A 56,691-nucleotide genomic window follows, 5' to 3' on the forward strand; every position below is an offset into this window, starting at 1 on the left:
CCACCGAGGGAGCGTACCGCCCGGTTTGTTCCCCACATGCGATTACGCTGAGACAAAAATTTAATTAGTAGCACGATTAAGCCGATAACTATGAATAGAGAGACAATGACCCAGATCACGCTTCCTGCGTAGCTGCCGGTACTGCCGGCCATTGGACTCTCGTCATTCCCGCTGCCCGCTGCCGCGGCGAAGGCGGGCTGTACAGCAACGCCAACCGCAGTCAAGGAAGTTAATCTCGTAACATATGTAAGCATAGCTTAGCCAAGCGTTTTCTTAATCGCTTCGATTACGCGATCAGCTTGGAATGGTTTAACGATAAAGTCCTTTGCGCCGGCTTGGATCGCGTCGATAACCATCGCTTGCTGGCCCATCGCGGAACACATAATAACTTTTGCGTTTCCGTCGAGCTTTTTGATTTCTTTCAATGCGGAAATGCCATCCATCTCCGGCATCGTAATGTCCATCGTAATCAGGTCAGGCTTAAGCTCCTTGTACTTTTCTACCGCCTGTGCGCCGTCTTGCGCTTCCCCGACGACCTCGTAGCCGTTTTTAGTCAGAATGTCTCGGATCATCATGCGCATGAATGCTGCGTCGTCTACGATTAGAATGCGGTTTGCCATCTTTTTTTCCTCCTAGAGTATTATTGCAATTTTTGAATGCGGTCCCATTGGCTTACGATATCCGTTACCCGTACACCAAAGTTCTCATCAATGACGACTACCTCTCCCTTGGCGATCAGCTTGTTATTCACAAGGATGTCAACGGGTTCGCCGGCCAGCTTGTCCAGCTCGATAATGGAGCCCTGGGACAGTTCCAGAATATCCTTAATTTGCTTTTGGGTCCTACCTAATTCTACGGTAACTTTAAGCGGTATGTCGAGAAGTAAATTGAGGTTTGTCTCATCCGCTTGCACATATGGCGCTTGATTGAAGTTTGCGAACTGTACAGGCTGAACATTTACGTTTCGGCTTGCCGCGTGACCGTAGGTCTGAGGTCCCTGTGGCTGCATCGGAATATCGAATGCTGCGCTTTGCTGGTAAGGATTATATGGCTGATTAAATTGCGATGCCGCTGCCGCTGGTGCTGGCTGGTACGGATCTTGATAAGCCGGCTGCGGAGCCGGTGCAGGCGCTTGAGCAACAGCCGCCGGTGCCTCTGGAGCAGGCGCAGGAGCCGGTGCAGCCGGAGCCGCTGCAATCTCTTCCTCCACGTCCCCCATCAGAATTGCAACCATCTGTTTCGCGAACGGAACAGGCAAAAGCTGCATGATGGTGGAATCTATCAAATCGCCAATCGTCAAACGGAAAGAAATTTTGATAAACACGTCTTCAGGCGGGAGCTGTCCCATTCCGCCGCCGCTGTCTACATCGAGAATGTCGATACCCGGAGGCGAAATATTTACGAATCGGTTAAAAATCGTCGACATCGATGTGGCGGAAGAACCCATCATCTGGTTCATCGCTTCCTGAACGGCGCTGATATGGATCTCGTTCAGCTCCTGAAGCGTTACGTCCCCTTCTCCGCCGAGCATAAGGTCCGCAATGACCTGCGCGTCCTTTGTCTTGATAACAAGCGAATTAATCCCCTGGAAACCGTCTACGTACTGTACGCTGACCGCAACATGCGGCTTGGGAAACTCGTTTGCAAGATCCTCGCGTTTAATGAAGGTAACCTGAGGCGTCGTAATATCGACTTTCTTGCCAAGCAAGGTCGATAAAGCCGTAGCAGCGCTGCCAAACGTGATATTGCCGATTTCCCCCAGGGCATCTTGCTCGATCGAAGACAAGAAGTCCGACAGCTGATATTCGGAAGCCTGCGATTGCGATGAGGCGAGCTCGCCGGCTGTCTGATTAAGCAACGCGTCTATTTCCTCTTGCGATAAATAATCTTTACTCGTCATTTTCTTCTTCCGCTCCTTCGCTGACAACTTGATCCACTTGCACGGCTATCCGATCCTTGACGGAGCCCGGGCTTCCGATAAACTTCAGCTTCTCGCCAACCTTGATGCGAAGGCCGTCATCTATCGGTTTATTTAACGAAATGACGTCCCCAACCGCGAGACCCAAAAATTCCTTGATCGTAATGACGGATTCGCCAAGCTCGGCCACGATTGGAAGCTTCGCTTTGCTTACGCGCTGCTCCAGCATTTCCACTTCCTCTGGAATCCTCTCTTTTTTCTGGGAGACGAACCAGTGGTGGGCAGACAACCGCGGCATAATCGGTTCAATGACGACATGAGGGATACACAGATTGATCATCCCCGTCGTATCGCCGATCTTTGTGCTAAGCGAGATCAATGCGATTGTTTCGTTTGGTGAGACAATTTGCATAAATTGCGGATTCGTCTCCAACGCTTCCAGGCGCGGTGAAATATCTATGATCGTCTTCCATGCTTCCTGCAGGCTTTCGAACGCCCTGGCGAAGATACGTTCCATAATAATGGTCTCGATCTCGGTCAGATTGTTGATCTTGGAAGGCGCCATCCCTTGCCCGCCGAGCATTCTGTCGAGCATGGCATAAGCAACGTTAGGATGAACCTCGAGCACCATGCGCCCTTCCAGCGGCTCCGCTTCAAATATGTTCAGAATCGTCATCTTCGGTATCGAGCGGATAAATTCATCGTAAGGCAGCTGCTCGACCTGCACGACATTGATCTGAACGAATGTACGAAGCTGCGCTGAGAAATAGGTTGTCAGATATCGCGCGAAGTTTTCGTGTATGCGTGTTAAGCTTCTTATGTGATCCTTCGAAAATCGAGTAGCGCGCTTGAAATCGTAGACTCGAACTTTTCGCGTAACCTCTTCTTTTTTCAGTTCATCCGCATCCATCTCACCCGATGACAAAGCGGCCAGCAGCGCGTCTATCTCATTCTGCGATAATACATCAACCAATTCTCTCACCCCCTTCAAGGAATGTCGGCAACAAGCTTATAACTGCTGCATGATAAAATTCGTAATTTCTACCTTAACCAGCTTTTTGCCTTCAGGCAAAATAGGATTAATGAGATTCAGAAGCTTCGATTCCAGCATATCCTCGCCTTCCGAGCCGTTAAGCTCGGCAGCTGTCAAATCAGCAACCGTACGGTTAATGATTGGCCGCACCTCAATCTCGAGGATCTTGTCGAAATCTTCCTTCGTCTTCTTGCTGTCCAGCTGGAACGCAAAGCTCATAACGACGACATAGTCCGAATCCTTCAGGTTGCGTTTGAAATCCTTCAGCTCGGAGGTAACGGACACCAGCTCGTCTGCGGAAAGATGCTTCACCGTAACAGACGCCTTTTCCGGATCAGGCTTATCCGTGTCGTTAAAAAATGATTTGTACATGATGATGGATACGATTGCGATCAGCGTAATTGCTAGCAAGGTAGTGACTAGCCATGGCAACATTTTTTTCATCTCTATGGACCCTCCGTTTGTTCGATCTTCTGGGTCGCTGCAAGAACGCCGATTGAACGAATATAACTCTGAATTAGCTGTACCAGCTCGGCTGCGCTCTCCGTCACGATAAACTTTTTACCCGTAGTAAGCGTAATAATCGTATCCGGAGTTTCTTCTATCAATTCGATTAGAAGAGCATTAATCATCAGCTTCGAGCCATTCAATCGAGTTACGGTTATCATAAGCTCCCCCCTCGCTGATTCGGGGGCTGATAGCAGCCCCCTTCAGTCATGACCGATAGCTATTGCCGGAAGCTATTAACGTTTCAGGTTAACAACCTCTTGCAATATCTCATCGGATGTGGTGATGATACGGGAATTCGCTTGGAAGCCGCGCTGCGCAACGATCATCTCCGTAAATTCGTTCGTGAGGTCAACGTTCGACATCTCCAGCTGACCCGCGATAACTGCTCCTGTGCCAAGAGCAGAATCATTTGCCGTCACAATCTCGAACTGGCCGTCCGGATTGGCATTAGCCGTTACCCGATACAGGTTGCCGCCTACTTTCTCCAAACCGCTCGGATTAACTACTTTTACGACCCCAAGCTGCGCAACGGCTTCCGTACCGTCCGCCGTTACCGCCAGAATCGAACCGTCTTGTCCAATCGAGAAGGAGGTTACGTCTTCTCCGAGCACAATCGGCTCGCCGTCGGAGGACAGTACAAACATGCCGTTGGAATTAACCAGCTGTCTGTTGCCATCCAGCGTGAAGTTTCCTGCGCGTGTCAGATAAGTGGGAGAATCGCCACCGGCGGATACCGCGAAGAATCCGTCACCGTCAATGCGAAGGTCGGTTGGCACGTTTGTTGTCATCGCGCTTCCCGGTGTATGGATGGTATCGATCGAAGAGATCGTTACGCCAAGACCAATCTGCTTCGCGTTGACGCCCCCCTGCTCTCCTTCCAAAGATGCCGTAACGCCGGAAGTCGTCTGGCTAAGAATATCGCTGAACATAACCCGGCCGCCCTTGAAGCCTACCGTATTGACGTTAGCGATGTTGTTGCCGATTACGTCGAGCTTTGTTTGGAAACCGCGCATACCCGATACGCCGGAATACATGGATCTAAGCATTTATATAACTCCTCCTAAAAAGAATGATCATACAATTGGACTTATGACCGACCATTTGTGACGATTCTTGCTTCGTAAGCATTCGCCTAAAAAGAATGTCCGGTCAATTGTGATGATGCTTTAATGGCTGCTTCAGTCGGTCGGCAGCCAAGGGCCTCCTTATCGGTCCAGCCCTAGCTTAAGATCACCGCACTGTCGATATTCGTAAATACATTGCTTTGCATTTGCTTGCCGTCCATCGCAGTAACTACCGTTCGGCTAGGAACGTTGACAATCATCGCAATGTCTTTCATTACAATTAAGGAATCCTTTGCGCCTTTGGACTCGGCTTCATCCACCGCATTCATAATCTTGGTCAGCGATTCCGGCTGGAGCTTTATTCCGCGTTGCTTCATCCGCACTTCCGCGTGCTGGCTGAATTTGAGCACCTTGGCATCAAGCATATCCTTGAAGCCGCCGGCTTGCTGCGTACGCTGAGCCGTATTTTTGGCACCGGTCAGAGGCGGAGCGCCTACAGGAAACAGATGGCTGATTTTCACTCCGTCACTCATACGGAACCGTCTTCCTGTTCGGTTGAACTTGAATTTGTATCTGCCGTTCCCGCCGTTTCGCCATTCCCGGCCGATTCTTCACTGCCGTCAGGTTGATTAGATTGAGGTGCTTTATCGGATACGGTCACGACATCGCTAAGCTTTATCATCGTGTCATCCGCAAACTTGGCATACAAAGCACCGCCCTGAGAAACGATCGAATTTACCGTGTCATACAACAGTTTGGTTTGACCCGCGTTATCCAGCTCATACCAGGAAACGGTTTTGCCGATAATCGAAGAAGCCGTGCCCAGGTTTTGATTGAGTTGGGAAAGCTGATCCGACATATTCATCAACTGCTCGACAGATGTAAACTGCGCCATCTGCGTAATGAATGCGGCGTTATCCTGCGGCTGCAACGGATCCTGATTTTTCAGCTGCGTTACCAGCAATTCCAGAAATGCATCCTTGCCCAGCGCATTTTTATCGGTATCCTTGCCTGCGGCCTTCACGTTCGAAGCGCTGTAATTCGGCCACATCACTTTGGAAGATACTGTCGCCATAAACTCACCTCCATCCTACGCGCGTACCGTCTAAGGAGCATTTTATTAAGCCGTCACATTGACAGCCCGTCCGTAGCCTAAATCTTGTATCGCCTGCTGCTCGGCAACATCAGACTCGAAATCCTCCTGCAATCCGTCGCCTTTGGATTTATTTTGATTGGAAAACGCCTGCTGCCCGGTTCCTTGGCCATGCTGGCCGTTGGATAAATGCGCCGCGGACTGGCCGTACGTTACTTCGAGCTTGTCTACAGACAAGCCTTGCTGCTGCAAAGCTACTCTAAGCTGAGCCATTTGATTGTCAAGCGCATCCTTTGCGCTTGCGTTATCCGCATGGAACAAAGCCGTAAGCTGCCCGTTATGCATCGTTATGCGTACGTCAACCTGCCCAAGCTCTTTAGGGAAAAGTTGAATGGTTGCTTCCGACATGCCGTTGCCATGCTTGATATCCAGCTTCTGAATAAAATCCTTCATATTGTCCGCAAAATCGGCAACCGGAACGGATGCTTGGACGACGGGAGCCAGCTTCGCCGCATGGGGCGCTGTTTGACGAATGACATCCGCAAACGACTGACCGGTTGTTGCTGCCGGTACCTGCTCGTCCGTTTCACCTGATGCTTCCGTCTCGTCCTTCGCTACTTGCTGATCGGTTGTCGCTGCTAGCGCAACCGGATGCACCGCTCGCTCGGTCAATCGCTGCAAATGAACGGATACCGCAGGTGCAGTAGTTGTAACCGTGATTTCCGGTGCTTGCTCTGCAGACATAACCGGCGTTTCAGCACGCATGCTCAAATCCTTGTTCTTTTGAACAAATTGCTGCAAAGCCTCAAGCTGCTGTCCGATTAGTTGAACGGGCTCCTGGAGCCCGATGTGCTTCATTGTTCCTTCCTGCATTGCCGTTTGAAGCTGCAGCAAGGAATCCTGAACCTTGCCCACGATCGCCGCCAGCTGCTGATTCGTATTCTGATTCCCGGTCTCCGCCTGATTGGATGCGTCGCTTGCCTGAGTCTGTAGCTGTACCGGCACCGGAATCCCTAAGATAGCAAGCAAAGCCTGCAGTTGATCCAGCATCGAAGACGGCTCCGACATATCCTGATCTTGACTGTCCGCGGACGGCTCCGATAGATCCGATTTGATCTTTTCCAGATCGGCAAGCAGTTGATCGATGACTTCCATCAGGCCGGCTGTTGCGTCGGTAAGAGCATTCGATTCCGTTACCGCGCTGCTTGCCGCAGCTGTCGCATCGCCGGCAGCCTGAGTAACTGCCGATGCATCCTTTGCTGTTGTCACTTCCTTACCGGCAGCAGCTTGCTGCCCGTCATCAGCCTTTCCCGCTCCAGATGAAGCTGTTCCGGTTTTATCCGAAGCGCCTTTATCACCCTTCATCTGAGTGGCAAGCGTTTTTTGAAATTTGTCATTTCCGCCTGTTTTCGCTTGAGCGGAAGCGTTGCCGGTTGCCGCGGCCGGTGCCGGCGTTGCGATTTGAGGAATGATCATCTCCATAGTTGATTCACCTCCTCTCTGTTAGTTGCCAGCCATTAGCTTAGACATGAGTTGGGCGGTTATCGTTTGATTAATACCGGACATTTCCGCCAGTATTCCGGAGCGAGTCTTATCGTCCACGGAATTTAGAATGCGGATAACCTTGCTTGGGCTGATATCCGCCATCTTAATCAAAAGCTCCCCGGCGCTTTTCGCGTCCATTGCCGCAAACGTCGCGCTCAGTTGATTGCTGCTCAGCTGCGAGGACGGCTGTTTGGTTGCAGCCGGTTTGGCCTTCTTCAGCTCGGCCTGCAGCGCGGCAATTTGCCTATCCTTCGCCGTTACGGTATCCTTAAGCGCCATCGTTGCGTCAGCCGCCGTTTGAGGGTTCATTTTCTCCAAAATCCGAACCCTGTCGTCCGGTCTCATCGAATCCAGGACAAGCACCATTTCATCCAACGTCATGCTTTGCAGAATCGGTGCTGCTTTGCTTGGGGTAATTTTGCTGTACATGCTTGCGAGCTCTTGGATTTTCGCCTGATAAGCGGCATCGTCCGCGGCTTTTTGTTCGTTAGAAGATTTAAGAGAATCAATCTGATCCTGCATGCTTTTTAATTCTTGCTCTTGGGTTGCCTTAAGCTGGTTGGTCTGTGCAAGCTCGGTTTCCTTCTCCTGCAGCTGCGCCTGGAGCTCATCAATCTTGCGGCTCATGTTGGCTGATTTCAGCTGATCGTCGTTAGCTTTTCCGTCAGCTGTTTTGGGATCGGGAAGCACATCCTTCAGATAGGGAATCGAGTTGCCGATCTCCAGCATTTGATTGCGGGTTTCCGTATTAAACAAAACATATAACGCGCCTAAAAGGACTATCGTAAACAAGATCGGCGTCATAAAAAACATCAACCGTTCGAAGCCGCTGTACCCCTGCTTCTCCATTTCCATATCCGACACTTTCATCCACTCCCTTTACCTTGCGCCGCAGATCATGATGGAAGGGATACCTTGAAGCGGTTGGTAGCCATTTCATCCAGCTCGTTTTGTTCCTTGATCTGCATTACATGCCGAAACCGGTCCTTGGCATGCTCTTTCGCTTTAAGCCAAACCTTCTCATCCTTCATTCGGTCCGCAAGATTTGTCCGGTTAAATTCAACCTTTCGTTCAGCCTGCCTGACATCCGTAAGCTTGCTTGCAATGCAGGAATCCAAGTATTCCAGATAATGCTGCATCAGCTGCAGCTCTGCGAGAGAAACCGCTTCGTTTGAGCTCTCGTGCTGCTTGTTTTCCCACTCTGCCCGTTTCATCCGCAGCTCCGAAAGACTTAGCTCTTCCGCCTGCAGAACACCAATTGCGGAAGAGAGCTGCCACTCGGCCTGCGTCTTCTCGCTTGACTTCAAGTCTACGATTTTTTGATAAGCGTATCGAAAGGCTGCCATTTACCCGTCGTCATCTCCCGTGGAATTCCTGTAATAATCTTTCCTTTGAATCTGCCAAGGTGACCTTTTCATTCGTCTTTTGTCTTGTAAATTCATAGATTGCGTCAATATTTTCGATTGCCGTATCAATTTTTTCGTTTGTACCCCTTTGGTACGCCCCGATATTGATCAGGTCCTCCGAATCTCTATAAACAGAGAGTAACATCTTTAACTGATTCGCTGCTTCCTGATGCTCTTCCGTTACGATTTCCTTCATGACGCGGCTGACAGACGCCAGAACGTCAATCGCCGGAAAATGACCTTTATTCGCAAGCTGCCTGTTTAGCACGATATGACCGTCCAATATGCCGCGCACCGCGTCGGCAATCGGTTCGTTCATGTCGTCGCCGTCTACCAGAACGGTATAGAACGCGGTAATCGAGCCGTTAGGCCCTGTTCCCGCCCGTTCCAGAAGCTTGGGGAGAGTCGCGAATACGGAAGGCGTATAGCCTCTAGTAGCAGGCGGCTCGCCGATAGCAAGTCCAACTTCGCGCTGCGCCATTGCGTAACGGGTAACCGAATCCATCATCAGCATGACGTTAAGTCCGCGGTCGCGGAAATATTCCGCAATGGAAGTTGCGATAAGCGCTCCCTTAATTCGGATAAGAGCAGGCTGATCGGAAGTCGCTACAATGACAACCGAGCGGGCAAGTCCTTCGGGACCAAGATCCTTTTCGATAAATTCAAGCACCTCGCGGCCGCGCTCGCCGATTAAAGCAATGACATTTACGTCAGCTGACGTATTTCTGGCGATCATCCCAAGAAGCGTGCTTTTGCCAACGCCCGAGCCTGCGAAAATACCAACGCGCTGGCCTCTGCCAACAGTAAGAAGACCGTCAATCGCGCGGACTCCAATGCTCAAGGTTTCCTGTACCCGGGGACGCGCAAGCGGATTGCTGGGTTCGTTATGCGTCGAGTAATGCTGCATGCGGCTCGGCAGAAACGATCCGTCAAGAGGTTGACCCAAACCGTCAAGCACCTTGCCGAGCAGTTCGGAGCCAACTTGAACCGATAAAGGCTTCCCGGTTCCGACAACATCGCAGCCCGGGCTTATCGCATGCAACTCTCCCAAAGGCATAAGAATAACTTTATTGTCGCGGAACCCTACAACTTCGGCTTTAATCGGTTTAACGCCCTTTGCCGGGTAGATCAGACATACATCGCCGATGCTTGCATCCGGCCCTTCGGATTCCACGGTAAGTCCGATAACCTGCGTAACCTTCCCATTCACCCGGATAGGGTCAAGATGACGAAGCTGGTCCGTATATTTGGAGCTGTCCAGTTTAAAACCGTTCATCCGGCATGCTCCGTTCTTCATGGCTTTGGTTGGCCAGCTGCACAAGCTCGCGTTTGATTTCGGACAATTGCGTATCAATCCTTGCATCTATGCTTCCGTAAGCGGAACGGATGACACAGCCGAAATCTTTGACCGTTGCGTCGGGAATAATTTGAAGCTCTGCCTGCGAATCGATAACAAGATTAAGCTCTTCCCTTGCAGCCTGGACAAAAGCTAGCTGCCCCGGAGCAACGCAAAGGGCGATCACGCCTTGTTCTCTTCGTCTAGACAATGCTTTGCGGATCAGCTCAAGTGCCATATCAGGTGCTTCCGACAGCTGTCTGCCGATTACTTTTTCCGAGATAGAGACGCTAAGCTCTACCAGAAAAGGCTCAGCCTCCTGAATAATCTGCTCGCGCATTTCATAGGCGGATTTCAGAACGGCATTCGCTTCTTCCAAGCGACTCTCCCATTCTTGCTGCAATGCCTGCTCAGCCTTGGCTTTCCCCTCGGCATAGCCTTGTTCAAAACCAGCTTGACGGGAAGCTTCGGAATGCCTTTCATCTTCAAGCCGTTTCTCTAGCCACCAGGCATCGATATCGGCTTCCGCTTTTGCCAGCATTTGCTCGCATTGTTCGCCGGCTTCGCGAATACGTTCTTCAGCGAAATTTTGCGCATCCGAGATGATCTGGTCGCGAATGGAGATGGTCTCTTCATCCGGCCCTGTCTCTTCAATAATCTCTTCGGTCACCGATACTTGCTCAGCAGCATGTTTGTTTAGCCAATATAGCTGTTTCAGCTGATCAAGCGCGATTACGCTTGAAGACTTTATCAAATTAGACAATGATATCATCTCCTCCGCCGCGGGCGATGATAATCTCGCCGGCTTCTTCTAGCCTGCGGATCGTAGCGACGATACGGGTCTGAGCTTCTTCAACGTCACGCAGCCGGACGGGACCCATAAATTCCATTTCTTCCTTGAACGTATCGGACATCCGTTTCGACATGTTGCGGAAGATCGCTTCCCGCACTTCCTCGCTTGCCACTTTGAGGGCGAGCTGAAGGTCGGCGTTCTCCACGTCGCGGATGATGCGCTGAATCGAACGGTTGTCGATGTTGACGATATCTTCGAAGACGAACATGCGCTTCTTGATTTCTTCCGCCAATTCCGGATCTTCGATCTCGAGGGCATCCAGAATGGTCCGTTCCGTACCGCGGTCTACGCCGTTCAAAATTTGAACGATAGAGTCGATGCCGCCTGCATTCGTATAGTCCTGTGTTACCGTAGCAGAGAGTTTTTGCTCGAGAACGCGTTCAACCTGGCTGATAACTTCAGGCGACGTACTGTCCATCAAGGCAATTCTGCGGGCCACGTCGGCCTGCTTCTCTTGAGGCAAGGACGATAAAATATGCGAGGATTGCTCGGATTGCAAATACGATAGAACGAGCGCGATTGTCTGCGAGTTCTCGTTTTGGATAAAGTTAAGGATTTGCGTCGGTTCTGCCTTCCGGGCAAAGTCAAACGGTCTCACTTGAAGCGTCGCCGTCAAACGGTTAATGACTTCAACTGCCTTTTGTTCTCCAAGCGCTTTCTCCAAGATCTCTTTCGCATACGAGATGCCGCCTTGCGAAATATATTCCTGCGCCAGACAGATTTGATGAAAATCGCTCAATATCTGCTCTCTCTCCGCACTGTCAACTTTGCGGACATTGGCAATCTCGAGAGTAAGCTGTTCGATTTCTTCTTCCCTCAAATGTTTAAAAATTTGGGCGGATACTTCTGGCCCGAGCGTAATAAGCAGAATCGCCGCCTTTTGCCGACCGGTTAATCCATTAAGCGGTTTTGCCACGGGAGCCACCTCTATTCATCCACAAGCCAGGTGCGGAGCAAGTTGACGAACTCTTCCGGCTTGCGTTTGGCGAGTGTTTCAAGATTTTTACGTGCCTGACTGTCATTGTTAACTGTTTCAAAATCAATCGTTGGGAATTCCGTTTTGGCCGGCGTTTCCATCATTGCCGCTGCTTCGGCAGCTGCCGCTTCTTCAGCCTGTTTTCTGCGTCTGCGGACAAGCATGAAGCCAAGACCGCCAATCAGAGCAAGCGCTGCCGCGCCAAGTCCAATCGCCCATTGCATCGACAGACCGGTGGAAGAGGTTCCCGCATCCGTTGCCGCGAAGTTCTGACCGAGAATGGTAACCTTTTTCGCAATCAGTGCGTCATTATTAACATCTTGACCGGAATCAGCCAGCTGCGCGCGAACAAGCGAGCTAAGGAAATTTGTTAACTCTTGCCGGGATTGATTCGTGAGTTTGCTCTGCTCAACGCCAATGCTGATCGACAAGTCCTTCAGCTGATAAGGTGCTGATTCAATCTGATTATTAATGCGGTCGTAATCGTAATTGGTTACCCGCGAGCTTTGCTCGGAGGAGCCATTCGAATTGTTGGTTGCTGTATAGCCCGGCACGTCCGTTTCTCCCGTACCGGCTACCCCGCCTGCATTTGCCGCACCATTGGTTGTTGTGCTGTTGTCTTGCTGTTCGCTTACGATAATTCCGTTATTATTGTTGTTGTCCAGAGGCCTGACCAGGTTCTCTTGCGTGACCTTCTTGTCGAAGTTAAAGCTGCTGGCAACGCTTATCACCAGATTGTCTCCAAGCATTGGGGACAAGAACTGCTGAATATTTTTCTTCACTTCGGCTTCGTATTTCCGTTGAATCATGAAATGGCTTTCAGCCGCATCCGTTGCCGCGCCAATCTTGTTCCCGTCGATTTCGGAGGACACCAGCTCGCCTTGCGGGCTAGAAATCGTAATATCCTGAATCGCAAGCTTCGGAACCGCTGTTTTCACCAGATTGTAGTAACCGTCAACCTCTTGCTGGCTTGGCCGGTAACCCGGCGTAAAGTTCATCATGATTGAAGCGGATGCCTGTTCCTTCTCTTCCGGAGTCAGGAATACCGATTCTTTCGGAAGGTTGATGAGTACTTTCGAGCTCTTAACGCCTTGCATCCGGTTAAGCAATTGCTGAACTTCACCGTTCAGGGCATTAATGTACTTCACGTTAAATTCGTTTTCGGTTTGTCCGAAAGCACTTCCGCCATCGAATGCCTCGAATCCGATCGATCCGTTCTGCACAAGACCCTGTGAACCAACATCAACCCGGGTTTTTGTCGCTACCGCGCTTGGTACGGAGATGCTTTGACCGTCCGCGCTTAATTTATAGGGAATGCCGTTTCCGTCCAAGTAGGTCATAATCGCTGCTGCATCTGTGGTGTCAAGATTTTGAAATGCTACCTCGTAATCCGTTCTTGTGAATATGTAAGTCAAAATCACGATTGTTAACAACAATGCACCAATGGATGCCCCCAGCCCTATTTTTTGTTTTTTGCCCATCTGCCCCCAAAACTGCGTAAGTCTCTGGCGGTATTGGGCGATTCTTTCGTTCACGTTGTCACCTCACCCAGCTTCTGTCTAGTTCGAAAGACCTATTACACTGACATTCGCATAATTTCTTGATACGCATCAATCACTTTATTGCGAATTTGTGTTGTCAGCTGTAAGCTAAGCTCCGCTTTCTGAGTTGCGATGAGGACCTGTGAAACATCAACCTCGCCAATTAAGTATTTATCGTTTAACTTATGTACCTCTTTTTCCTGTGCATCCACGCTATTCAGCGCGCTCTCCAAGTATTGCCCGAAAGAATTCATCGACTCAGCAGGTGTTGTCTGCTGCTGCGGTTTCGCAGTTTCAAGCAGCTTGTTAACGGCTTGTGCGGGATTAAGTTGCAACGGTTGAATCATGCCCTTCCCTCCGTCATCGTTATTTTACTTTACTTTCCAATTTCCAGCGCCTTCGTAAACATGGCTTTAGACGCATTAAGAGCAGTTACGTTAGCTTCGTAAGAACGGGAAGCCGAAATCATATCGACCATTTCTTTCGCCACGTCAACGTTGGGCATATGTACATATCCGTCCGCATCCGCGTCCGGGTGAGTTGGATTATAGACAAGCTTGGTAGGCGACTGATCCTCGATAATTCTGGTTGCCTTTACACCTTGTGCCCCGGAAGTCCCTTCAAGCTGCTTGTTCAGCAGATCGGAGAAAGAGGAGTTTTGCGTCATCGGTTCAAGTACGACCATTTTCCTTTTATACGGTACGAATTGGCCATTTACATAACCGGCGCGGGTTGTTTCGGCATTTGCGATGTTTGAGGAAATAACGTCCATTCGCAAACGCTGTGCGGTTAGTGCGGAAGCACTGGCGTCAAAGCTGCTAGAAATTCTCACTTCCTGTTATCTCCCTTCAATGGCTGTCTTCATCATCTTCACGTCATGATTGATTTGCTGAATATAAAAATTGTAGCTGAGTTGATTTTTAGCGAGCAATGACATCTCGCGGTCGATATCGACGTTGTTCTCATTGTTATTCATTTCGGTCAAGTTATCGGTCTGGATCTGAGCGGTTGGGACTATTCCGTTGGTCCTGCCTATCGGAATATGACGCTCGTTTGTCCGCTTGCCCTGAAGCCCGGCTTTTCCTCCCATTTCTTGACTGAGAAGCTCTTCGAACAAAACCTCCGAACGTTTGAAGTTTGGAGTGTCGACATTTGCGATGTTGTTGGCTATAACGCCTTGTCGCAATTCTGAAGCCTTGAGCGCGCCTTCCAATCGCCCAAATGATGTGCCATTCAATAGATTCACGTTCCTGTGTCACCACTTTCAGTTAGAAGATCTTAGTAAAGTATTCAACAGATTGCGAATCATTCCTTCTTTGTTCGACATTAAATTATGAAAAAAATGAGACGAAACTGTCGAGTTTTGCCGACATGATAATATTCAACAATTGTCCAAAATATTACAATAAGAAAAAAGCCCTATCTTTGAATTCAAGATAGGGCTTTGCGATGATTTTCCGATAGGATGGTAGTCCCAGGAAATTATTGCTTAATTTTTTCCAGCTCCTGAAGAAGCTGGGTATTTAAAATTTTGATGTAGGTCCCTTTCATGCCAAGCGACCTCGTTTCTATTACGCCAGCGCTTTCCAATTTGCGCAGGGCATTGACGATAACGGATCTCGTAATACCTACTCGATCCGCAATTTTGGACGCAACAAGCAGTCCTTCTTTCCCTTCCAGCTGCTCGAAAATATGCTCTACCGCTTCGAGCTCGCTGAAGGAAAGCGATCCAATCGCAACCGAAACAACCGCGCGGCTGCGAGCTTCCTGTTCAACCTCTTCTGCGCGTTCGCGCAAAATTTCCATGCCGACAATTGTCGAACCGTATTCGGCCAGCACAAGATCGTCATCATCGAAGGAACCGTTGGTCCGTGTCAGCACAAGCGTACCGAGACGGTCACCGCCACCGGTAATGGGTACTACGGTCATGATTTCTTGTTCGCCTAACGCCGGGAAAGTCTCATAAACCCCCGTATCCGGAGCAACGTTTGTTACGGGTTCCTGCATGTCCAGAAATAGGCTGTTGCTCACTTGCGGAAAGCGCAGCTCTTCAACAGACATCGAACGAAGCGTGTCATGATCGTAAGGATTCACGGCTGCGCAGCCCAGAACCTTCCCTTTGCGGCTGACCACAAACACGTTGGTCTGTATTGTGCTGCACAATACCTCAGCCATCTCTCTGAAATTGAGCGCTTTGCCGGCTGCTCGCTGCAGCAGCCGGTTCAACGTTCTTGTTTTTGTAAGTAAAGTCATTCCAAAGCCTCCCAAAGCTCATCCCAACTACATTTCAACTACAATATATATTGACTCAAATCGCGATTTTTCGCAATGCCTCCCACTTTTTCCCTCACATATTCGGGAGTGATGACCATATGGTCAAGGGTAATATCAGGTGCTTCGAAGGAGAGATCCTCAAGCAGCTTCTCCAAAATGGTATGAAGTCTGCGGGCGCCTATATTTTCGGTATTGCGGTTTAAATCGGCTGCAATCGACGCAATCTCTTTAATCGCTTCGTCGGAAAATTCAATCGTTATGCCTTCTGTTTGCAGAAGGGCTGCGTACTGCTTCGTTAAAGCATTTTTTGGCTCCGTCAAAATGCTGACGAAATCCTCCAGGCTCAGCGACGTTAATTCTACCCGGATCGGGAACCGCCCCTGAAGCTCGGGAATCAGATCTGACGGCTTCGCTACATGGAATGCGCCGGCTGCGATAAACAGGACATAGTCCGTTTTTACCGGGCCGTATTTCGTCACGACCGTGGATCCTTCCACAATCGGCAGAATATCGCGCTGTACGCCTTCGCGGGACACATCGGGACCATTGCCTCTGGAGGGGCTGGCGATTTTATCAATCTCGTCGATGAAAATGATACCGGACTGCTCTGCGCGGGATACCGACTCGGCAATGACATCATCCATATTAATCAGCTTGTTGGCTTCTTCCTGAATGAGTACTTTTCGGGCTTCCTTCACAGGCAGCTTGCGCTTCTTGGTCTTCTTCGGCATGAATTGCCCCAGCATTTCCTGCATGTTCATTCCGCCAAGGCCATCCGGCCCTTGACCGCCAAGCATATCAAGCATTGTTGGGGTATTATCCTCAATCTCAACCTCAACGGTTTCGTTCTCGAGCTTGCCTGCCGCGAGGTCGTCGCGCGCCTGTGAGCGCTTGGATATAATAACGGCATCCTGCTCCGGCTCTTCCACCGGTTCCTTGTTGTTTTGCTGATTGCCAAACAACATTTCAAACGGGTTTTTGGATTGCTTCTCTTTTGCTTTGGACGGAACAAGCAGCGATACGAGACGTTCATTTGCGAGTTTCTCCGCTTTATCCTGAACAGCCTCCGTCTTCTCCGCTTTTACCATCCGGATTGCTGTCTCTACCAGGTCCCGTACCATTGACTCTACGTCACGGCCGACATAACCTACCTCCGTAAATTTGGTGGCTTCCACCTTGATGAAAGGCGCTTTCACCAATTTGGCCAGACGGCGCGCGATTTCCGTTTTGCCCACGCCGGTAGGGCCGATCATCAGAATGTTTTTCGGAACAATCTCGTCGCGAAGCGACTCGTCGAGCATGCTTCTGCGATAGCGGTTACGGAGTGCAATGGCGACGGATCGTTTCGCAGGCTTCTGGCCCACAATATATTTATCGAGCTCGGCTACGATTTGACGAGGGGTAAAAGCTTGATTCACCATTTGATATCTCCTCCGCTTCAACCAATTTCTTCTACAATAATATTATGATTCGTGTAGACGCATATGTCGGCAGCCGTCTCCAGCGCCGCTCTTGCGATATCCTTAGCTTCCATATGTGAAGCGTGCTTCTGCAGCGCTCTTGCCGCGGAGAGAGCATAATTGCCGCCTGAGCCAATAGCCAAGATGCCGTCATCCGGCTCGATTATTTCCCCGTTGCCGGAAATCAGGAGAAGTCCGGTCTGGTCCATAACCAGCATCAGAGCTTCGAGTTTGCGGAGAACGCGGTCGGAACGCCAGTCCTTCGCCAGCTCAACGGCCGCACGCTGAAGGTTTCCGTGATGCTCCTCGAGCTTCGCTTCAAACTTCTCGAATAACGTAATGGCATCCGCAACCGAGCCTGCAAAGCCGGCAATAACTTGCCCGCGGTATAAACGGCGAACCTTTTTCGCTTTGTTTTTCATCACGACGCTGTTCCCGAAGGTTACCTGGCCATCTCCGGCAATTGCACCTTTACCTTCGTGACGCACCGCGCAAATCGTGGTGGCGTGAAATTCCATCTCCATCTCTTCGCCCTCCTATAGCCTGCAATTTAATAGGTTCAATAATAAACGGCTGCGCCGCCCTAAGGTGGAGCAGCCTGTGTTGGTTTATACGTTCAGATGATCGAAATGTTCCTTCTTGAAACGTTCCAGACTGTCCAGTGCACGGCTTGCGATCGCTTCGTTCTTTTCCTTCTTGTTGCGGATCCGGTTCTCCAGCGGCGGGAACAAGCCGAAATTCGCGTTCATCGGCTGGAAATGCTTGAAATCCGCAGTAGTAATGTAATGCGCCATACTACCAAGCGTGGTATCTTCCGGCAATACGAGAGGTTCAAGACCGCGTGCAAGTCTCGCGGCATTAAAGCCGGCAATCAGACCGGAAGCAGCGGATTCAACATAACCTTCCACGCCCGTCATTTGACCCGCAAAGAACAAGGTGCTGCGGTTCTTGAGCTGGTAAGTCGGCTCCATTACCCGCGGCGAGTTGATAAAGGTATTGCGGTGCATAACGCCATAACGCACGAACTCCGCATTCTCAAGGCCCGGGATAAGGGAGAATACCCGCTTCTGCTCGCCCCATTTCAAATGCGTTTGGAAGCCGACCATATTATAGAGGGTGCCTGCCGCGTTATCCTGGCGAAGCTGAATAACCGCATGAGGAAGCTTGCCCGTATGCGGGTTAACGAGGCCAACCGGCTTCATCGGTCCAAATAGCACGGTTTGCTTGCCGCGGCTGGCCATAACCTCGATTGGCATGCAGCCTTCGAAATAAACTTCCTTTTCGAAATCTTTCAGCGCTGCCGTCTCCGCGGTCGTAAGCGCCTCGTGGAAGATCTCGAACTCCTCTTCGGTCATAGGGCAATTCAGATAAGCCGCTTCGCCTTTGTCGTAACGGGATGCCAGATAAACCTTGCTCATATCAATGGAGTCTTTCTCGATGATCGGAGCTGCCGCATCATAGAAGTAGAAATATTCTTCGCCGAGCAAGGTACGGATCTTCTCGGACAGAGCTGGCGCAGTCAGTGGGCCTGTTGCTATAACGACAATGCTGTCCTCAGGAATGTCCGTTACTTCTTCCGTTCGAACCTCTACAAGCGGATGCTCATGAAGAAGACGAGTGACTTCCCCGGAAAAACCGTCGCGGTCAACGGCAAGCGCCCCGCCCGCAGGTACGGCGTGACGATCCGCACTTCCGAGAATAAGGGAGTTCAGGCGGCGCATCTCTTCCTTCAGCACGCCTACGGCGTTCGAGAGGCCATTGGCTCGCAAGCTGTTGCTGCACACGAGCTCTGCAAAGTTTTTGGTATGATGGGCAGGCGTTTTGGTCTCGGGGCGCATTTCGTACAAAATGACAGGTACACCTTGGGATACAATCTGCCAAGCTGCCTCGCTTCCTGCTAGACCTGCTCCGATTACGATGACTGGTTGTTGAACTGACAATGTAAAGACCTCCAATATATGCTAACACGGCAGTGAAAACACAGCTGTCCTCCCTGCATAAGGGAGGACTTAGTATGGCCGCGTCTGTTTCTTTAGTTTAGGCTTGTTCTTGCTCGTCTTCCGTGATCTCTTCCGAATAATCGCAATTCGGGCATTGCAGCTTCGCGCCGCTGCGGTTGCGCTTCTCGACAAGCATCGAATCGCAATTCGGGCATGGCTTGTTTGTCGGCTTATCCCAGGACACGTAGTCACAGGTCGGATAAGTATCGCAGCCGTAGAAGATACGCCCTTTTTTGCTGCGGCGCTCAATGATTTTGCCTTCGCCGCATTTCGGGCAAGTTACGCCGATATCCTTGACGATTGGCTTCGTATTGCGGCAGTCCGGGAATCCGGAGCAGGCAAGGAACTTGCCAAAGCGCCCCATCTTGTACACCATATGGCGTCCGCACTTCTCGCATATTTCATCCGAGACTTCATCTTGAATCTCGACTTCCTTCATTTCCTCCTCGGCAACCTCAAGGCGCTTCTCGAAGGATTCGTAGAAGGTAGAGAGAACTTTAACCCAGTCCTCCACCCCATCCTCAACATGGTCGAGATCCGTTTCCATCTTCGCCGTAAATTCGGAATCCAGAATTTCAGGGAAAAATTCCTCCATCATCTGATTAACCAAATCCCCAAGCTCGGTTGGAATGAATTTTTTCTCTTCGATCGCTACGTATCCGCGCTTCTGGATCGTTTCGAGCGTTGGCGCATACGTACTTGGACGTCCGATGCCAAGCTCCTCCAGCGTCTTGACCAATCTTGCCTCGGAATAACGCGGCGGCGGCTGGGTGAAATGCTGCTTCGGTTCAATGGAATCCGAGGTTACGACATCGCCGATTGCAAATGGCGGAAGGAATTTATGCTCTTCTTCCGTGCCGTCGTCGTTGCCCTCCACATAAACCTTCATGAAGCCGGCAAACTTGATCTTTGATCCGCTTGCACGGAAAGTCACGTCGCCGGATGCCAAATCCACCGTCATCGTATCGAGTACCGCGGAAGCCATCTGGCTGGACACGAAACGTTCCCATACCAGCTTATACAAACGAAGCTGATCGCGGGACAGGAACGGCTTCATCGATTCCGGATCGCGAAGCGTCGAGGTTGGACGAATCGCTTCATGGGCGTCCTGCGCGTTGCTGTTCTTCTTCGTATAGACGCGCGGCTGCTCCGGATAGAACGATGGGCCGTATTTTCCTTCAATATACTCCTTCGCTTCTTCCTGGGCGACCGGGGAGATCCTCGTCGAGTCCGTTCTCATATAGGTAATGAGACCAACGGTTCCTTCCTTGCCCAGTTCAACGCCTTCATACAGCTGCTGGGCGACGGACATCGTCTTGGAAGCCCGGAAGCCAAGCTTGCGGGCCGCTTCCTGCTGCAGGGAGCTCGTAATAAACGGCGGTGCCGGATTGCGGAGACGTTCTTTCTCCTTTACCTCGGCTACCTTGAATTGATTGCCCGACAGGGCTGCAAGTATCGCTTGCATCTCCTCTTCGTTATGAAGCTCCCGCTTTTCGCCTTTTATCGAATGGTATTTGGCTTCAAACGGAACACCCTGCTGGTTGAGCTTTGCCGTGATAGACCAGTATTCTTCCGGGACAAAAGCCTCAATCTCATTCTCCCGGTCGATAATCAGCTTCACGCAGACGGATTGCACGCGTCCGGCGGACAACCCTTTCTTTACTTTCTTCCATAACAACGGACTAATCTTGTAACCGACGAGCCGGTCAAGAATACGTCTTGCCTGCTGGGCATTTACAAGATCCATATTGATCTTGCGAGGCGTTTTGAAAGCATCCTTAACGGCTTGCTTCGTTATTTCGTTAAATACGACACGGCAGGTATCCGACTCGTCCAGCTCCAGGTAATGAGCCAGATGCCAAGCGATCGCTTCTCCTTCGCGATCGGGGTCGGCTGCAAGAAAGACATGTTTGACCTTCTTGCTTGCATCCTTCAACTCTTTCAATACGCTGCCCTTGCCGCGGATCGTAATATATTTCGGCTGGAAGCCGTTTTCTACTTCGACGCCAGTCTGACTTTTTGGCAAATCGCGAATATGGCCCATCGATGCTTTAACGATATATTTGCTGCCCAAATATTTGCCGATCGTTTTTGCTTTGGCCGGTGATTCTACGATTACTAATGAATCTGCCACTTTAGGCGCCCCCTCTCTCACTACATGTTACAACGCTATATAAACTGCCCCTGGCTGTTGTTCGATTTTCCGTTTTATACATAAATTTATCAGAAGTGCGCTTAAATGTCCAAAAGGGATCATCGTAAGCTGGTGCAATTCGTTAATTGTAAGCGGACGATCGCGCAGCAAATCGATAATTTTCTGCTCCTCGGCATTCATGCTTGCCGCTACGGACACCGTCGGTACGTGCTTTGTCAAAGCCGCAAGCTTCTCTCCCAGCCAGCTGTATTCCTCGAGAATATGACCGGCACTGCTGACCAGCTTCGCGCCTTCGCGGATCAGACTGTTTGGCCCCTCGCTCTTGGGCGATGAGATCGGTCCGGGTACGGCAAATACGTCCCGCCCCATTTCAAGCGCCTGATCTGCCGTAATAAGCGAGCCGCTGCCCTTCGCTGCTTCCACTACGATCGTCCCGAGCGATAAACCCGCTATAATCCGGTTTCGAAGCGGAAACATTCCCGGATGAAGCGGCGAGCCAATCGGATTCTCCGATAGGATGAGCCCTTCCCGGATAATCTGCTGGTAGAGCGAACGGTTCTCGGGCGGATAACAAAGATCAACCGGACTAGCAAGTACGGCAATCGTGCTTCCTTGGCCCCGCAAAGCCGCTTCATGCGCCTTGCTGTCAATCCCCCTGGCAAGACCGCTCACGACCGTCAAACCACGCCTAGACAGCTCCTCAGACAGCGCTAATGCGGTATGCCGGCCATAGGCGCTGGGGTTTCGGGTTCCAACGATAGCTATCGAAGGTCTCTTCAGCAATTCGATCCGTCCAAGAGCATATAACACCCAAGGCGGCTGCGGGATCCGTCGAAGTTCTTCCGGATACTCTTCGTCATAAGGAGTGATCCGTTTCGCACCCAGCTCCAGCGCCCGGAGAAACGGCGACTCGGCCCAATCATAGGGCTCGGACCATCGCCTGGCCGCCGTCTCTGCCTGCGCGCGTCCAAAACCGATTGCCATCCAATCTGCAGCGCTCTTGCCATCCACGCTCTCCCAAGCTTTATGGGCAACCGCTTTCTGAACGGTATGCCATCCAATGCCGGAACATTCGTGGAGCATAATAACCATCTGCTTACATTTATCAACATTTAGCGTCATTCTTGCCGCCTCTCCTTTGGGGAGGTCAGCCTGCATTCCTTCCTATTGTGCGTTACATGGCAAAAGAATGCAAGTCGACCCGAATTTTTATGAAAAAAAAAGCAACCTTTCAAGCCCAAACGGGCATTGAAAGGTTGCTTACCTTCATTAATATGCTATTTTGTTGTTAAGCTTGAGCTACGCCTGTTGTGCATTTCTCAAGCAGGCCTTTTTCTTGAAGCACGGATACAAGCGTGGAACCCATGTCGGAAGGCGTTGGAGCAACTTTGATTCCGCATGCTTCCAAAGTAGCGATTTTTTCGGCAGCAGTACCTTTACCGCCGGAAATAATAGCGCCAGCGTGACCCATACGTTTGCCCGGAGGCGCTGTAGCGCCGCCGATGAAGCCAACAACAGGCTTCTTCATGTTAGCTTTGATCCACTCGGCAGCTTCTTCCTCTGCCGTACCGCCGATCTCGCCAATCATAATAACGGCGTAAGTATCCGGGTCTTCGTTGAAACGGCTCAAGATATCGATAAACTCGGAGCCTTTAACAGGGTCGCCGCCGATACCTACTGCGGACGATTGACCGATACCGCGAGTGGAAAGCTGGTGAACCGCTTCGTAAGTCAGTGTTCCCGAGCGGGAAACAACGCCTACATGGCCTTTAGTGTGGATGTAACCCGGCATAATGCCGATTTTGCACTCGCCTGGAGTAATAACGCCTGGGCAGTTAGGACCGATCAGAGTCGTTTTGCTGCCTTCCATATAGCGTTTAACTTTTACCATGTCCAGAACAGGAATGCCTTCCGTAATACAGATAACCAGATCAAGGCCAGCGTCTACCGCTTCCATGATCGAGTCAGCCGCGAATGCAGGCGGTACATAGATTACCGATGCTGTTGCGCCGGTAGCTGCTACCGCTTGTTCAACTGTATTGAATACCGGAAGAGAAACAACGTTACCGTTCTCCAGAGTGATGTCGACGTTTGTGCCGCCTTTGCCAGGAGTTACTCCGCCTACCATTTGCGTACCGTAGTCCAATGCGCCTTTCGCATGGAACAAACCAGTTGCGCCTGTAATCCCTTGAGTGATTACTTTTGTGTCTTTATTGACCAAAATGCTCATCGAATTTCACATCCCCGTTAATGAATTCGTACTATTTGACGAGATTAACGATTTTTTGCGCGCCGTCTGCCATCGAGTCAGCCGCAACAATGTTTAATCCCGATTCGTTCAACATTTTTTTGCCAAGCTCAACGTTAGTGCCTTCCAGTCTAACAACCAGAGGACGGTCCAGGCCAAGCTCTTTCGCAGCTGCAATAACGCCTTCTGCGATGACGTCGCAACGCATAATGCCGCCGAAGATATTAACGAAAATACCTTTTACGTTCTCGTCGGACAGAATGATTTTGAATGCTTCCGTTACTTTTTCTTTCGTAGCGCCGCCGCCTACGTCCAGGAAGTTCGCAGGGTCGCCGCCGTAGTATTTGATGATGTCCATTGTAGCCATCGCAAGACCGGCGCCGTTAACCATACAGCCGATGTTGCCTTCAAGGGCAATGTAGCTCAGGTCGTATTTGGATGCTTCGATCTCTTTAGCGTCTTCTTCTTCCAGGTCGCGCAGAGCCACGATATCTTTGTGACGGTACAGAGCGTTGGAATCGAAGTTCAGCTTGGCGTCAAGCGCCATAACGTTGCCGTCGCCAGTTACAACAAGCGGGTTGATCTCGGCGATCGAGCAATCTTTGTCAACGAATGCATTGTACAGAGCGATCATAAATTTAACCGCTTTGTTAACAAGCTCGCTAGGAATGTTGATTGCGTAAGCAAGCTTGCGCGCTTGGAATACTTGCAGACCGATTGCCGGGTCAATGACTTCTTTGATGATTTTCTCAGGCGAATGAGCTGCTACTTCTTCAATCTCCGTGCCGCCCTCTTCGGAAGCCATCATGGTTACGCGGCCAGTGCCACGGTCAATAACAACGCCTACATAGTATTCTTTCTTGATGTCGCAGCCTTGCTCGATAAGAAGACGTTTAACTTCTTTACCTTCAGGGCCTGTTTGATGAGTAACGAGCACTTTGCCAAGAATTTCGCTGGCATACGCACGAACTTCATCGATGTTTTTCGCTACTTTAACGCCGCCCGCTTTACCGCGGCCGCCAGCGTGAATTTGCGCTTTTACAACTACCACCGGTGTACCCAGTGCTTGCGCCGCTTCTACCGCTTCGTCAACGGAGAAAGCTACCTTTCCTTCTGGAACAGCAACACCGTACTGTTTCAGGACCTCTTTGCCTTGATACTCATGGATATTCATTGTTAGAAATCCTCCATTTCACAGACTCAACTTCAGTCATATGTACACAAACCTTAATCATTGTAGCATTATTTATGCCATATTTCGACCCTTCGGGTTTCGGTTTTTTGATATGGATTTGATCTCAAAATGAGATTAAATTACCGACGGACTACAGTAGTATGCCCTATTTTCTTGAAGAATTCATACTTGTTTTTCCAATATTGACAGACTTGTCTTTTTTACACTATGATGACTTTAACGATAACTTTATATTTGCGAGATTCGGACGTAAGGAAGCACCTTCATCCCATTTTTGGAGGTGCTTTTTTTGTGTTCAGTTTAATGCATAGCAGCAGCGTTCTTGGAGTTGAAGGCAAAGGAATTTCCGTGGAAGTCGATATAGCCAGCGGGCTGCCGCAGGTCAGCGTCGTTGGCCTCCCCGATCCTGCCGTTAGAGAATCCGTCGAAAGGGTCCGTGCAGCGATCAAGAACAGCGGGTTCGCTTTCCCTCTTGAACGCATAACCGTCAATCTGGCTCCCGCGGATTTGCGCAAGGAAGGCACTGCCTTCGATCTTGCGATCGCTGCGGGAATTCTAACTGCGAGCGGTCAACTCGAAGCAAAGCCTTTCGAGCAATCGATGCTGATTGGAGAATTGTCTTTGAATGGCGATATCCGTCCCGTCCCCGGCGTTTTGGCGATGATCGAGCAAGCTAAGCGGTCCGGCATCCGGAAGGTGCTGCTGCCGCTTGCAAATGCCAAAGAAGCCGCTTGGATTACGGAGATGGAGCTTTATGCGATAACCCACCTAAGAGAGCTTTTAACCCAAAATAAAGGCTCTGAACCTTGGTCCGATATCCGGTTTGACGCGGCTGCCAGCAGGGAACTTGCTTCCGCGGCAGACGAGGATGGGCATGCGTTCGATATAGGAGATTACAGCGATGTATACGGTCAGGAGCAGGCTAAACGCGCCTTGTTGATTGCCGCAGCCGGGAAACACAACATCCTGTTCGCCGGGCCGCCGGGAACAGGCAAAACGATGATGATCCGCCGTCTCCCCGGCATCCTTCCTCCTCTAACCGAGGAAGAAGCGCTTGAGGTCACCAAGATTTACAGCGCGGCAGGCAAGCTGTCTACAGACGCGAAAGGCCTGATCCGAATCGCTCCCTTCCGTTCACCGCACCACACGATTTCCGCCGGAGGACTCATTGGCGGCGGTTCGGTGCCAAAGCCCGGCGAGGTGACCCTTGCCCATCATGGCGTGCTTTATCTGGACGAGCTGCCGGAGTTCTCCAGGACCGTGCTTGAGGTATTGCGTCAGCCGTTGGAGGACGGAATCGTCACCATAGCAAGGTCGAGAGCCGTCTTTCATTTTCCGGCAAGACTAATGTTAGCCGTTTCGTTCAATCCCTGCCCCTGCGGTTATGCCGGCCATGAAACGGCCGAGAAACGCTGCAGCTGCAGCGATTCCGCGATTGCCAAATACAAAAGCAAGATGTCCGGCCCTCTTCTTGACCGGATCGATATCCAGCTCGAAGTTCCTAGGCCGATTGAACTGGAAGGCGGGTCGGAAAGCCCGGCCGAAACGAGTTCGGCCCAAATGAGGAAGGTTGTGCTGGCGGCAAGAGCAAGAAGAGAACGGCGGGATGAAGAGCTGGGGCTAAAGCCCGGGGCTCGACTGTCCGGCGCAACGCTCAGGCGCTCTATTTTAATGAAAAAGGAAGCATTTGAATTGCTGGATCACGCGCTTACGGTGCTAAATATCAGCATGCGCGCCTATGACCGTATTTTGCGGCTGGCGAGGACCATTGCGGATGTGGAAGGCAGCGAATACGTGGAAGACGTGCATGCGGCGGAAGCCATTCAATACCGGAGACTCGATATATAAAAGGCAAAAGCGGCTTTCTGCTGGTTAGAAAGCCGCTTTGATATGTTTGATTTCACTGATGGCATCATCACGGCTCATAGTTACCGCGATAACATCAAACCTCATGGGCGGATAGGTCAATTGCCGCATCCGTAAATAAACCTGGGCGACAAGCGCCACCTGCTGCTGCTTGCGGCGGTCTACGGATTCGGCCGCGGTACCGAATCTTCCTCCCGCTCTTCTCGTCCTTACTTCAACAAAAACAAGCATGTGATCGATGGTTGCGATAATATCAATCTCTCCGGAGCGGCAACGCCAATTCCGCTCGATGACGGTATACCCTTCGTTCTCAAGATATAGGCAAGCAGCCGTTTCGCCGGCTTGACCGGTATGCCTTCTGCGGTCCTCACTCATTCAAATCCCTCGCTCTCTGATCGGAACGATAAACAAAACTTAAGATCTCGGCGACCAGCGTATAAAGCTCGGGCGGAATCGATTGATCCACATCCAGCTTGGACAACACCTCCACAAGCGAAGAGTCCTGCTGAACCGGCACATGATGCTCTGCCGCCTGCTCCAATATTTGTTCCGCCAAATAACCTTTCCCTTTGGCGGTTACGACCGGTGCTTTGTGCACGCCAGGCTCATATTTCAAAGCTACGGCCTTCTTGACCGTTCTCTTCTCCTTACCGCTCTTCTGCTCCGAACTCATGCCCTTATGTCGACTCCTTTATAACGCGTGTTCACGAATTGAGCCGGGTCCGGCATAATCCGATTGACGCCTTCTCCCAGAGCGCCGTCCGTTCTTGTCGGCGTAGCCCGAAGCGAAAGCAGCTGATAGCCTGCCTGGTTGAGGCTTGCCGCGATTTCGGTCCGGGAGGAATCCACAAGTGCGGCTATCGCCGGATGATCGTTCCACAACGTAAGGCTGACGATTTTGTCCATGACATTAACGTCAACCAAGGTAGGACCTAGCGTCTTCATCGACAAATCAAACAAAAGCCGGCAATTCTCGGCATCCAGTTGGCCTTGCCGCCCTCTTCTCGTCTGAATGTGTACGGAAGCGGTCTGATTCCCATCCGGACCTTTAAGCGGCACAAACATCGTAAGATGCGAGAAAACAGCACCGTTGCGTTCCGGCGATAACATCAGCTGCTGTCCCGTAATCTGCTGAACGAGCTGCTGTGCGGTTTCGCGCAAACCAGGCGGTGCTTCGCTGGATGCGGCAATGGCAAGCAGCGTGCTTTTTAACGATTCCTGCGCTGCAGGCTTGACCTCGTCAGCGCTCCCCGCACGGTCTGTTGTTGGCAGCTGCGGGGTTAATTGCAGCTCGCGGGATCGCTCGTTATGGACAGCTCTCTGCTCTTTTTCGTGAGGGGCAGCGGCGTCAGCTTGGTCTGGCTGCTGTCCTGCCGCCTGCTGCGTATTCGAGCTTTGGCGCGCCTCTGAACGTCCTTCTGCAGGCTGTTGGCGTGTAGGCGCATCGACAGAGCCATTTGGGCTGCGTGTGGCGGTTGGATCATCCGCAATTCCGCTGTCATTACTATTGCCACTGACCGCCATTGAAGCATCCTGTTCCTGAGGTTGAACAGCCCCTTGCGCAGGCGGGACCGGCAATTGCTTCGACAATTGATTCTCATAGTCGACGCCCATCCATTTCATCATCTGGCCCAGCCAGTTGCCTGATGCAGCCGTGCCGCTGCCGCCCGTGGCAACGCCCGGGCGGGCGCCTTGCGGCTCTGCGCCCTGCTCCGCGGGCTCCGCCGCGGACGCTTGCGCTGCCGCAGCAGGCGCGGCTTGGCCGCCCGCGCCTGTGCCTTCGGCGCGCTGCGCAGCTGCGCCTGCGCCGGCCGCTGCCGGCGCCTGCGGCGCGGCTGTCGCGGGCGGCTGCTCCGCCGTGGCCGCGGCGCTCTGCAGCGCTGCGCCTTCGGCGAGCAGCGCCGCCAGCCGCGCGGCCAGCTGCGGCAGCGCCTGCGGCGTGCTGCCGCCGGCGATGGCAGCAAGCTGCTGCTGCAGCGTATCCAGCAGTTCGTGCGCCGGACGCCCGAACATGACCTGCTGCAGCGCTCCAATCGTGCCGCCGGACATCGGCAGCCCTCGCTTCAACCCCGCCGCCGCCGCTTGCATCCACTGCTCGGCGTCCGCACCTTGCGGCATTGCCCCGGCAGCCGCCTTAAGCGACGCAAACGTGTCACGGCTCATCGTGACGCCGTCTTTTCTTAGATCCTTTAAGATGTTGCTCGCCCACTCCTGATCGGGCAGTCCGCTTTGCTTCAGCCAATCCTTTAGGGCATCTTCCAAGCCCGCCTGATTCTCCACCTGCTTAAGCACAAGCAGACCGCCAGCAGATTGAGGCTGCACCTGCAGCATCGCAAACTTCCCGGGCTCAAGCGGCAGCTCGAGAAACGCGCGAACCTGTACGCCGTTTATTTGAACCGTTGCCTCATTATTTTCGAGCAGCTGCAGAACCACGCCCCGGACAACCTGCCCCGGCTTCAGCTCCAGCTTTCGGGTATCCCCGGTGCCCGACGACTCTCCTAACAACCCTTTTACCAACTGTCCAATATTCATTTGGTCACCTTCTTCCGCTGTGCATAAGCTTGAAACGTCACAACGCGCCATTTGTTACCCTATTTATCGGTAGATGACCGCTCCTTCTGAAGAACAACGCGGCGACTTTCTGCTCACGCTTGCTCTAAATTAATCCAAGCTCGCGGCTCTTTCTTGATCCGTCCGCCTTTCCCCCAACAAAAAAGACAGCGTATCGCTCCGTTACAAGCAGTACGCTGTCTCTTTTAACACAATATTAAGGAATTTATTTAAAATAGCTGTTGTTGTTCCACGAAAATTTTACCCAAGAAAGACTTGCGGTGAAGCGGACTTGCTCCGTATTCGAGCAGCCGCTCCCGGTGCAGCTTGGTCGCATAGCCTTTATGTATCGCAATTCCATATTCCGGATAAAGCTGCTCCCACTCTTTTTCGCACAACCGGTCTCTTGTCACCTTCGCGATGATCGAGGCGGCTGCTATCGATTGACTGGTGGCATCCCCTTTTATTATCGCTAGCTGCGGCATCGGCAGATCTACCTTCTCCGCATCCACCAGCAAATAATCCGGCTGCGTCTTCAGCGATTCCAGCGCAATCTTCATCGCAAGCCTCGCAGCCTGCTTGATGTTGATTCGGTCGATGGTCTCGGCATCCACGCGGGCCGCGGCCCACGCAACGCTGTGATCAACAATAATGTCGTAGAGCTCGTTCCGTTTTTTCTCCGACAGCTTCTTAGAGTCGTTAACCCCTTCAAGCACGAGATGAGGCGGTAAAATAACCGCTGCGGCAACTACGTCGCCAAACAAGCAGCCTCTGCCTACCTCATCCACGCCGGCAATGGCGGAATATCCCTCATCCCATAGTCTTTGTTCATATTCCAGCACTTCTGTTACTCCCCCGGTCTGCCTGCAGCTGCCGGAAACGGTGCTTCCAGCGTGATGCGGCCAAGATTGCCGGAACGAAGCTCCCGCAAAATAATGCCGGACGCTTTCTCCAGATCCACTTGTCCTCCGCTTACAAGACAGCCTCTTCGGCGGCCGATTTCTTCCATAATCCGTACCACTTCATCCGACTCCGATGGATCGGTTGGAGCTTTATCAAGCTTAAATCGTTCCTGCAGCGCCGGCCAATAACGTTCGGCAAGCTCGCGAACCGCGAAAAACGCGATATCCTCCACGTTCAGAATCTGCTCTCTGATCGCACCCGTCATAGCTAGACGGTAGCCAACCAACTCATCCTCGAACTTTGGCCACAGAATACCCGGCGTATCCAGAAGATCCATGTCATAAGTTGTTTTAATCCACTGCTGCCCCTTTGTAACACCGGGCTTATCGCCGGTAATCGCGATATTCCGTCCTGCCAGACGGTTAATCAGCGTTGATTTCCCGACATTCGGTATCCCGACGATCAGCCCCCGAACGGCGCGGGGATTCATCCCTTTTGCCAGTTGACGGTCGATTTTCTCCTGCAGGATTTCCTTCGCCTTCACCGGAATATCTCCGACGCGCGTTCCTGTCGACGAATCGACAGCTACCGTTTCATGACCTTCGTATTTGAAATAGTCGATCCATTGCTCCGTCACCCTCGGATCGGCTAAATCCGACTTGTTCAAAACAATCAGCCGCGGCTTGCCGCCTAGGATTTCGTCAACCATAGGGTTGCGGCTGGAAAGCGGAATACGCGCATCCAATAGCTCAATGGCAATATCGATTAGTTTAAGCTTCTCTTGAATTTGCCGTTTTGCCCGGGTCATATGACCGGGAAACCATTGAATGGTCATTTCCTCACCTCATTGCAACATTACCAGTGCACTTTATAGTGCTTAATGATGCTGATTTTATTTAATGGCCAGAACATGGCGTCCGCACGGCCGATAACCTCTTTTTCAGACACAAAGCCGATATCGCGGCTGTCCTGGCTGTTTCCGCGATGGTCGCCCATTGCAAAAATCTTGCCGTCCGGAACAACGGATTCCGAAACATTCGCGTTCGGGAAGTCCGGGCCGGTATTGTACAGCTCGCCGCTCGCATGCGCCGCTTCAATAGCTTCTTTAATATAAGGCTCATCAACCTTCTGATCGTTAACGAACACATCGTCGCCGACTACCTTGATTGTATCGCCAGGCACGCCGATGACCCGTTTAATGAAATCGCGTCCTTGATCAGGAACGTGGAATACAACGACCTCTCCGTGATGCGGCTCGCGGATTTTGAAAATCAGCTTGTTGACGATCAGCCGCTCGCCCGTATAGAAGTTAGGCTCCATGGAAGGTCCTTCAACGATAAATGGCGAGAACAGAAACGTACGGATAATAAACACGAGAATGACCGCGATCGCGAGCGCTTTAATCCAATCCACAATTTCTTTGTACGCTCGTCCGCCTTTTTTAGCGTCAGCGGGTCCTGATGTATTCAGTACAGATCCATCGATTGCTTCTGTTTGTTGATTCGAATCTTCATTATGTTGTTGTGAATTCACCAGTACGCCTTCTTTCCATTCTATAGTGTCCCTATTCGTACATAGCAAGTCATGTCAAAATAACGAAAAGGAGCTTGTTTGAGCAAGCCCCTCTTGTCGTTTGATCTTAACGAATTTCTTTAATTCTCGCTGCTTTACCGCGCAGTTCGCGAAGATAGTACAGTTTCGCGCGACGCACTTTACCGCGACGAGCAACTTCAATTTTCTCGAGTTTTGGCGAATGCAGCGGGAAAGTTCTTTCCACACCAACACCGTACGAAATTTTGCGAACTGTGAAAGTTTCGCTGATTCCGCCGCCACGACGTTTGATTACAACGCCTTCGAACAACTGAATACGCTCGCGCGTGCCCTCGATAACTTTAACGTGTACTTTCAACGTGTCACCTGGACGGAAGCTAGGAAGGTCTTGACGAAGCTGTTCCTGAGCAATCGTTTGTAAAAGATTCATTGTAGTTTCACTCCTTCCACCATAGACGTTCTTAATAGCTCTTTCTGCTCTTCTGAGCAGCGTCATCACTATTAGCGGACCGCCCGATTAATACGAACAACATTTGAAATTTTAACACAGCATTGAACTTTTTTCAACCTAATATCACGTATTGCCCGCAAAAATTCTATTATTTCTTCATTATATCCAAAAGATTCGCTTTATACACGTTATTCCTTTATGAACCGCTGTTTCATGGACTTCCGGCTATAAGCCGTTTCTGCCGAATTCTATTTTGCTGATAGATTCGCCGCATCCGCCGTTTCTATCAAATGGCAATCTGCATACTTTGAAGTATTGCTAGACCAGCAATAATAGATTTGGAAAGGAGGTCATGTCTTTATGACGATCCGCAAAGTAAAAAAAGGGATCTGCCGGCCGCGGCCATTCAAGTCTGCTTTCAAAGCCGTCTCTAACAAAAATCAGTCCATCGGCAGACCGGAATTCGGCGTTACCGTCAAGTATGGCAAAGTGATCTTTGACGCGGGGAACGAATACAACCCCGATACTTCCACGTTTATACCAAAACATGACGGCGTCTACTCTTTATTTGGCAGTATTCTTTACAAAAGAGGCTCGCTGAAGCCTGACGAGGTATTGCTTCTTCTTACCGTCAACGATTTTGTGGTTTTTGCCGGCAGTAAAGTAATTAATTCGGACCGCGAGTTTATTACGGCAGCTGCTGTCAAAAAGCTCCGCAAGGGAGACAAAGTCAAACTCGTTGCTTCATCCCATGTCTCCGGCGGCGTGATTCTAAAAGGCTGCTCCACGCGTTTTAAAGGAAAAAGAATTCGTTAAGCGCCCCAATAGTAAAAAGAACCGCCTGCTCGGCCATATAGGCTGTGCGACGGTTCTTTTTTACGTGGATTGATCTTGTTCCTGAAGCGTCAGCCATTTGCGTTCCTTATCCGTCAGCTCTGCCTTCGCCAGCAGATCGGGACGGCGCTTAAGCGTCCGCAGAAGCGACTGCTCGCGTCGCCAAGTGTCAATCTTGGCATGATTGCCGGATACAAGCACATCGGGTACTGCCCAGTCTCTAAATACGGGCGGGCGCGTGTAATGCGGATATTCCAGCAGACCCGTGCTGTATGAATCCGTTACCGCGGAAGTCTCGTTTCCGAGCACGCCGGGCAGCAGCCGGACAACGCTGTCAATGACGGTCATAGCCGGAATTTCTCCGCCGGTTAACACATAATCGCCAATCGACAGCTCATCGGTTACCAAGTGCTCGCGGATACGTTCGTCGTAGCCTTCGTAATGGCCGCAGATTAGCACAAGATGCTCTTCCTTCGCCAGCTCTTCGGCCTTCTTTTGCGTAAAGGTCTCACCCTGCGGGCACATCAGAATAACGCGGGGACGCGCTCCGCTCTCCTTCTTTGCCATCAGATCCTCTACCGCAGCAAATACCGGTTCAGGCTTAAGGACCATGCCGCCGCCCCCGCCATACGGATAATCGTCAACGGTGTTATGCTTGTTGTTGGAATACTCTCGGAAGTTAATCGCTTCAAGCGATACAATCCCTTTTTCTTTAGCTTTGCCCAGGATGCTCGCGCCAAATACGCCGTCGAACATTTCCGGGAACAGCGTCAGCACATCGATACGCATCATTAGATCAGCCCTTCCAGCAACCGCACCGTTACCGTTTTGTTTGCCACGTCGACCTTAAGCAGGACATCGTCAATAACCGGCAGGAGCAGCTGCTTTTTCTTCGGCATATCCACAACCCATACATCGTTTGCGCCTGGACGCAAAATATCCGAGACGGTGCCAAGCTCTTCGCCATCTTCCGTTAGTACCCGGCAGCCCAGGATTTCATGGTAGTAGTATTCGCCTTCTTCGAGCTTTTCTAATGCTTCCTCGCCGATTTTCAGCATCCAGCCCTTATATTTCTCAACTTCGTTAATATCGTTATAGCCCTTCAGCTTCAGGATAAACATCCCTTTATGCTCCCGGGCGCCGGTTACTTCCACTTCAAGCTTCTGACCGTTGTCAGGATGCTGCAGGGACAGCTTGCTACCGCTCGCAAACCGGGATTCGGCGAAATCCGTCTGGGGCAATACTTTAACTTCGCCGCGCAGACCATGCGTATTGACCAGCTTGCCGACATTATAATATTTATTGCTCATCGTAAGTAACCACCCGTCTCTATTTGTACGAAAAAGGGCTAGGATAATTATCCTAACCCTGCATCGTATGCTTTTACGATATGATGTCTACGATAACGCGCTTCTGGGATTTGATGGCCGCTGATGTAACGACGGCACGTATAGCTTTCGCAATCCGTCCCTGCTTGCCGATTACTTTGCCGATATCATCGGCGTGAACCGACAGCTCGTACACCGTACCGCGATCATCCTCTCGCTCATTCACGCGCACGTCCTCTGGATGATCCACTAATGCCTTTGCTATGACAAGAATCAATTCTTTCATTTCAAGGCCCTCCGCTACTCAACAGTTATTTCTGTTGCTTAAGCTCATGGAACTTTTTCAGGACACCTGCTTTGGAAAGCAAGTCGCGAACGGTATCAGAAGCTTGAGCTCCTGTTTGCAGCCATTTCAACGCTTTCTCTTCGTCGATCGAGACTTGAGCCGGTTGAGCAACCGGGTTGTAAGTACCGATTTCTTCGATAAAGCGACCGTCACGTGGGGAACGGGAGTTAGAAACGACAACGCGGTAGAATGGAGCCTTGTGAGCACCCATACGTTTCAGACGAATACGTACTGCCATGGAAATTCACCTCCTTCGGTTAATCAACTGCACTTTTAAATCAATTAAAACGGGAATTTAAACCCTTTTCCGCCTTTGCCAAGCATGCCTTTCAGACCTTTCATTCCGCCCTTTGGACCTTTAGGGCCCATCATGGACGAGAACTGCTTCATCATCTTGCGCATGTCTTCGAACTGCTTAATAAGTCGGTTGACTTCCGTAATCGACGTTCCGCTGCCCGCGGCTACGCGTTTGCGGCGACTGTGATTCAGAAGCTCTGGCTTTTGCTTCTCTGCCTTCGTCATCGAGCGGACAATCGCTTCAACGCGGTTGATCTGCTTCTCGTCCACCTTCAGATCTTTCATGTTGCCCTTCATTTTGTTCATGCCGGGCAGCATATCCATAAGCTGATCCAATGGGCCCAGATTGCGGATTTGCGCCATCTGCTCAAGGAAGTCGTCGAAAGTAAATTCGGCGGTCCGCATTTTGCGTTCCATCTCTGCCGCTTTATCGGCATCAATGTTCGCCTGCGCTTTCTCGATCAGCGACAGCATATCCCCCATCCCGAGAATGCGGGAAGCCATCCGGTCCGGATGGAACGGTTCGAGCGCGTCAATCTTCTCGCCCATTGCCGCGAACTTGATCGGCTTGCCGGTTACCGCTTTGACGGACAATGCCGCACCGCCGCGCGTATCGCCGTCAAGCTTCGTCAGAACGACACCCGTCAGCTCAAGCTGCTCATGGAAGCTTTGCGCAACGTTTACCGCATCTTGGCCGGTCATTGCGTCAACGACGAGCAAGACTTCATCGGGGTTCACGTTCTGATGGATTTGCTTCAGCTCTTCCATCAGCGCCTCATCGATATGCAGCCTGCCCGCTGTATCGAAGATGACGTAATCGTTATGGTTTTCCTTGGCATGCGCTAAGCCTGCTTTCGCAATCTCAACCGGCGAGGTCTGATCGCCAAGCGAGAATACCGGCGCGTTAATCTGCTCGCCAAGCACTTGCAGCTGCTTGATCGCCGCAGGGCGGTAAATGTCGCACGCAACGAGGAGCGGTTTGCTATTGCCCTTTTGAAGCAATTTGGCCAGCTTGGCTGTTGTCGTTGTTTTACCCGCGCCTTGCAGACCAACCATCATAATGACGGTCGGAGGCTTGTTCGCTTTCGCAAGCTTGCTTTGCGTGCCGCCCATCAGTTCCGTTAACTCTTTGTTAACGATGTCGATGACGACCATGCCTGGCGTAAAGCTCTTGGAAACATCAAGGCCAAGCGCCTTCTCTTTTACTTTGGCGATAAAATCTTTGACGACTTTAAAGTTAACGTCAGCTTCGAGCAGCGCAAGACGCACCTCGCGCATTGCCTCATTCAAATCTTCTTCCGTTACTTTGCCTTTGCCTCTCAGCTTGCTGAACACATTTTGCAATCGGTTCGTTAAGCTCTCAAATGCCGCCATGATTCGTCACCTCCGTCACTATCAGTCTTCGTTAATTGCTCTATGTCTTTAAGAAGATCTTGCTTATAAGTAGGATCGATTGGCAGCTCGGCAACCTTCCGTTCCAGCCCTGCGGCAAGCTGCTGCAGGGCTTCATGCTTCGCCAGCAGATTAAGCTTGGCTTCATAGCCTTCAAGCACCTGCTCCGCCCGCTTCACATGTTCATAGACGGCCTGCCGGCTGATGCCGGATTCGGCTGCGATCTCGCCAAGCGAATAATCGTCGTGAAAATAATATTTTAAGAAGGTCCGCTGTTTCTCCGTGAGAAGCGGCTCATAGAAATCAAACAATAAGTTGATGCGTGTTGTCTTGGCTAGGGCATCCGGTTCGTGTATGGTCATCCGCTCTAAGCCCCTTTCAACATCATCCGTCAAGCAAAAAGCCTTGACAGTGTCACAACGTCTCTTATCTTACACGATCGCTGATGGCACTGTCAAGCTTTTGTCCTTGTCACTTATTCATTTGTTTCGGACTGTTCTTCTTCGCGCTGGATCAGCCCGGCAAACAAGGCGTGAACGAACTGCTCGGAGTCGAATTCCTGCAGATCCGTCATTTTCTCGCCAAGGCCAACAAGCTTCACCGGAAGATTCAGTTCATTTCGGATGGCGATGACAATACCGCCTTTTGCCGTACCGTCAAGCTTGGTCAGAACAAGACCGGTAACGCCGCTCTTCTCTCCGAAGAGCTTCGCTTGGCTGAGAGCGTTCTGGCCTGTTGTCGCATCAAGCACAAGCAGCACTTCATGCGGAGCATCCGGAATTTCGCGCTGGATAACGCGGAAAATCTTGTTCAGCTCTTCCATCAGGTTTGTTTTGTTCTGGAGCCGGCCGGCCGTATCGCAGAGAAGGACGTCAACGCCTCGCTGCTTTGCCGCTTGAACCGCATCAAACATAACCGCAGCCGGATCTGAACCGGATTGCTGCTTGATCACGTCGACGCCTACGCGTTGACCCCATACTTCAAGCTGCTCGATAGCCGCCGCACGGAAGGTGTCGCCCGCTGCCAGAAGCACGCTTTTGCCTTCGCTTTTGAACTTATGGGCGAGCTTGCCGATCGTTGTAGTCTTGCCTACGCCGTTAACGCCAACAAACAAAATAACGGTAATGCCGCTTTTCGCCATTTGAAGGCCGGGGTTTTGCTCCCCCTTCAGCAGACCGATCAGCTTTTCCGAGAGGATTGGCTGCAGCTCGGCTGCCTGCTCGATTTTCCGCTTTTTCACTTCAGCGCGGAGATCGTCAATCAAGGTCATCACCGTATTGACGCCAACATCGGCGCCGATGAGAATTTCCTCAAGCTCCTCGTAGAACTCCTCGTCGATTTTTTTGCGGCGCGTAATCAGCTCTTCGACCTTCTCGACAAGGGCAACGCGCGTTTTGGTCAGGCCTTCTTTAAATATCGTGGTTACCGCTTCGGTCTTCGAAGCGATGCTTTCCTTCAGCTTTTTGAAAAAACTCATACGGGTTCTAGTCCTCCATCCTATTAGGCCAATGTTTAAGCGGATTCCTGTTCTTCCGCATCTTCTTCCAGGCGCACGGATACCAGCTTCGATACGCCGCCTTCCTCCATCGTTACGCCGTACAGGACATCGGCTTCCTCCATTGTTCCTTTACGGTGCGTTACGACGATAAACTGCGTAAGTCCGGAAAACTCGCGCAGATATTGGGCAAAACGGGCAACGTTCGCTTCATCAAGCGCCGCTTCTACCTCGTCAAGCACGCAGAACGGCACCGGCTTCACCTGCAGAATGGCGAACAATAACGCGATTGCCGTAAGCGCCCGCTCCCCGCCGGAAAGCAGTTGAAGGTTTTGCAGCTTTTTGCCCGGAGGCTGTGCGACGATATCGATCCCCGTATCCAAGACCCGCTCAGGATCAACCAGAACCAGGTCAGCTCGGCCCCCGCCAAACAACTTCGCAAATACAACCACGAAATGTCTGCGGATCTGTTCGAAGGTTGACCGGAAGCGCTTGGACATTTCTTCGTCCATCTCGCGGATAACCTGATACAAGGTTGTCTTGGCTTCCACCAGGTCATCCTTCTGCTCGGTAAGGAATTCGAAACGCTCCCTTACGCGTTCATACTCTTCAATCGCGCCTAGGTTCACGTCGCCAAGCGCCGTAATTTGGCGCTTGATGTCGCGGACCGCGTTTTGCGTGCCAACGATGTCCTCCGGCACCGGATATTGCTCCTTGGCAAGTTCGAAGCTGAGTTCGTACTCTTCGCTCAGCTTGCGGAGCAGGTTGTCCAGCTCCACGTCGAGACGGTTGGCCGCGATTTCGGTCTGGCGCATCTGCTCTTCCACTTGGCGGAGCTGTCCGCGCTGTTCCTTCGTATCGCTCTCGCCCTGCTCCAGCTCCTTCAAGCGATCAGCACGGGCTGATCGCTTCAAATCCGTCTGCTCCGCGCATTCCTGCTTCTTCAGTCGCAGATGATTCAGCTGCTCGATCTGGGCGATGGTCTCCTCGCCGTGACGCTCCATTTCGGCATCCTGCTGGCTGTATAGATTGCGGTAGTTTGCAAGCTCCTGCTTGGCGCGTTGAATATCGGCACGAACGCGAGCTGCCTGATCCTCGAAGGATTGCTTCTCTTGATCGGTCTTCGCTACGGAGATTTTCAAATCCGTAAGCTGAACCTGCAGCTCTTCCTTGGCCGTCTCGCTTGCCTTGCGGCGCTCTTCGGCAAGCCTGATCGCTTCCTGCAGTCGGGCTTCGTCCGCCGTCAGCTGTTCAAGCCTCACCTCGGCCTCAGCCGCCATATCCAGCATCGACTGGTGCTCAGCCGTATGATTCGTGCGGTCTGCCGTAAACAGCTGTTCTTGTTCGGTGAGATGCTTCGCCTCATTGTTCAGCTGCTGCAGCTCCGCACGGACCTGCTGCTCGTCAATCCGGTATTGCTCCGCCTGCGAGCGAAGCTCCTCCATATTTTGCGAGAGGATGGACTGTTTCTTGCGGATATCGCTTAACTTGTCCCGCAGCTGGGCGATTGTTTTCTCGCCTTCCGCAATCTCTTGATCCAATGCTTCAATCTGGCGCTGACGGCCAAGCAGGCTTGCCCCCTTCTTCTGAAGGCTGCCGCCTGTCATCGAACCGCCTGCGTTTACAACATCGCCTTCCAGCGTTACGACGCGGTAGCGGTATTGGCATTTGGATGCAATACGGTTGGCTTGCTCCAGCGTTTCGGCCAACAGCACGTTGCCGAGCAAATTTTGTATAATCGCTTCGTAACGCGGTTCGCAAGACACCAAATCCGCCGCAACGCCTACAAAGCCGTCAACCGACTCCGCCATCCGCTTATCATGCTCGGGAACATGACGACCCCGGATAACGTCAAGCGGAAGGAAAGTCGCGCGGCCAAGCTGACGCTGCTTCAGGAAGGCAATCGCGCTTCGCGCCGTCTTCTCGTCTTCCATAACGATATGCTGCAGGGCGCCGCCTAACGCGGTTTCTACAGCAGTCTCAATTCTCTCGGGCACACGGACGAGCTCAGCCACGGCGCCATGCACACCGCTGATACCTCCGGAGCCTGAAGATCTGCGGGATGCCTTAAGGACTTCGCGGACGCCATGCATAAATCCGTCCAAGGCGTCCTGCATTTCCTTCATCGTATCGCGCCGCGAGACTTGAGCGTCAAGCTTCTGCTCCCATTTGCGCAGCGCGGCCGTTGCATCCTCCGCTATTTGGCCAAGCTCCTTGGCTTTCTCCGCTTGATCGATATATTTGGTGCGCGCCTTGCCGATCGCATCAAGAGTAGCTTCAAGCTGCTTCTCAAGCTCTGCTCTCCGGGCATTAAGCTTACGCTGCTGCTCTGCCCACTTTGCTTCCTCATCGCTGAGTCGCTCCATGCGGCGCTGTACCGCTTCCTGCTGCTGGGCAGCGTAACGGATCTCGTTGCGCAGCTGAGCCATCGTGCTGAGCACCTCAAGCAATTCGCCCTTCAGCATTTCTTCGGCGTCCGCCGCTGTACCGCCGGATACGCCGATTAGGTTATTTTCTTCGACAGCTAGCTTCTGTTTGAGCTCAGCCAGCTGCAATTCCAATACCGCGGCGCGATTGCGGAATTCCGCTTCTTCGCTGGTCAGCGCTGCGATTCTCTCATCCTGGGCGGAAATCGTTTCTTCGAGCTGCTTTTTATTTTGCTCCAGGTTCTTCTTCCGTTCCTTCAGCACCTCGCCGTAGCCTTCGCATTTCTCGTACTCTTCACTGTAGTGAAGCATGTCCTCATGAAGTCGGTCCAGCGCTTCCTCCAGCTCGCGAAGCGCCTGGCGGTCCTTCTCGAGATGGGCATCATGCTTGCTGACAACGGTAGACAGCTCCAGCTGTTCACGCTTCAAACGCTCCAGCTTGGCATTCGATTCGGACCAAGAGCCGTACACATTCTCAATATTATGTACGTACATCGAGATCTCCTGCGTCTTCAACTGCTCCCTGAGCTGCTTGAAGTGGATGGCTTTCTCCGATTGAACGCGCAGCGGCTCTACCTGATCCTCCAGCTCTGTCACAAGGTCATGGATCCGGAGCAGATTGTTCTCCGTGTCTTCCAGCTTGCGCTGAGCTTCGCGTTTACGCGATTTATATTTAACGATGCCCGACGCTTCTTCAAAAATACCCCTGCGGTCTTCCGATCGGGTACTTAATATTTCCTCAATACGGCCTTGTCCGATAATGGAATAGGCTTCTTTGCCGATACCCGTATCCATAAACAGCTCGGTAATATCCTTCAGCCGGCAAGACTGCTTGTTAATCATATATTCGCTATCGCCGCTCCGATGGACTCGGCGGGTAACCGTCACTTCATTGTATTCAAGCGGCAGTGCCCCATCGCCGTTATCAAGCGTCAGCGATACTTCGCCGTAGTTAACAGCCTTGCGCGCGTCGCTTCCGGCAAAAATAATATCTTCCATCTTGCCGCCGCGAAGGCTCTTGGCGCTTTGCTCGCCCAGCACCCAGCGGATGCCGTCCGAAATATTGCTTTTACCGCTGCCGTTAGGTCCAACGACAGCCGTAATGCCGGTGACGAATTCCATTTCCGTCTTGTCGGCAAACGATTTAAATCCCGATAATTCTATCCGTTTCAGGAACATAACCTGGCTTTCACCTCATCGCCTATTGTAACACAACTTAACGCGGCTCGTTAACCTTTTACCCGTTGTAAAATCAGACAAGGCGGGTCAAGCGAAACGGCTATAACCGTCCTTTAGGCAGCGAAGCGCGAATTAAAAAAAGCCTGCCGCAGATCCCTTACTTGAGTCCGCAACAGGCTTATTCCATTATTCCGTTAGCGATTGCCAAGCAACTGCCGCAGCACGCTGCTCCGCTTCCTTCTTCGTTCTGCCGCTGCCGTTACCGTAAGGAATTTCGCCGATGCAAACCTCGACGACAAACTCGCGGTCATGGGCAGGTCCACGCTCTTCCATAATCCGGTATTCTACGGCTCCAAGCCCTTTGTGCTGGGCGCGCTCCTGCAGCTTGGACTTGAAATCCTTCACAAGCAGGCCGTAGTCATTGGATTCAATGTAAGGGAACATATGCGTCTCGAGAAAGGCTCTTGTCCGTTCGATACCGGCATCAAGGAATATCGCTCCAACAAAGGCTTCGAACAAATCGGCGAGCAGCGCGGGACGCTGTCTTCCTCCAAGCTGCTCTTCGCCTCTGCCAAGCTGAATATGGGCGCCAAGCTCCAGCCGCTCCGCGAATTGGGCCAACGACGGCTCGCAAACGACAGACGCGCGCATACGGGTCAGCTCGCCTTCCGGCCGGTTCGGATACGCCGCAAACAAATATTCCGATACGAGCAGTTGCAGAACGGCATCGCCCAGAAACTCCAGGCGTTCGTTATGCTCGATCGTCCCATGCTTATGTTCATTGACATAAGAAGTATGCGTAAAAGCCTGCTTCAGCAGCTTGAGCTGTTTGAAGCGAAGCTGCAGACGGGTCTGCAGCTCGTTAATGGAATCACGCTTCATAGACTTTCATCACGATCGTCGCGTTATGACCGCCGAAGCCGAACGAGTTGGACAGCGCCGTTCTGACATCCGCTTTACGCGGCGTATTCGGCACGTAATCCAGGTCAAGCTCAGGATCTTGATTCTCCAGGTTAATGGTTGGAGCAATAATGCCGTTCTTGAGCGTAAGGCCCAGAATAACGGCTTCTACGCCGCCGGCAGCGCCGAGCAGATGGCCGGTCATCGATTTTGTCGAGCTGACTGCTAGCTTATAAGCATGGTCGCCAAACGCTTTTTTGATCGCGCTTGTTTCGGAACGGTCGCCTACCGGCGTGGAAGTACCGTGTGCGTTGATATAATCAATCGCTTCAGGCGCAATTCCCGCATCGCGCAACGCTTTCGTCATGCAGCGTGCGGCTCCGTCCGGATCCGGCTCCGTCATGTGATGAGCATCGCCGCTCATGCCGTAGCCGATAACTTCCGCGTAGATTTGAGCGCCGCGTTTTTGAGCATGCTCGAGCGATTCAAGAATCAGAACGCCCGCCCCTTCGCCCATGACGAACCCGTCGCGGCCGATATCGAACGGACGGCTTGCTTTCTCCGGCTCGTCGTTGCGCACGGACATCGCGCGCATCGAACAGAAGCCCGCAAGACCCGTAGGACGGATCGTTGCTTCCGCGCCGCCGCAGATCATGACGTCGGCATCGCCGCGCTGAATCATCTTGAACGAATCGCCGATCGAGTGGGTACCCGTCGCGCAAGCGGTAACCGCCGTGCTGTTCGGGCCTTTCGCGCCGGTCAGCATCGAGACTTGTCCGGATGCCATGTTCGCGATCATCATCGGAATGAAGAACGGGCTTACGCGCTTAGGACCCTTCTCAAGCAGAATGTTATGCTGGTCCTCCCAAGTTCCGAGACCGCCGATTCCGGAGCCCACGATAACGCCTACACGCTCGGGATCGACATTGGAGCCGATCTCAAGGCCGGCGTCTTTAACCGCGTTTAAGCTGGCAACGGACGCGAATTGGACGAAACGGTCCATGCGGCGCGCTTCTTTTTTATCAAGATTGTAATCTTCCGGATTGAAGTCCTTTACTTCAGCGGCAATTTGAGTCGGATATTCGGATACGTCGAACGCTTCGATATGCGATACGCCCGATTTCCCTTCCATCAAATTACCCCAAAACTGTTCCAGGTCTGCTCCGAGCGAGGTAATGACCCCCATGCCGGTAACGACAACTCTTTGTTTCATTGTAAGATTCACCTCAAAGTGGACTGCAATTTAGATGCGTGCGTCACATCTTCTATAATAAAAAGCGTACAAGCTCATTCATAATGTCATCAATGATTCCGTGCCTCAGATGGAGAGAAGTCCCGTCTATTACAACGGGACCCTTGTTTCCTTACGTATGAGATTGTATGTAATTGACTACTTCTCCCACCGTGGTGATGGTCTCTGCATCTTCATCAGAGATCTCCATATCAAACTCGTCTTCCAGTTCCATGACCAACTCAACGACATCAAGAGAGTCAGCGCCGAGGTCATCTTTGAAGGAAGCTTCCAGCGTGACTTCCGCTTCGTCTACGCCAAGTCTGTCGACGACGATACGTTTTACACGTTCTACTACTTCGGACATCCGATTCACCTCCTCCTAGGGTATTATACGAGAATTTAAGACAAAACGCCATACATAACCGTTGCATTTCCGGTCATTGCGGCGTGATGCTATCTTACATGTACATGCCGCCGTCAATATGGACGGTTTGACCTGTCATATAGGAAGCAGCATCGGATGCGAGAAAGCGTACCGCTGCCGCAATATCCTCGGCTGCGCCAAGGCGCGCAAGAGGAATTTGCGAAGAAAGCGATTCCTTCATCTCGGAGGACAGCTTGTCCGTCATATCCGTTTGAATAAAGCCTGGAGCAATGCAATTTACGGTAATGCCGCGGGATGCAAGCTCGCGCGCGCTCGACTTCGTGAGGCCGATAACGCCTGCTTTCGCCGCGACATAGTTCGCCTGACCCGGATTTCCGAGCACGCCCACTACCGAAGAGATATTAATAATGCGTCCGGCACGCTGCTTCATCATTGGCCGCGTAACCGCTTTGATCCCGTTAAAGACACCCTTCAAGTTCGTCTCAATAACTTGGTCAAATTCCTCTTCTTTCATACGCATAATTAAATTATCTCTTGTAATGCCTGCGTTATTCACCAAAATATCGATTGAACCGAATTGATCAACAACTTCTTTGACCATGGCTTCGAATTCGTCGGTTTTGCCAACGTTCGCTTTCAGAATGATAGCGCGGCGGCCAAACGCTTCAACCGCTTTGGCCGTCTCCGCCGCAGCAGCCTCGCTGCCCGAGTAGTTGATCGCTACATCGGCGCCGGCTTCCGCAAGCGCAACGGCAATAGCACGGCCGATACCGCGGGATGCGCCCGTTACAAGCGCTTTTTTGCCTTCAAGACTAGCAAACATGGTATACCTCCTCCAAGTTTTGCATGAGCACGATGCTACAGTGTTTCGAGTGCAGCAATGCTGTTTACCGAGATGACGCGCAGATTTTTGTCGACTTTCTTGATCAAACCCGCAAGCACGGTGCCCGAACCGATCTCAACGAAAGTATCCACGCCTTGTTCAGCCAAATAACGGACGGTATCTTCCCATAATACAGGGGAATAAACCTGCTCAACCAGAAGATTGCGAATCGAGGCCGCTTCCGTCACCGGTGCAGCCGTGACGTTCGCCACCACCGGAATAGCCGCATCGTTCATCGACACTTCCGACAAAACGCCGGACAGCTTCTCGGCTGCCGGCTTCATCAGCGAGGAATGGAACGGGCCGCTTACTTCCAGCGGAATGACGCGCTTCGCGCCCGCTTCTTCCTTGCCCCGCTCAACAACCGCTTGAACGCCGGCTGCGGAACCCGAAACAACGATTTGTCCCGGACAGTTAACATTCGCCAGTTCAACCGTATTTCCTTCTTCCGTGATCTTCGAACATAATTCGGCAAGAACGCCGCGTTCCGCTCCAAGCACGGCAGCCATTGCGCCCTGTCCGCTAGGAACAGCCTGCTCCATGAACTCGCCGCGCGCGCGAACCGTGCGGACCGCATCTTCAAAGCCGAGTACGCCTGCAGCAACCAGCGCGCTGTACTCGCCAAGGCTGTGACCGGCTACATAATCGGCCTTGAGTCCGCGGCTTTCAAGTGTCTTCAGCAAGGCAACACTTACCGTCAGAAGTGCCGGCTGCGTATTAACCGTCTGCTTCAGCACATCGTCAGGACCGTTGAAAATAATATCGCTCAGCTTGAAGCCCAGTGCTTCATCCGCTTGCTCGAAGACAGCGCGGGAGCTTTCAAACGCTTCGTACGCGTCTTTGCCCATGCCAACGGCTTGAGCGCCTTGGCCGGGAAACACAAATGCAGTTTTGCTCAAACGAATTCCCTCCATTACCAGATCAATACGGAAGCGCCCCAGGTGAGGCCTCCTCCGAAGCCAACGAACACAAGGCAGTCCCCAGCGTTAACTCTTCCCTGCTCTACAGCTTCAGCCAGCGCAACCGGAATCGATGCAGCGGACATATTGCCGTATTTGTCCAAGTTAACCATACACTTTTCTTCCGACAGGTCGAGTCGGTTAAGAGCCGATTGAATGATACGGACATTGGCTTGGTGAGGTACAAGCAGATTGATATCCTCTTTGCTCATCCCGGCTTTGCGAAGAGCTTCCTCCGCCGCATTGCCCATAATGCGCACCGCGAATTTAAACACTTCATTGCCGGCCATATGAATGTAATGCTTCTTCGACGCAACGCTTTCCGCCGTTGAAGGCATACGCGAACCGCCGCCGCTCACTTTCAAGAGATCTCCGCCGCCGCCGTCAGCGCCAAGCTCGAACGACTTGAAGCCTCGTCCTTCCTCTACTTGTCCGAGCACAACGGCACCTGCGCCGTCGCCAAACAAGATGCACGTATTGCGGTCCGTATAATCCGTAATCCGGGACAAGGTTTCCGCCCCGACAACAAGGACATGCTTGTACATGCCGGTAGCGATCATATTCGAAGCGGTTGCCAGACCGTATATAAATCCGGAGCAGGCCGCCGACAAATCAAATGCAGCCGCTTTTTTCGCTCCAAGCTTTTCTTGCAGCAGGCATGCCGTTGAAGGGAAGAACGTATCCGGCGTAATTGTCGATACGATAATCAGGTCAATGTCTTCAATGGTAATACCCGCCGCTTTGATTGCTTTCAGCGATGCTTGATAAGCCAGATCGGATGTCGCCTGCTCCGCTGCCGCCAGACGGCGTTCGCGGATACCCGTGCGCGTTACGATCCATTCATCGTTGGTTTCCACCATTTGCTCAAGTTCTTGATTGGATAAAATCCGGTCGGGAACGTATTTGCCCGTACCAATAATGCCAACAGGATGCAATTTCATCATGACCTCCCGCCTATTTCCGCGGCTATAGACTCCGTAAGCTGGGCTTTGATAGCCGTCCGGGCCTGCCGGATCGCATTTTTCACAGCCTTAGCATCCGAGGAACCGTGACATTTCATCACTAGTCCGTTCAAGCCAAGCAGCGGAGCGCTCCCATGCTCCTTGTAATCCATCTTTTTACGCAACGCGCGAAGTCTCGGCATCATAATCGCTGCCGCAAGCTTCGTCATAAGGGTCTCGCCAAAAGCATCTTTCAGGAATGTCATCAGCGATCCCGCTGTCCCCTCCATCGCTTTAAGCATAATATTCCCCGCGAAACCATCACAAATGAGAATGTCACAGCTGCGATTAAGCAAGTCCCGCGCCTCAACGTTGCCGATAAAATTGATCGGTGCCTGCTCGAGCAGATCATAAGCCGCTTTCGTCAGCTCATTGCCTTTTCGCTCTTCTGTACCGACATTCAAAAGGCCTACGCGAGGGTTGTCAAAACCATGCACCTTTGCACGATAAATACTGCCCATGATAGCGTATTGGAGCAAATGCTCCGGCTTGGCGTCCATATTGGCACCAAGATCAAGCGCTAGAACTCCTACATCGTCCATTGTCGGAAGCATTGGCGCAAGCGCGGGACGCTCGATTCCGTCCAGTCTGCCTACCACGAGCAGTCCGGTGGTCATCAATGCTCCGGTGTTGCCCGCGGAAATCATCGCATCGGCGCGTTTCTCGCGTACCAATTGGCCGGCAACGACCATGGACGAGCCTTTTTTTCGGCGAACCGCTTTGACCGGTTCTTCATCCGGACCGATCACCTCATCGGTATGGCATAACGTCACATTGGCCGGTTTCTGTCCTTTTAGCAGCGGCTCGACTGCCGCCGTATCTCCAACAAGAACCAATTCCGTGTCCGGCCACTCCGCCGCAGCTCCCAGCACGCCCTGCACAATAAGTCCAGGGGCGTGGTCGCCTCCCATCGCATCTATGGCGATCCGCATGTTTTTTTACCTCCCAGACGCTCTGCCTCGCAAGAAAGGCAAAGCGCTAACATAAAAGCCTATGCCTCGTTCTCTCCTTCACCAGCCGACCGGTAAATGACGAAGTTCCCTTGGAACACCATTTCATCCCCGACATAGGTAAAGAGCTCCACCTTCGACTTGTGGCGCTCGCCGGATATCGAACGTACATAAGCTTTAGCAATGCACTTCTCGCCCAGCTTCACCGGTCTGATAAAGCGGATGTCCGCCGTGACCGTCAGAGCGATTTTCTCTTCAATAACAGCAACAGCCAGCGAGTTCGCCTGGGCAAATACATGATGGCCCCGGGCAATCCCCGTACGCGAGAAAACATGCTCTTCTCGAATTTCGAATATCGAGATCCCGCTTTTGTCCAGCTGCAGATCTACGATGTCACCAATCACTTCGTGCAGCGGCAAGGACTGAACGGAATCGTAAGAACGCTCAGCCATCAGCTTCATCCGCTCGCGCAGCTCGGGAATGCCCAGTTCCATCCGGTCAAGCCTTATGGTCTGAATGCTGACTTTCAAATGTCTCGTCAGCTCCCGGTCCGTCATAAACGGATTTTCGTCAATTAATTGCGCGAGCAGCTGATGCCGCTGTCGCTTAGGCATTCGTTCGATCTTCGGCACCACCTTAACAGTATTGTGACCCTTGTCTGATTTTACTCGAATAATGGCTGATATTATAACCTGGTACTAATAAAGTATATAAAAAAAAGAGTATGTAGGCAACGGACACAAAAAAATAGCACCTCATCGTAATGAAGTGCTATTGTGGGAAACCCCGAGATTATTGGGAAATAATCTCTTTCGTTTTGTAATATCCGCACACTTTGCATACGTGGTGGCCAAGTTTCAGCTCTCCACATTGCTCGCATTTTACCATACCTGGTACCGCCAGTTTGAAATGCGTACGACGTTTGTCGCGGCGAGTTTTGGATGTTCTTCTTTGAGGTACTGCCATGTTTCCCACCTCCTTCACAGAATCAATCAGTAATGCTTTATTGTTCGTCTTTGAATAAATCCTTGAGCACTGCCATACGAGGGTCAATTCTCTCGGTAGAGCAGCCGCATTTTTGTTCATTTAAGTTCTGTCCGCAATTCTGGCACAGTCCTTTGCAATCCTTACTGCATAACGGAGCGAACGGCATGAACAGCTGAAGCACTTCTTCCACATAAGGCTTCAAATCCAGCCTGTCCCCTGTTACGGCAATAACGTCGTCATCCTCGTCCTCTTCGGTTTCTTCCCCGTCCTTTTCGGACGCCGGCTTGAACTGGTCGGACACAGGGATAACGGTATGAAGCTTCACGGGGTCAAGACATCTTGAGCAGGCGAGCTCCCAATCAATGGTCAATTCGCCTTCGACCGTAATCGAGCCTTCATTGCCCGTTACCTGAAGCGACACATGAAGCGGACCGTGACTGATGACATCCGATCTGTCTTTGAATAACGCCGACACATCCAGATTCTCATCAATCTTTGCCTTAATGCCTTTGGACATCGTTTCTTGTACATGAAACTGCATGTGATCACCCCAAACAAACAAAAATTATTATATCTATTATCGAGCGGTTTTGTCAACATTTTCACACTGTTTTTCATCTTTTCTCGTGTTATTTCGTGAATAAATAGATGGCCATGTGCTATGATGGGACATATATCCATCCGAAATAAGGAGATGTCAGATTGCGAACGGTAGGACTAATTGTTGAGTATAACCCATTTCACAACGGTCATCAATATCATTTGCGCGAATCGGTCAAAATAGCACAAGCCGACGCCGTTGTAGCCGTTATGAGCGGGCATTTTCTGCAGCGCGGAGAACCGGCCGTCATGGATAAATGGGCCAGGACGGAAGCGGCGCTGCGCGGCGGCTGCGATCTGGTCCTGGAGCTGCCGGTTGCGTACGCTACGCAAGCAGCCGAATGGTTCGCTTACGGGGCTGTCTCCATTCTGGAGGCGGCAGGCGTCGTAGACGCTTTTTGCTTCGGTACGGAAAGCGGCGAGATCGAAGTGCTGCATGAAGCGGCCAAGCTTGTTGCTCACGAGCCGCCGGCCTTTCAAGATCTGCTTAGGGAAGCCTTGGAGAACGGAAGCAGCTATCCTAGCGCCTACAGCTCCGCAATAGCCACTTATCTTGCTTCGGTCGGCCGCACGGATGCGGCTGGTTTTCCTTTCGCCCAGCCGAACCATACGCTGGGGCTTCATTATTTAATCGCGCTGGAACGGATTGGCGGGCGGATGCTGCCCTACACGATCCGCCGGGAAAAATCCGAGTACGGGCAAACGACGGTTACCGACAGCGCGATAGCAAGCGCCACCGCGATCCGCAAGCTGCTGTTGGAAGGCGGCGAGCTTGAAGCGAGCAGGACGCTGGTGCCTGCCGGTACTTTTGATGTGATGCGGAGGGAATGGTCCTCCGGAAGAAGCCCTGTAAGCTGGGCGAATTTCGTTCAACAGCTGCTCCATGCCGCCGTTACCCATACGCCTGAGCAGCTTGCCGGTTACCGGGAAATGACGGAAGGGCTCGAATACAGACTTCTTCAGGCGCTTCCAAGGCTTGCCCATACCGGATTTGAACCGCTGCTTGATGTCCTTAAGACGAAACGCTACACGCGGACCAAGTTGCAGCGCTCCCTTCTTTCTATTCTGCTCCATCACAAGAAAGAAGATTTCACGCCGGAAAAACTGGCTTCCGGCGTGCAATATATCCGCGTCCTTGGCTTCACAAGCAAAGGACGGGAGCTACTGCGCCGGATGAAGAAGGAAGCGAAGCTTCCCGTCCTGCTAAGCGCTGCCAGAGCTCCAGTTGAGTCCAGATACCTCGAGCTGGATACGCAAGCTTCGGCCGTCTATATGCTGGGTCAGCCCGGACATGAATCGGCGGCAGCGATGTACCGCGATTTTACGGACAGGCCTGTTATTATCGGTTGATGCCTGCTTCATCCTGTATTGCCGCAATTGCTGAGCCCAGCGAGGTGACGGGAACAACCTTCATCTCGCTGCGAAGCTCCTTCGCTTTGGCCGCAGCCTCCGTATAGTTATCTTTAGGAGCAAGGAACAGCTCCGCCCCCGCATGGTCCGCCGCAACGATTTTCAAGGAAATCCCGCCGATTGCTCCCACGTTCCCGTCTTTATCGATCGTTCCCGTTCCCGCGATTCTGAACCCCCGGGTAAAGTCCTCATCCAATAGAAGATTAAGAGACTGCAGCGCAAACATTAGACCGGCAGACGGTCCTCCAACGTTACTGGCCGCGATCTTAATTTTCTTGCTGTCATCGTCCGGCTGAGGCCCGACAGACGTTATTTTGTACGGAATATCCGCATAGCGGTAAGCAGCCTCCACCGCAAGGTTCTGGGATGCAAGCATGTCCTTGGATACCTGCGCCATATAATCCTTCTCCGACAGCCCTTTCATTACCGAGCCCTTGCTCAATATTTGAAAGTCTTTATTCCCGATTGCTTGAATCGCCTGCCAATACTTCGCATCGCTTAACTTGACGGTCGTAACCAGGAAAACGCCCCGCTTGTCCGTCCCGGAATCGGTCTGCCGGATTCCTGCGCCCCGACCGCTTTGCTGGACTAACGGCGCGGTCTCGAACGTTAGACCAGGCTCATAGACAACAAGCGGTGTCGGAGCATACACAATGACCCACAGTATAACGGCAATCAAAAAAATCCCGGCCGCCTGCCTCATCCTGCCGTTCAGCCTGAACTTGCTCATTGAAGCCTCCCTTCCCGCAAGGGCTTGGTCTATCCCGCCCTAGACGAGCGTACAATGGAACAGACCCCGGTTCGTCCGGGCCTCTTGCGTAATCGATGATCCTAATCCCAATGGAGTTGATAGATATGGCACGAACGATTATGTATGCGGCAATTTCGATTCTGATGGTTGCCGCTATCATACGTCAGCCGGATGAAGCGTTCCAGGCTTCCCTTCAGGGGCTGACTATCTGGTGGAATATCGTTTTCCCCGGTCTGCTGCCCTTCCTTGTCTTGTTTGAATTAATCGCCGCCTTCGGCCTTATTCACGGAATTGGCGCTCTCCTTCGTCCTCTGATGCGGGGCTTGTTCAAGCTGCCCGGCGAAGCTGCGCTGCCGCTGCTTTTTGGATGGCTGTCCGGGCATCAGGCAGGTGCGGAAGCGACGGCCGCACTTCGCCGCGATCGGCTCGTTACCAAACGCGAAGGACAAAGACTGCTCGCCTTGTCCCATATGCCGAGCCCGCTTTTTATGCTGGTTGTCATTGGAGCAGGCTTCTTTCATCGGCCGGAGCTTGGTTTATTTATCGCTCTTATGGTCTGGCTCTCCGCGCTTTGTACGGCGGGATGGCTCTCGCTGTTTAGCCGGCGGAAGTCTCCGTGGCATCCGCCAGATACCCCTCATGCGGCCGTTGCACCCCGAGGATTGATGGAAAACGTGGCACAAGCGATAACGACAAGCCGAGATCGTGACGGCCGCGGCTTCGGCAAGGTACTTGGCGATGCGGTCTCTTCCGGCGTTCAAAAGCTGCTGGTTGTCGGCGGCTTTATGATTTTCGCTTCCGTCGCAGCCCGGCTGGCATTGCCGCTCATCCAATTCGCTCTGCCAAGCGGTATCGCCGAGTTAGTGCTGCCTGCTTTGCTCGAGAGTCATATCGGCGCCTATGGGGCTGCCGTATGGCAAGGTCCCGGCATCACCACCGCTATAAGCGCTGCTGCGGTCGCGGCAATCCTTGCCTGGAGCGGTTTAAGCGCGCTGCTGCAGTCCGGCTATGCCATTACCGGCACGGATTTGAAGCTGCTGCCGCTCATCGGCGTCAGACTGCTGCATGCGCTGCATGCCGGTGCGCTCGCTTTGCTGCTGTGGAAACCCGCGCAGGCAGTTCTTGCAATGCTGCCAAGCCGGCTGACCGGCGCAACGGCAGCCATGCTGCAGGATGGCGCTCACTGGCAGCGCCCTTCCAACGCATACGAGGCCGTCACCGCACTTGGCCTCCCCTCGCTGTGGCCGTATGCGCTGACGGCCGTCGCCGTTCTTGCTATTTCGTTGCTGCTGTTGCGGGCAGCCGCACCCCGCACTCCCGACCTGAAGAAGCGCTAGTTAGCTGTTTGACCGCTTCGCGTTATATTTTTCTACGAGACGAGTCTCGATGGGAGCCGGAACAAGCTCATGAACCGGTCCGCCAAACATCGCGATTTCTTTCACAATGCTGGAGCTTAGATACGAATATTTCGGGTTCGTCATCATAAAGATCGTCTCGATCTCTTGATCCAACAATTGATTCGTCGAAGCTAGCGTCAGTTCGTACTCGAAGTCCGTCACCGAACGGATACCGCGGACAATAACGCTGGCCCGGCGCGATTTCATGAACCGCACGAGCAGATCGCGGAAGCTGTCGATCGATACGTTCGGAATATCGGCCGTTATTTCGCGAAGCATCTCCTTCCGCTCGTCGAGCGTAAACAACGGGCTTTTGCTTGTATTGTTCAGCACCGCCACGATGACGTGGTCGAATTGCTTGGCCGATCGGCGGATAATATCGAGATGTCCCAATGTCGGAGGATCGAAGCTCCCAGGGTAAACCGCTACTCGTCCGTTCTCATTCATCTGCATGGCTTGTTCCTCCGTCTGCGCTGCCGGGCGAATATCGGTAGATTGTAACTGCCGTATCGCCATATTTTTGTTTCTTAAGCAAACTAAAATGCTCCATCTCGTCCGGATACTCATGCCCGGAATCATGCTCCACCACAATGGTCGCCCCATCCTCCAGCAGCGACCGCTGAGCGAGATCGGCCATCAGCTCGTCCATATGGGTCAAGCGGTAAGGCGGGTCTAGGAAGACGAGAGAGAACGCGATCCCCCGCTTCTCCAGCAGCTTCAGCGCGCGCTCCGCGTCGTTGCGGTAAATTTCCGCATGCCGTCCCATTCCTGCCGCTTCGGTATTTAATTTAATAATATCAATGCTTATTTTTTCCCGGTCGATAAAGATCGTCCGCTCGATGCCTCTGCTCCAAGCTTCAATACCGAGCCCGCCGGTGCCGGCGAATAAATCAAGTGCCAGTCCACCGTCGAAAAACGGCCCAATCATGCTGAATATCGCTTCCTTCACCTTATCGGTCGTCGGGCGAGTATTCATGCCTGGCACCGCCTTCAGCGTGCGGCCTTTTGCCGCTCCCGCAATGACTCTCACTGCTTATTGCTCCCTTCCTCTACTATCGTTGCCTATCGTACCACACTTTCCCTTGGATTATAAAGGCACCTCATGAGGATGCCGGGAGCTCTTAATATTTTTTTTGGCGTAAAATGTATAATCGCCCACAAACCGGACAAGATAAAATCATCGGCGTCGGAAGATGCCGTAGACAACCGCGGAGAAGACTTACGTTTCCCCATAAGCTCTTCGTCCGGTTTCTCCTCTCCCATGAAAGGACGCTCAGAAATGAGCGTCCGATTTTTTTTGAATACTATTTTGAACACTAAAAAAAACAGCAGCCTACACTGTCGGCTGCTGTACGTAACGTATAAAGCTAATTAGCGGTTCATTCCCTGCATGTCGCCAGCATTGTTGTTGCTATTATCGCTAGTCGACTTTGATTCTGTCGGAGACAATTCGCTTTCCGTTACCCACATATGATTTTTCACCGGAGCCCCGCCATTAGTTGGTGTGTAATCAACCATGTATACGGTCGTTTGCTCAGCAGACACAATCTCAGCTGTTGCCCCCATCATGCCAGGCATATGATCAGCATCAAGTATAACTTGCGCACCTGGTTGCAGTTCTTTTTCTCCGGCGTCTTTAATTTCTTGTTGAATGACCCATTTATGACCGCTTACTTTTTCCCCGCCGTTTGCTGGCGTGTAATCCACTGTGTACGCTGTTGTCTTATAAGCGCCAACAATCGTTGCTATTGCACCTTTCATCCCGGGCATATGATCATCTTGTATCACAGCCTGACTTCCAGGTTTATAAGCAGGGTTTGTTTCTTCTTTTAAACCGGCGGGTACTTTACCGGAACCGGAATGGTTCATTTCGGAATGTTCCCTATTGGAATTCTCGGCCTGCTTGTTACCGTTCGACGCATTGTTCGCATCCCCGGCGTTTTTTCCGCATGCACTAAATACGGCAATCATTACAACGACAATGATCAATATCCATGTTCTTTTCATTCTGACCTAGCCTCCCAGAGATAATCAATAGCACAGATCTGCTAGAGTATTATGGACTCCGCAATTCATATAACAAGTGTAACCTGTACTTGTGAAGATCCGATGTAGAGTGCCAAAGCCATATTAGGAAAGATCAGATTTTTTTCGGAAGCCGGATCGTAATGACAGCCCCATCCTTGTTGTCCGCCCATACTTGTCCCCCATGTGCGGTGACTAGTTTCTTAACTATGGATAACCCTAAGCCGCTGCCGCCTGTTCTTCGGTTTCGTGACTTGTCACCCCGATAAAATCTTTCAAAAATATAAGGTATATCTTCTGTTTCAATCCCGCTTCCGGTGTCGTGTATACGAATCAGCACATCACGCCCTTCTTCGAAGGCTTCTACATGCACCTGTCCGTTTGCAGGCGTAAATTTCAGAGCATTGCTGAGTAGATTGACCAATATCTGAATCATGCGATTGTGATCAACAAATATTCGGATATGCGGATCGCATTGAAACGAAAGTTTCACCTCTTTTTCAAGGTAGGCAGCGGAAAGGAGCTCTACTACCTGTTGAATTAAAGCTTTCAGGGTTTCTTGTTTTCGTTCCAATTGAAATGCCGGTGAATCCAACTGAGTCAAGTCTTCCAGTTCGGCTACCATATTTGTCAAACGTTCAATCTCTTCATAGCAAGCGTGGATACGCTCTGGCGTTGGTTCCCATATGCCATCCTCGAAAGCCCTCATATGACTTTTAAGCGTGGCTAGCGGAGTCCTTAGTTCATGGGCTATATCTTCGGTCATGATCACTCGGAGCCGCTCTTGTCGATGAAGCTGAGCAGCCAGTTCGTTAAGCGACAACCCAAGTTCAGCGAGTTCATCATTCCCGCTGATCGCTATCCGCATATCGAGCTGCCCATTGGTCATATGCTCGGCGGCCTTTTTCATGTCCACAAGCGGCTTCGATATTCGTTTTGCAATATGAAAGCCTACAAAGACAGCAAGAACGATGGAACCGGCAAATGTCCATATGATCGATTGTATTAAAGCTTGTTCTAAGTGGTAATCCAATCCGGACGCATCATGGTTCATCCCCTCTGCTTGGTTATGGAACATCGAAATATGGTAATGAGTTGCCAATAACACGCTTAACGTCGAGATAAGTAAAATGCACGCAGCCGTACCAATAATAATGAACGCAAGACGAGTATGCAGCCTTTTATTCATGCTGCGCACCTGAAAAACGATAACCAGACCCGTAGACCGTAACGATATACCGGGGTTTTTTAGGATCCGGTTCAATCTTATGACGGATATTCTTTACATGCTGATCTATTGTGCGGATATCGCCTTCAAATGCATAACCCAGCACTTTATCAATCAATTCATCGCGAGTGAAATGACGCTGTGGATATTTGGCTAAAGCAAGCAGCAGCTTATATTCATTCGGTGTCAGATTAATGGGTTCCCCATGGCACAAAACCATTTGTTTCAGCGAATCGATTTCCAAATGGCCGTTGTTAAAGGATAAGCGGTCGGCAAGCAGTTGACTGTCGTCCGTACGGCGCAAGATTGCCCTGACCCTGGCTATCACCTCGCGAGGATCAAACGGTTTAGTCAAATAATCGTCAGCGCCGACCGACAACCCCTTGATACGATTGTTTTCCGAGACCTTGGCAGTTAGCATCAGAATAGGCATTGAATTCATCTTCCTGATCCTCAGGCAGACCTGTTCCCCGTCCATATCCGGAAGCATGAGATCCAGGATGACAAGATGTACGGAAGTGCGTTGCAGCACCTCTAGTGCCTCGCTCCCCGAGGCAGCTTCCATCGTCCTGAAGCCCTCTTTTTGCAGATAAGACACAACAACGTCACGAATTTTACTTTCATCATCCACGACCAAAATCGTTTTCAATCTTATTTACCCCCTAAAAAGAAGGATCATCAAGCGCATTACTCTTCACGCATGCGGCCCTCGAATGATCACCTCATACCTGAAACTTACCGTACAATACCCCCCTG

62 protein-coding genes (1 of these 62 only partly in view) are annotated in these 56,691 nt (G+C 51.7%); 4 read left to right on the forward strand and 58 right to left on the reverse strand.

Features of this window, described 5'->3' with window-relative positions; genetic code table 11:
- The 27 genes from WFK81_RS08580 to sucC all read right to left on the reverse strand — a co-directional run.
- Nucleotides 1-254 carry the start of a flagellar biosynthetic protein FliO gene (locus WFK81_RS08580; protein ID WP_336786015.1) on the reverse strand. It extends 376 nt beyond the left edge of the window, so 254 of the gene's 630 nt are visible here — the first part of the coding sequence; its start codon is at nt 252-254; its stop codon lies beyond the left edge, outside the window.
- Nucleotides 255-257: 3 nt separating this feature from the next.
- A complete protein-coding gene (locus tag WFK81_RS08585; protein ID WP_015845017.1) occupies nt 258-620 on the reverse strand; it encodes a response regulator in 363 nt (120 codons plus the stop codon).
- A 20-nt stretch (nt 621-640) separates the two neighbouring features.
- Nucleotides 641-1,900 (reverse strand): flagellar motor switch phosphatase FliY, encoded by a 1,260-nt coding sequence (gene fliY / locus WFK81_RS08590; RefSeq protein ID WP_336786016.1) that lies wholly within the window; start codon nt 1,898-1,900, stop codon nt 641-643.
- Entirely contained in the window at nt 1,890-2,891 is a 1,002-nt protein-coding gene (fliM, locus tag WFK81_RS08595) for a flagellar motor switch protein FliM (protein ID WP_127495822.1), read from the reverse strand. The genes fliY and fliM overlap by 11 nt, the downstream gene beginning before the upstream one ends.
- 36 nt (nt 2,892-2,927) lie before the next feature.
- The gene (locus WFK81_RS08600; protein ID WP_336786017.1) at nt 2,928-3,395 is read right to left on the reverse strand and encodes a flagellar basal body-associated FliL family protein; all 468 of its coding nucleotides are present in this window, start codon (nt 3,393-3,395) and stop codon (nt 2,928-2,930) included.
- Nucleotides 3,396-3,397: 2 nt separating this feature from the next.
- Nucleotides 3,398-3,619: a flagellar FlbD family protein gene (locus WFK81_RS08605; RefSeq protein WP_015845022.1), complete on the reverse strand. Its 222-nt coding sequence runs from the start codon at nt 3,617-3,619 to the stop codon at nt 3,398-3,400.
- A 75-nt stretch (nt 3,620-3,694) separates the two neighbouring features.
- Nucleotides 3,695-4,507 (reverse strand): flagellar basal body rod protein FlgG, encoded by an 813-nt coding sequence (gene flgG / locus WFK81_RS08610; protein WP_336786018.1) that lies wholly within the window; start codon nt 4,505-4,507, stop codon nt 3,695-3,697.
- Nucleotides 4,508-4,680: 173 nt separating this feature from the next.
- The gene (locus tag WFK81_RS08615) at nt 4,681-5,058 is read right to left on the reverse strand and encodes a TIGR02530 family flagellar biosynthesis protein (RefSeq protein ID WP_336786019.1); all 378 of its coding nucleotides are present in this window, start codon (nt 5,056-5,058) and stop codon (nt 4,681-4,683) included.
- Nucleotides 5,055-5,600, reverse strand: a complete 546-nt coding sequence (locus WFK81_RS08620; protein WP_336786020.1) for a flagellar hook capping FlgD N-terminal domain-containing protein — start codon at nt 5,598-5,600, stop codon at nt 5,055-5,057. Before WFK81_RS08620 ends, WFK81_RS08615 begins: the two co-directional genes overlap by 4 nt.
- A 45-nt stretch (nt 5,601-5,645) precedes the next feature.
- Nucleotides 5,646-7,100 (reverse strand): flagellar hook-length control protein FliK, encoded by a 1,455-nt coding sequence (locus WFK81_RS08625; RefSeq protein ID WP_336786021.1) that lies wholly within the window; start codon nt 7,098-7,100, stop codon nt 5,646-5,648.
- A gap of 21 nt (nt 7,101-7,121) precedes the next feature.
- A complete protein-coding gene (locus tag WFK81_RS08630; RefSeq protein WP_336786453.1) occupies nt 7,122-8,018 on the reverse strand; it encodes a MotE family protein in 897 nt (298 codons plus the stop codon).
- 41 nt (nt 8,019-8,059) lie between these two features.
- Nucleotides 8,060-8,509: a flagellar export protein FliJ gene (gene fliJ, locus WFK81_RS08635; RefSeq protein ID WP_336786022.1), complete on the reverse strand. Its 450-nt coding sequence runs from the start codon at nt 8,507-8,509 to the stop codon at nt 8,060-8,062.
- A gap of 10 nt (nt 8,510-8,519) precedes the next feature.
- Nucleotides 8,520-9,845: a flagellar protein export ATPase FliI gene (gene fliI / locus WFK81_RS08640; RefSeq protein ID WP_336786023.1), complete on the reverse strand. Its 1,326-nt coding sequence runs from the start codon at nt 9,843-9,845 to the stop codon at nt 8,520-8,522.
- Nucleotides 9,832-10,668 carry a FliH/SctL family protein gene (locus tag WFK81_RS08645; RefSeq protein ID WP_336786024.1) on the reverse strand — a complete coding sequence of 279 codons (837 nt, stop codon included), beginning with the start codon at nt 10,666-10,668 and terminating at the stop codon, nt 9,832-9,834. The genes fliI and WFK81_RS08645 overlap by 14 nt, the downstream gene beginning before the upstream one ends.
- Entirely contained in the window at nt 10,661-11,674 is a 1,014-nt protein-coding gene (gene fliG, locus WFK81_RS08650) for a flagellar motor switch protein FliG (RefSeq protein WP_015845031.1), read from the reverse strand. Before fliG ends, WFK81_RS08645 begins: the two co-directional genes overlap by 8 nt.
- 11 nt (nt 11,675-11,685) lie before the next feature.
- Complete coding sequence (fliF, locus tag WFK81_RS08655) at nt 11,686-13,269, reverse strand: flagellar basal-body MS-ring/collar protein FliF (RefSeq protein WP_336786025.1); 1,584 nt, start codon at nt 13,267-13,269, stop codon at nt 11,686-11,688.
- A 41-nt stretch (nt 13,270-13,310) separates the two neighbouring features.
- Nucleotides 13,311-13,622 (reverse strand): flagellar hook-basal body complex protein FliE, encoded by a 312-nt coding sequence (fliE, locus tag WFK81_RS08660; protein WP_336786026.1) that lies wholly within the window; start codon nt 13,620-13,622, stop codon nt 13,311-13,313.
- Nucleotides 13,623-13,651: 29 nt separating this feature from the next.
- Entirely contained in the window at nt 13,652-14,107 is a 456-nt protein-coding gene (flgC, locus tag WFK81_RS08665) for a flagellar basal body rod protein FlgC (protein ID WP_015845034.1), read from the reverse strand.
- A 6-nt stretch (nt 14,108-14,113) separates the two neighbouring features.
- Complete coding sequence (flgB, locus tag WFK81_RS08670; RefSeq protein WP_336786027.1) at nt 14,114-14,521, reverse strand: flagellar basal body rod protein FlgB; 408 nt, start codon at nt 14,519-14,521, stop codon at nt 14,114-14,116.
- A 236-nt stretch (nt 14,522-14,757) separates the two neighbouring features.
- On the reverse strand, nt 14,758-15,528 hold the full coding sequence (gene codY, locus WFK81_RS08675) for a GTP-sensing pleiotropic transcriptional regulator CodY (protein WP_127495836.1): 771 nt from the start codon (nt 15,526-15,528) through the stop codon (nt 14,758-14,760).
- Between the two features lie 38 nt (nt 15,529-15,566).
- Entirely contained in the window at nt 15,567-16,970 is a 1,404-nt protein-coding gene (gene hslU, locus WFK81_RS08680) for an ATP-dependent protease ATPase subunit HslU (RefSeq protein WP_336786028.1), read from the reverse strand.
- A gap of 17 nt (nt 16,971-16,987) precedes the next feature.
- Nucleotides 16,988-17,533, reverse strand: coding sequence for an ATP-dependent protease subunit HslV (hslV, locus tag WFK81_RS08685; RefSeq protein WP_132305657.1), 546 nt, complete (start codon nt 17,531-17,533; stop codon nt 16,988-16,990).
- 84 nt (nt 17,534-17,617) lie between these two features.
- Nucleotides 17,618-18,949, reverse strand: a complete 1,332-nt coding sequence (gene trmFO, locus WFK81_RS08690) for an FADH(2)-oxidizing methylenetetrahydrofolate--tRNA-(uracil(54)-C(5))-methyltransferase TrmFO (RefSeq protein ID WP_336786029.1) — start codon at nt 18,947-18,949, stop codon at nt 17,618-17,620.
- A 97-nt stretch (nt 18,950-19,046) separates the two neighbouring features.
- The gene (gene topA, locus WFK81_RS08695; protein WP_336786030.1) at nt 19,047-21,143 is read right to left on the reverse strand and encodes a type I DNA topoisomerase; all 2,097 of its coding nucleotides are present in this window, start codon (nt 21,141-21,143) and stop codon (nt 19,047-19,049) included.
- Between the two features lie 27 nt (nt 21,144-21,170).
- Nucleotides 21,171-22,286 carry a DNA-processing protein DprA gene (gene dprA, locus WFK81_RS08700; protein WP_336786031.1) on the reverse strand — a complete coding sequence of 372 codons (1,116 nt, stop codon included), beginning with the start codon at nt 22,284-22,286 and terminating at the stop codon, nt 21,171-21,173.
- Between the two features lie 166 nt (nt 22,287-22,452).
- On the reverse strand, nt 22,453-23,394 hold the full coding sequence (gene sucD / locus WFK81_RS08705) for a succinate--CoA ligase subunit alpha (RefSeq protein WP_336786032.1): 942 nt from the start codon (nt 23,392-23,394) through the stop codon (nt 22,453-22,455).
- Between the two features lie 31 nt (nt 23,395-23,425).
- A complete protein-coding gene (sucC, locus tag WFK81_RS08710) occupies nt 23,426-24,586 on the reverse strand; it encodes an ADP-forming succinate--CoA ligase subunit beta (RefSeq protein WP_132305667.1) in 1,161 nt (386 codons plus the stop codon).
- 312 nt (nt 24,587-24,898) lie between these two features.
- Between sucC and WFK81_RS08715 the strand changes: the two genes are divergently transcribed.
- Nucleotides 24,899-26,455: a YifB family Mg chelatase-like AAA ATPase gene (locus tag WFK81_RS08715; RefSeq protein ID WP_336786033.1), complete on the forward strand. Its 1,557-nt coding sequence runs from the start codon at nt 24,899-24,901 to the stop codon at nt 26,453-26,455.
- Nucleotides 26,456-26,479: 24 nt separating this feature from the next.
- On the opposite strand, the gene WFK81_RS08720 is transcribed toward WFK81_RS08715, so the two are convergent.
- From WFK81_RS08720 to rplS, 7 genes are all read right to left on the reverse strand, one after another.
- Complete coding sequence (locus WFK81_RS08720; RefSeq protein WP_336786034.1) at nt 26,480-26,848, reverse strand: YraN family protein; 369 nt, start codon at nt 26,846-26,848, stop codon at nt 26,480-26,482.
- Nucleotides 26,841-27,146 (reverse strand): EscU/YscU/HrcU family type III secretion system export apparatus switch protein, encoded by a 306-nt coding sequence (locus WFK81_RS08725; protein WP_336786035.1) that lies wholly within the window; start codon nt 27,144-27,146, stop codon nt 26,841-26,843. The genes WFK81_RS08720 and WFK81_RS08725 overlap by 8 nt, the downstream gene beginning before the upstream one ends.
- Nucleotides 27,143-29,005: a hypothetical protein gene (locus tag WFK81_RS08730; protein WP_336786036.1), complete on the reverse strand. Its 1,863-nt coding sequence runs from the start codon at nt 29,003-29,005 to the stop codon at nt 27,143-27,145. The genes WFK81_RS08725 and WFK81_RS08730 overlap by 4 nt, the downstream gene beginning before the upstream one ends.
- Before the next feature lie 248 nt (nt 29,006-29,253).
- Nucleotides 29,254-29,865: a ribonuclease HII gene (locus tag WFK81_RS08735; protein ID WP_336786037.1), complete on the reverse strand. Its 612-nt coding sequence runs from the start codon at nt 29,863-29,865 to the stop codon at nt 29,254-29,256.
- Between the two features lie 5 nt (nt 29,866-29,870).
- On the reverse strand, nt 29,871-30,761 hold the full coding sequence (gene ylqF, locus WFK81_RS08740; RefSeq protein ID WP_336786038.1) for a ribosome biogenesis GTPase YlqF: 891 nt from the start codon (nt 30,759-30,761) through the stop codon (nt 29,871-29,873).
- A 20-nt stretch (nt 30,762-30,781) separates the two neighbouring features.
- The gene (gene lepB / locus WFK81_RS08745) at nt 30,782-31,459 is read right to left on the reverse strand and encodes a signal peptidase I (protein WP_442956036.1); all 678 of its coding nucleotides are present in this window, start codon (nt 31,457-31,459) and stop codon (nt 30,782-30,784) included.
- 106 nt (nt 31,460-31,565) lie between these two features.
- Nucleotides 31,566-31,907: a 50S ribosomal protein L19 gene (gene rplS / locus WFK81_RS08750; RefSeq protein WP_015845052.1), complete on the reverse strand. Its 342-nt coding sequence runs from the start codon at nt 31,905-31,907 to the stop codon at nt 31,566-31,568.
- A 381-nt stretch (nt 31,908-32,288) separates the two neighbouring features.
- Between rplS and WFK81_RS08755 the strand changes: the two genes are divergently transcribed.
- Entirely contained in the window at nt 32,289-32,744 is a 456-nt protein-coding gene (locus tag WFK81_RS08755) for a C1q-like domain-containing protein (protein ID WP_336786039.1), read from the forward strand.
- A gap of 60 nt (nt 32,745-32,804) precedes the next feature.
- Here WFK81_RS08755 and trmD read toward each other — a convergent pair whose 3' ends face one another.
- From trmD to WFK81_RS08845, 18 genes are all read right to left on the reverse strand, one after another.
- Nucleotides 32,805-33,551 carry a tRNA (guanosine(37)-N1)-methyltransferase TrmD gene (trmD, locus tag WFK81_RS08760; RefSeq protein ID WP_336786455.1) on the reverse strand — a complete coding sequence of 249 codons (747 nt, stop codon included), beginning with the start codon at nt 33,549-33,551 and terminating at the stop codon, nt 32,805-32,807.
- Nucleotides 33,552-33,553: 2 nt separating this feature from the next.
- Entirely contained in the window at nt 33,554-34,072 is a 519-nt protein-coding gene (gene rimM, locus WFK81_RS08765; protein WP_336786040.1) for a ribosome maturation factor RimM, read from the reverse strand.
- Nucleotides 34,073-34,145: 73 nt separating this feature from the next.
- Nucleotides 34,146-34,376, reverse strand: coding sequence for a KH domain-containing protein (locus WFK81_RS08770; protein ID WP_127499255.1), 231 nt, complete (start codon nt 34,374-34,376; stop codon nt 34,146-34,148).
- 25 nt (nt 34,377-34,401) lie between these two features.
- A complete protein-coding gene (rpsP, locus tag WFK81_RS08775; RefSeq protein WP_132305691.1) occupies nt 34,402-34,674 on the reverse strand; it encodes a 30S ribosomal protein S16 in 273 nt (90 codons plus the stop codon).
- A gap of 44 nt (nt 34,675-34,718) precedes the next feature.
- Nucleotides 34,719-36,107 carry a signal recognition particle protein gene (gene ffh, locus WFK81_RS08780; RefSeq protein ID WP_336786041.1) on the reverse strand — a complete coding sequence of 463 codons (1,389 nt, stop codon included), beginning with the start codon at nt 36,105-36,107 and terminating at the stop codon, nt 34,719-34,721.
- Nucleotides 36,086-36,487: a YlxM family DNA-binding protein gene (gene ylxM, locus WFK81_RS08785; RefSeq protein WP_442956037.1), complete on the reverse strand. Its 402-nt coding sequence runs from the start codon at nt 36,485-36,487 to the stop codon at nt 36,086-36,088. Before ylxM ends, ffh begins: the two co-directional genes overlap by 22 nt.
- Nucleotides 36,488-36,600: 113 nt before the next feature.
- On the reverse strand, nt 36,601-37,602 hold the full coding sequence (gene ftsY / locus WFK81_RS08790) for a signal recognition particle-docking protein FtsY (RefSeq protein WP_336786042.1): 1,002 nt from the start codon (nt 37,600-37,602) through the stop codon (nt 36,601-36,603).
- 35 nt (nt 37,603-37,637) lie between these two features.
- Nucleotides 37,638-41,225, reverse strand: a complete 3,588-nt coding sequence (gene smc, locus WFK81_RS08795; RefSeq protein WP_336786043.1) for a chromosome segregation protein SMC — start codon at nt 41,223-41,225, stop codon at nt 37,638-37,640.
- Between the two features lie 186 nt (nt 41,226-41,411).
- Nucleotides 41,412-42,107, reverse strand: coding sequence for a ribonuclease III (gene rnc / locus WFK81_RS08800; protein WP_015845063.1), 696 nt, complete (start codon nt 42,105-42,107; stop codon nt 41,412-41,414).
- Nucleotides 42,097-43,338, reverse strand: a complete 1,242-nt coding sequence (fabF, locus tag WFK81_RS08805; protein WP_336786044.1) for a beta-ketoacyl-ACP synthase II — start codon at nt 43,336-43,338, stop codon at nt 42,097-42,099. Before fabF ends, rnc begins: the two co-directional genes overlap by 11 nt.
- A 151-nt stretch (nt 43,339-43,489) precedes the next feature.
- The gene (gene acpP / locus WFK81_RS08810) at nt 43,490-43,723 is read right to left on the reverse strand and encodes an acyl carrier protein (protein ID WP_091181516.1); all 234 of its coding nucleotides are present in this window, start codon (nt 43,721-43,723) and stop codon (nt 43,490-43,492) included.
- A gap of 94 nt (nt 43,724-43,817) precedes the next feature.
- On the reverse strand, nt 43,818-44,567 hold the full coding sequence (fabG, locus tag WFK81_RS08815) for a 3-oxoacyl-[acyl-carrier-protein] reductase (RefSeq protein WP_127495195.1): 750 nt from the start codon (nt 44,565-44,567) through the stop codon (nt 43,818-43,820).
- A 35-nt stretch (nt 44,568-44,602) separates the two neighbouring features.
- Entirely contained in the window at nt 44,603-45,526 is a 924-nt protein-coding gene (gene fabD, locus WFK81_RS08820; RefSeq protein WP_336786045.1) for an ACP S-malonyltransferase, read from the reverse strand.
- A gap of 14 nt (nt 45,527-45,540) precedes the next feature.
- Entirely contained in the window at nt 45,541-46,527 is a 987-nt protein-coding gene (locus tag WFK81_RS08825; protein WP_336786457.1) for a beta-ketoacyl-ACP synthase III, read from the reverse strand.
- Nucleotides 46,527-47,519 (reverse strand): phosphate acyltransferase PlsX, encoded by a 993-nt coding sequence (gene plsX, locus WFK81_RS08830; protein WP_336786046.1) that lies wholly within the window; start codon nt 47,517-47,519, stop codon nt 46,527-46,529. The genes WFK81_RS08825 and plsX overlap by 1 nt, the downstream gene beginning before the upstream one ends.
- A 59-nt stretch (nt 47,520-47,578) precedes the next feature.
- Entirely contained in the window at nt 47,579-48,151 is a 573-nt protein-coding gene (fapR, locus tag WFK81_RS08835) for a transcription factor FapR (protein WP_015845070.1), read from the reverse strand.
- A 178-nt stretch (nt 48,152-48,329) separates the two neighbouring features.
- A complete protein-coding gene (gene rpmF / locus WFK81_RS08840) occupies nt 48,330-48,503 on the reverse strand; it encodes a 50S ribosomal protein L32 (protein WP_015845071.1) in 174 nt (57 codons plus the stop codon).
- A gap of 37 nt (nt 48,504-48,540) precedes the next feature.
- Nucleotides 48,541-49,065 carry a YceD family protein gene (locus WFK81_RS08845; protein WP_336786047.1) on the reverse strand — a complete coding sequence of 175 codons (525 nt, stop codon included), beginning with the start codon at nt 49,063-49,065 and terminating at the stop codon, nt 48,541-48,543.
- A 161-nt stretch (nt 49,066-49,226) separates the two neighbouring features.
- Here WFK81_RS08845 and WFK81_RS08850 point away from each other — a divergent pair, with 161 nt between their 5' ends.
- Nucleotides 49,227-50,474, forward strand: a complete 1,248-nt coding sequence (locus tag WFK81_RS08850; protein ID WP_336786048.1) for a nucleotidyltransferase — start codon at nt 49,227-49,229, stop codon at nt 50,472-50,474.
- Here WFK81_RS08850 and WFK81_RS08855 read toward each other — a convergent pair.
- On the reverse strand, nt 50,464-51,264 hold the full coding sequence (locus WFK81_RS08855) for a S16 family serine protease (RefSeq protein WP_336786049.1): 801 nt from the start codon (nt 51,262-51,264) through the stop codon (nt 50,464-50,466). The genes WFK81_RS08850 and WFK81_RS08855 overlap by 11 nt on opposite strands.
- 125 nt (nt 51,265-51,389) lie before the next feature.
- On the opposite strand from WFK81_RS08855, the gene WFK81_RS08860 reads away from it, so the two are divergent.
- Nucleotides 51,390-52,622, forward strand: coding sequence for a nucleoside recognition domain-containing protein (locus WFK81_RS08860; RefSeq protein WP_336786050.1), 1,233 nt, complete (start codon nt 51,390-51,392; stop codon nt 52,620-52,622).
- Here WFK81_RS08860 and coaD read toward each other — a convergent pair whose 3' ends face one another.
- From coaD to WFK81_RS08885, 5 genes are all read right to left on the reverse strand, one after another.
- The gene (gene coaD, locus WFK81_RS08865) at nt 52,623-53,135 is read right to left on the reverse strand and encodes a pantetheine-phosphate adenylyltransferase (RefSeq protein ID WP_336786051.1); all 513 of its coding nucleotides are present in this window, start codon (nt 53,133-53,135) and stop codon (nt 52,623-52,625) included. It lies immediately after the preceding gene.
- A complete protein-coding gene (gene rsmD, locus WFK81_RS08870) occupies nt 53,122-53,712 on the reverse strand; it encodes a 16S rRNA (guanine(966)-N(2))-methyltransferase RsmD (RefSeq protein WP_336786052.1) in 591 nt (196 codons plus the stop codon). The genes coaD and rsmD overlap by 14 nt, the downstream gene beginning before the upstream one ends.
- Nucleotides 53,713-54,053: 341 nt before the next feature.
- Nucleotides 54,054-54,689, reverse strand: coding sequence for a YdhK family protein (locus WFK81_RS08875; RefSeq protein ID WP_336786053.1), 636 nt, complete (start codon nt 54,687-54,689; stop codon nt 54,054-54,056).
- 133 nt (nt 54,690-54,822) lie between these two features.
- Nucleotides 54,823-55,896 carry a sensor histidine kinase gene (locus tag WFK81_RS08880; RefSeq protein WP_336786054.1) on the reverse strand — a complete coding sequence of 358 codons (1,074 nt, stop codon included), beginning with the start codon at nt 55,894-55,896 and terminating at the stop codon, nt 54,823-54,825.
- Nucleotides 55,889-56,584: a response regulator transcription factor gene (locus WFK81_RS08885; protein WP_336786055.1), complete on the reverse strand. Its 696-nt coding sequence runs from the start codon at nt 56,582-56,584 to the stop codon at nt 55,889-55,891. The genes WFK81_RS08880 and WFK81_RS08885 overlap by 8 nt, the downstream gene beginning before the upstream one ends.
- Nucleotides 56,585-56,691 lie beyond the last annotated feature (107 nt).

The sequence above is a fragment of the Paenibacillus sp. MMO-177 genome (assembly GCF_037147795.1).
GTDB lineage: Bacteria > Bacillota > Bacilli > Paenibacillales > Paenibacillaceae > Pristimantibacillus.

What these genes read in the sequence shown, in the direction of transcription:
- rpsP (WP_132305691.1), bottom strand. Translation starts at nt 34,674, where the DNA reads ATGGCAGTACGTATTCGTCTGAAACGTATGGGTGCTCACAAGGCTCCA.
- fapR (WP_015845070.1), bottom strand. Translation starts at nt 48,151, where the DNA reads ATGCCTAAGCGACAGCGGCATCAGCTGCTCGCGCAATTAATTGACGAA.
- WFK81_RS08875 (WP_336786053.1), bottom strand. Translation starts at nt 54,689, where the DNA reads ATGAAAAGAACATGGATATTGATCATTGTCGTTGTAATGATTGCCGTA.
- rpmF (WP_015845071.1), bottom strand. Translation starts at nt 48,503, where the DNA reads ATGGCAGTACCTCAAAGAAGAACATCCAAAACTCGCCGCGACAAACGT.
- rplS (WP_015845052.1), bottom strand. Translation starts at nt 31,907, where the DNA reads ATGAATCTTTTACAAACGATTGCTCAGGAACAGCTTCGTCAAGACCTT.
- hslU (WP_336786028.1), bottom strand. Translation starts at nt 16,970, where the DNA reads ATGGTGAATCAAGCTTTTACCCCTCGTCAAATCGTAGCCGAGCTCGAT.
- WFK81_RS08730 (WP_336786036.1), bottom strand. Translation starts at nt 29,005, where the DNA reads ATGAATATTGGACAGTTGGTAAAAGGGTTGTTAGGAGAGTCGTCGGGC.
- codY (WP_127495836.1), bottom strand. Translation starts at nt 15,528, where the DNA reads ATGACTTTACTTACAAAAACAAGAACGTTGAACCGGCTGCTGCAGCGA.
- fliJ (WP_336786022.1), bottom strand. Translation starts at nt 8,509, where the DNA reads ATGGCAGCCTTTCGATACGCTTATCAAAAAATCGTAGACTTGAAGTCA.
- ylxM (WP_442956037.1), bottom strand. Translation starts at nt 36,487, where the DNA reads ATGACCATACACGAACCGGATGCCCTAGCCAAGACAACACGCATCAAC.
- ylqF (WP_336786038.1), bottom strand. Translation starts at nt 30,761, where the DNA reads ATGACCATTCAATGGTTTCCCGGTCATATGACCCGGGCAAAACGGCAA.
- WFK81_RS08725 (WP_336786035.1), bottom strand. Translation starts at nt 27,146, where the DNA reads ATGAGTTCGGAGCAGAAGAGCGGTAAGGAGAAGAGAACGGTCAAGAAG.
- WFK81_RS08600 (WP_336786017.1), bottom strand. Translation starts at nt 3,395, where the DNA reads ATGAAAAAAATGTTGCCATGGCTAGTCACTACCTTGCTAGCAATTACG.
- WFK81_RS08585 (WP_015845017.1), bottom strand. Translation starts at nt 620, where the DNA reads ATGGCAAACCGCATTCTAATCGTAGACGACGCAGCATTCATGCGCATG.
- fliI (WP_336786023.1), bottom strand. Translation starts at nt 9,845, where the DNA reads ATGAACGGTTTTAAACTGGACAGCTCCAAATATACGGACCAGCTTCGT.
- WFK81_RS08845 (WP_336786047.1), bottom strand. Translation starts at nt 49,065, where the DNA reads ATGCAGTTTCATGTACAAGAAACGATGTCCAAAGGCATTAAGGCAAAG.
- rnc (WP_015845063.1), bottom strand. Translation starts at nt 42,107, where the DNA reads ATGAAGCGTGATTCCATTAACGAGCTGCAGACCCGTCTGCAGCTTCGC.
- fabG (WP_127495195.1), bottom strand. Translation starts at nt 44,567, where the DNA reads ATGTTTGCTAGTCTTGAAGGCAAAAAAGCGCTTGTAACGGGCGCATCC.
- sucD (WP_336786032.1), bottom strand. Translation starts at nt 23,394, where the DNA reads ATGAGCATTTTGGTCAATAAAGACACAAAAGTAATCACTCAAGGGATT.
- WFK81_RS08630 (WP_336786453.1), bottom strand. Translation starts at nt 8,018, where the DNA reads ATGGAAATGGAGAAGCAGGGGTACAGCGGCTTCGAACGGTTGATGTTT.
- WFK81_RS08615 (WP_336786019.1), bottom strand. Translation starts at nt 5,058, where the DNA reads ATGAGTGACGGAGTGAAAATCAGCCATCTGTTTCCTGTAGGCGCTCCG.
- hslV (WP_132305657.1), bottom strand. Translation starts at nt 17,533, where the DNA reads ATGGAGATGGAATTTCACGCCACCACGATTTGCGCGGTGCGTCACGAA.
- WFK81_RS08855 (WP_336786049.1), bottom strand. Translation starts at nt 51,264, where the DNA reads ATGAGCAAGTTCAGGCTGAACGGCAGGATGAGGCAGGCGGCCGGGATT.
- rimM (WP_336786040.1), bottom strand. Translation starts at nt 34,072, where the DNA reads ATGAGCAATAAATATTATAATGTCGGCAAGCTGGTCAATACGCATGGT.
- plsX (WP_336786046.1), bottom strand. Translation starts at nt 47,519, where the DNA reads ATGCGGATCGCCATAGATGCGATGGGAGGCGACCACGCCCCTGGACTT.
- fliE (WP_336786026.1), bottom strand. Translation starts at nt 13,622, where the DNA reads ATGATTCAACCGTTGCAACTTAATCCCGCACAAGCCGTTAACAAGCTG.
- WFK81_RS08720 (WP_336786034.1), bottom strand. Translation starts at nt 26,848, where the DNA reads ATGAGTGAGGACCGCAGAAGGCATACCGGTCAAGCCGGCGAAACGGCT.
- fliY (WP_336786016.1), bottom strand. Translation starts at nt 1,900, where the DNA reads ATGACGAGTAAAGATTATTTATCGCAAGAGGAAATAGACGCGTTGCTT.
- trmD (WP_336786455.1), bottom strand. Translation starts at nt 33,551, where the DNA reads ATGCGTATCGATGTGCTGACGCTGTTCCCGGAAATGTTCGACGGCGTA.
- WFK81_RS08755 (WP_336786039.1), top strand. Translation starts at nt 32,289, where the DNA reads ATGACGATCCGCAAAGTAAAAAAAGGGATCTGCCGGCCGCGGCCATTC.
- dprA (WP_336786031.1), bottom strand. Translation starts at nt 22,286, where the DNA reads ATGACGCTAAATGTTGATAAATGTAAGCAGATGGTTATTATGCTCCAC.
- WFK81_RS08620 (WP_336786020.1), bottom strand. Translation starts at nt 5,600, where the DNA reads ATGGCGACAGTATCTTCCAAAGTGATGTGGCCGAATTACAGCGCTTCG.
- coaD (WP_336786051.1), bottom strand. Translation starts at nt 53,135, where the DNA reads ATGCAGATGAATGAGAACGGACGAGTAGCGGTTTACCCTGGGAGCTTC.
- WFK81_RS08770 (WP_127499255.1), bottom strand. Translation starts at nt 34,376, where the DNA reads ATGAAAGAATTGATTCTTGTCATAGCAAAGGCATTAGTGGATCATCCA.
- acpP (WP_091181516.1), bottom strand. Translation starts at nt 43,723, where the DNA reads ATGTCCGAAGTAGTAGAACGTGTAAAACGTATCGTCGTCGACAGACTT.
- flgG (WP_336786018.1), bottom strand. Translation starts at nt 4,507, where the DNA reads ATGCTTAGATCCATGTATTCCGGCGTATCGGGTATGCGCGGTTTCCAA.
- WFK81_RS08860 (WP_336786050.1), top strand. Translation starts at nt 51,390, where the DNA reads ATGGCACGAACGATTATGTATGCGGCAATTTCGATTCTGATGGTTGCC.
- fabF (WP_336786044.1), bottom strand. Translation starts at nt 43,338, where the DNA reads ATGAAACAAAGAGTTGTCGTTACCGGCATGGGGGTCATTACCTCGCTC.
- ftsY (WP_336786042.1), bottom strand. Translation starts at nt 37,602, where the DNA reads ATGAGTTTTTTCAAAAAGCTGAAGGAAAGCATCGCTTCGAAGACCGAA.
- smc (WP_336786043.1), bottom strand. Translation starts at nt 41,225, where the DNA reads ATGTTCCTGAAACGGATAGAATTATCGGGATTTAAATCGTTTGCCGAC.
- sucC (WP_132305667.1), bottom strand. Translation starts at nt 24,586, where the DNA reads ATGAATATCCATGAGTATCAAGGCAAAGAGGTCCTGAAACAGTACGGT.
- ffh (WP_336786041.1), bottom strand. Translation starts at nt 36,107, where the DNA reads ATGGCGGCATTTGAGAGCTTAACGAACCGATTGCAAAATGTGTTCAGC.
- WFK81_RS08880 (WP_336786054.1), bottom strand. Translation starts at nt 55,896, where the DNA reads ATGAATAAAAGGCTGCATACTCGTCTTGCGTTCATTATTATTGGTACG.
- WFK81_RS08625 (WP_336786021.1), bottom strand. Translation starts at nt 7,100, where the DNA reads ATGGAGATGATCATTCCTCAAATCGCAACGCCGGCACCGGCCGCGGCA.
- WFK81_RS08605 (WP_015845022.1), bottom strand. Translation starts at nt 3,619, where the DNA reads ATGATAACCGTAACTCGATTGAATGGCTCGAAGCTGATGATTAATGCT.
- WFK81_RS08825 (WP_336786457.1), bottom strand. Translation starts at nt 46,527, where the DNA reads ATGAAATTGCATCCTGTTGGCATTATTGGTACGGGCAAATACGTTCCC.